Below are 55,314 nucleotides of genomic sequence, written 5' to 3' on the forward strand. Positions count from 1 at the left end.
TAACCCGGTCGCCACCGCCGCGGCCTGGCAGCGCGGAACCCGTCGCGGCCGCGCCACTTCCGCCGACCTCGAAAGGGATGCCCAGTGAGCACGAACACCGACGCGACCACCAACCGGCTCGGCTGGATGCTCGACCAGGCCCTGCAGATGCCGGAGACGCTCTACGCCGTGCTGCTCTCCGCCGACGGCCTGCTGATGGCCCATTCCGAGGGCATCAGCCGCGACGACGCCGAGCGCACCGCCGCGGCGGTGTCCGGGCTGCAGTCGCTCGCCCGCGCGACCGGCGAGTTCTGCCGCCAGCCCGCCGAGCAGTGGCGGCAGACGCTGATCGAGTTCGACGGCGGGTTCGTCTTCCTCACCGCCGCGGGCCAGGGCGCCTACGTCGCGGTCTCCACCACCGGCCGGGTCGACGTCGAAGGCGTGTCCTCGCGGATGCAGGAACTGGTGCAGCGCCTCGGCCAGGAACTCACCGCGCCGCCGCGCTTCCCGGCCGCCGGGGGCACCCGGGCATGACCCCGAACCGGCGCGAGCAGGCTCTGGTGCGGCCGCACGTGGTCACCGAGGGCCGCGCCCACCCGACCCGCAACACGCTGGACGTGGCCACCGTCGTCTCCGCCACCTGGGCGCCGGTGGTCGGACTGAGCCCGGAAAAGCGGCGGGTGATGGAACTGTGCCGGGGCGGCGCGCTGGCCGTGGCCGAGGTGGCCGCGCACCTGAGCCTGCCCACCAGCGTGACCAAGGTGCTGCTGTCCGACCTGCTCGATTCCGGGCACATCGAAGCCCGCGCCGCCGTGCGCCAGGCCGACATCCCCGACCACCAACTCCTGCAGAAGGTACTCGATGGCCTCCGTGCTCTCACCTGACGGCTACGTCCCCGCCACCGTCCGGACCTCGGTGAAGATCCTGGTGGTCGGGCCGTTCGCGGTCGGCAAGACCACCTACGTCGGCACCCTGTCCGAGATCCGCCCGCTGCGCACCGAGGAGACGATGACGCAGGCGGGCGCGCTGGTGGACGACCTGTCCGGGGTGCGCGGCAAGAACACCACCACGGTGGCGATGGACTTCGGCAGGCTGACCATCGGCGACGACGTGGTGCTCTACCTGTTCGGCGCGCCGGGCCAGCAGCGGTTCACGCAGATGTGGAAGGACCTCGCCTACGGGGCACTGGGCGCGCTGGTGCTGGTGGACCCCACCCGGCTCGAGGAGTCCTTCGACGTGATGGGCCTGCTGGAGGAACTGGGCCTGCCCTACGCGGTGGCCGTCAACGAGTTCGACGGCGCCCCGAGATTCCCCGAAGCCGAGCTTCGCGAAGCACTGGACCTGCTTCCCGAAACCCGCCTGGTCAGCTGCGACGCCCGCGACCGCGGATCGTCCGCGCAGGCGCTGATCAGCCTCGTCGACTACCTCTTCGACCCCATCCGCCAGGAGCATTCGTGACCTCTCCCGCCGCCGGACCGCCACCCGGCTGCCCCGCGCACGCCGAGCGCGCGCGCCTCTACGACGACGAATTCGCCCGCGACCCCGCCGCCGTCTACGCGAAGATGCGGGCCGCGCACGGGCCCGTCGCGCCGGTCGAACTGGCGCCGGGCGTGAACGCCACCCTGGTCCTCGGCTACGAAGCCGCGCTCGAGGTGCTGCGCTCGCCGTCGACCTTCCCCCGCGATCCCCGGCGCTGGCAGCAGAACCAGCCCGAGGACAACCCGGTCATGCCGATGATGGGCTACCGGCCCAACTGCCTGTTCACCGACGGCGCGGTGCACGCGCGCCTGCGCAGCGCGGTCACCGGCAGCCTCGCGCGGCTCAACCCGCACGCGCTGCGCGGGTACGTCGAGCGGACCGCGCGCGAGCTGATCGCCCGGTTCTCCGCCGAGGGCAAGGCGGATCTGCTCAACGACTACGCCACCACGTTGTCGCTGCAGGTGTTCAACCACCTCTTCGGCTGCCCGCCCGCGCTCGGCGACCGGCTGGTCGCGGGCATGCGCGGCATCTTCGACATGGTCGACCCCGAGCGCGCCAACGCCGAGCTGACCGCGGCCATGCTGGAACTGCTCGCGCTCAAGCGGTCGAAGCCCGGCCAGGACGTGCCGTCGTGGATGATGGCGCACCCGGCGCGGCTGTCCGACGAGGAGATGCTGCACCAGCTGGTGCTGCTGATGGGCGCGGGCACCGAACCGCAGGCGAACCTGATCTCCAACGGGGTCCGGCTGCTGCTGATCGACGACCGCTTCGCCGGTGACCTGGCCGGCGGCAGCCTGCACGTGGAGGACGCGCTCGAGGAGATCCTCTGGGGCGACCCGCCGATGGCCAACTACTCGGCAGGCTACCCGTGGCCCGGGGTGGACTTCATGGGCACGCACCTGCCCGCCGCCGAGCCGGTGGTGATCAGCTTCGCCGCCGCCAACACCGATCCGGCGCTGCGGGCCGAGCAGCGCGTGGGCAACCGCGCGCACATCGCCTGGGGTGCCGGCGTGCACTCGTGCCCCGCGCAGGGCCCGGCCAGGTTGATCGCCACCACCGCCATCGAAACCCTGCTCGACGCGCTGCCCGATCTGCGGCTCGCCGTGCCCGAGGACCAGCTGCGGTGGCGGCCCGGTCCGTTCCACCGCGCGCTCGCCGCGCTGCCCGTGCTGTTCACCCCTGTCGTTCCCACGCCAGTTCCGTCCACCGAACCGACTGGAGAGCACCGTTGGAATCAGCACCCCGCCCCCTCGCCCTCGACCCCACCGGCGCCGACATCCACGCCGAGAACGCCGAACTCCGCGCCCGCGGCACCGCGACGCTGGTGGAGCTCCCTGGCCAGGTGGTGGCGTGGTCAGTAACCGACCGGGAGCTGCTCAAGCGCCTGCTCGGTGATCCGAACGTGTCGAAGGACCCGCGGCAGCACTGGGCCGCGTGGCGCGACGGCACGGTGCCCGCGGACTGGCCGCTGATGATCTGGGTGGCGGTGCAGAACATGTTCACCGCCTACGGTGGTGAGCACCGGCGGCTGCGGTCGCTGGTGTCGAAGGCGTTCACCTTCCGCCGCACCGAGGCGCTGCGGCCGTGGGTGGAGGAGATCACGAACGGCCTGCTCGACCGCCTCGACGGCACCGAGGGCGTGGTGGACCTGCGCGAGCACTTCGCCTACCCGCTGCCGATCGAGGTGATCTGCCAGCTGTTCGGCGTGCCCGACGAGCACCGCGCGGACCTGCGCAAGGCGGTCGACGGCGTGTTCAACACGACCGCCACCCCGGAGGAGGCCGCGGCCAACGGCGAGCAGCTGTACCGGATCCTCGGTGAGCTGGTGGCCACCCGGCGCGCCGAACCGGGCGACGACCTGGCCAGCGGCCTGATCGCCGCCCGCGACGAGGACGGTTCCTCGTTGCAGGAGGCCGAACTCATCGACACGCTGATCCTGATGATCTCGGCCGGGCACGAGACCACGGTCAACCTGCTCGACCACGCGATCACCGCGCTGCTGACCCACCCGGACCAGCTGCGGCAGGTGCTCGACGGGCAGTACAGCTGGGGCGACGTGATCGACGAGACGCTGCGCTGGCAGGCGCCCGTCGCGCACCTCCCGCTGCGGTACGCGGTCGAAGACATCGTTGTCAGCGAGGACCTGACGATCAAGCAGGGCGAGGCGATCCTGGCTTCGTACGCGGCGGCCGGCCGCGCGCCGGAGGCGGGGGACAACCCCGACGAGTTCGACCTTTCCCGGTCGAACAAGAGCCACCTCTCGTTCGGGCACGGGGTGCACTTCTGCCTCGGCGCGCCGCTGGCCAGGGTGGAGGCGGAGATCGCGCTGCCCGCGTTGTTCGCGCGCTTCCCGAAGCTGGCGCTCGCGGTCGACCCGGCCGAGCTGAAGACCACGGCTTCCTTCATTTCCAACGGTCACCAGGTTCTCCCGGTCACCCTGGGCTGAGCGCCGAGCGGTGGGGGTGGTTTGTTTGTCACTCCCACCGCTCAGCTCCGGCGGTCGAGCTTCCGGAAGGCGCTGAACAGCGACCAGCCGGTCACCGCGGTGAGTCCCATGCGGAGCACGTTGCCCGCGTTCCACTGCCACGCGACGGCGGTCAGCTCGGGCCCGGGCGCGTCCTCTCCGAACATCTGCCCCACGAGCACGGCGATGACGTACACCGACAGCGCCACGGACAGCAGCGATGCCACCCCCGCGCGGCGGTAGTCGCGCTTGAGTTCCTCGTCGCGGTTGCGCCACCACAGCACCCACACGAGCAGGATGGCGAGCTGCGCCACCGGCACGAAGTACAGCGTGGGGCCGGTGGTGACGAAGAACTCGCGCAGCCGCGCGAACTGCGCCGGGCTGTCCACCACCCAGTTCGGCGAGAAGACCACGGCTTCGTAGAGGTTGCCGAAGAACCAGTACGCCATCCCGAGCACGGCGGTCAGCGTGAGCCGCCGCTGGAGCGTCACCGTCATTCCCGGAGTCTAGGCCCGGGCGGAAAATTCGGGTGCTCTCGTGGCGCGTGCTTGCTACCGTGCCGCCGGAACGCGTGCCCGAAGCGGAGGAGAGTCCATGCGCCGAGTGACGACAGGCCCCATCGACTGTTGCTCGCTCGCGGACAAGGACCTCCTCCAGCATGCGCATGCTCAATCTCGGCATCGTGGCCCACGTCGATGCCGGTAAGACCAGCCTGACCGAACGGCTCCTGTTCGACTCGGGCGCCATCACCAGCCTCGGTTCGGTCGACCGCGGCAGCACCCGGACCGACGGCATGGACCTGGAACGCCGTCGTGGCATCACGATCCGCTCGGCGGTCGCCGCGTTCACCACGGGCGGTCACGAGGTGCACCTGATCGACACCCCCGGCCACGCCGATTTCGTGGCCGAGGTGGAGCGCGCGCTCGGGGTGCTCGACGGCGCGATCCTGGTGCTCTCGGCGGTCGAAGGCGTGCAGGCGCACACCAGGGTGCTGATGCGCACGCTGCGCGCGATGGCCGTGCCGACGATCCTGTTCGTCAACAAGATCGATCGTGCCGGGGCCAGGGAAACCGGGCTGCTGGCCGATATCCGGCGGCTGCTCGGCCCGGCCGCGATCGCGGTGAACCGGACCACCGGGCTGGGTACGCGCGACGCCTCGGTCACCGATCTGGCGCCGGACGCGGACCTCGCCGAGGTACTGGCCGAGCGCAGCGACGCGGTGCTGGAGTCCTATGTGGACGGCCTCGATCCGGTGCTGCTGCGCGTTGAGCTGGCCGCCCAGGCACGCCAGGGCTGGGTGCACCCGGTGTTCTTCGGCTCGGCGATCACCGGCACCGGGATCGACGCCCTGCGTCGCGGGATCGTGGACTTCCTGCCTGCCGTCGATCCTGCCCTGTCCGAGAAACCCCTGACCGGCACTGTTTTCGCGGTGGAACGTGACCGTGGGGGCCGCCGGTTCGCGGTGGCCAGACTGTTCTCCGGGACCCTGGCCGCACGCGACCGGATCGCCTACGCCGGCCGGAGCGGACGCGTGACCGCGGTGCTCGACGTCGACGGCAGGCAGGCTCGCGTCCCGGCGGGTGGCATCGCGCGGATCGCCGGACTGCCGGACCTGCGCATCGGTGACCGGCTCGGGACCACTTCGGCAGTCCCGGAGCCAGTTCGGTTTCGCTTGCCCAGCTTGGAAACCGTGGTCACGCCGTCGTCCGGGAGCACGGCGGCGGAGTTGTTCACCGCCCTCGACCGGCTCGCCGACCAGGATCCGCTGATCGGCCTGCGGCACGGTCCGGACGAGGGCAGCCTGGTCGTTTCGCTGTACGGCGAGGTGCAGCGCGAGGTGATCGCGGCGCGGTTGAGCGAGGAATTCGGGGTGACGGCGGAGTTTTCGCCGTCCCAGGTGGTCCGCGTGAAACGGCTCACCGGCGCCGGCGCCGCGGTCACCAGGATCGGCGACACCGACCCGGTGGTGCACTGGGCGACGATCGGCCTGCGCGTCGAGCCGGACGCCCCGGATTCGGGTGTGCGGTTCACCCTGACCGCGGAGCGCGGTTCGCTGCCCGCCGCGTTCATCACCGCGATCGAGGAAACCGCCCGCGCCACGCTCCGCGACTGGTCGGTGGTGGACTGTTCGGTCACCCTGACGCACACCGGCTACGCCAGCCCGATCAGCACGGCGGCGGACTTCCGTAACCTCACGCCGCTGGTGCTCGGCGATGCGGTGGCGCGGGCGGGGACCGTGGTGTGCGAACCGTGGGAACACGTCGAGCTGGACCTGCCGGAGGAGGCGCTGAGCCCGGTGCTGGCCCTCGTCGTCCGCCTCGGCGGCACACCGGGAACGCCGGTCGTCTCGGGCGATTCCGCCGCCGTCGACGCGGACCTCCCGTCGGCGCGCCTGCGGGACCTCGAACAGTCCCTACCAGCCCTGACCGGCGGCTCGGGCGTTCTCACCACCCGCCCCGCCGGCCACCGCCCGGGCTCAGGTCGTGGGGGTGCGTAGGGCGGTGACGGCGGTGGCGAACATGGTGGATTTGATGGCGCCCAGCGTGCCCCGGTCCTTGCCGGCCAGGTCGCGCACGGACTCGCTCGCCTGGTCGAGCAGTTTCGACTCGGCGGCGACGGCGTCGACCAGGCCGAGGTCCCGTGCGTCCGGACCGCCGAAGCGGCGGCCGGTGGTCATCGAGGCGATGGCGGCCGACGGGGTCAGCTTGCCCTGGATGAGCGCCGCCATGCCCGGCGTGAACGGGATGTTGATGTCCGCCTCGGGAAAGCAGAAGTAGCCCCGGTCCTCCCGCATCACGCGGAAGTCGTGCGCCATCGCGAGCATGGCGCCCGCCCCGAACGCGTGGCCGTTCAGCGCGGCGACCGTGGGCACCGGCAGGGTGAGCACCCTGGCGAACAACTCCTGCACGTCGGTGACGTACTGCCCGGCCCGCTCCCCGTTGGCGGTCAGCCACGCCAGGTCGAGGCCGTTGGAGTAGAACTTGCCACCGCCGATGGTGACCAGCGCGGCCGGCGCGGCCCCGGCGGTGACGGTGTCCAGCGCCGAATTGACGCTTTCCAGCCACTCCGGGGAAAACCGGTTCTCGTCGGCGCCGAGGTCGAGTACGTAGACGGGGTCGTGGTGCTTCAGTTCGGGCATGTCAGTCCTTTGTGGATCGATGGCGGGCGGGTGGGTCGATGGCGAGCACCGCGCGCACGGCGGCGTCGAGGCGCAGGCGCGCGTCCTCGCCGATGCCCTCGCCCGGCGGGCCGCTCAGCGCGCGGCGGAACAACGCGGTCGGCAGGTCGACCACGCAGGTGGTGAGCACTTCGACGGCGGCGCCGTCGCGGCGGCCCCACAGCCGGTGGGTGAGCCGGACCAGCAGCGCGACCAGCCGCTTGTCCAGCGCGAGCAGGTCGTCGGCGAGGTCGGCGGGCAGGTCGGGGCCGAGCAGGTGGTCGCGTTTGACGGTGAGCAGCATGCGAGCCGCGGCCGGGCGCCGCCGCGCGAAGACCGCGGGCGCGCTCGCGGCGCCCACCACCGCGTCCACCGGATCCGGCCGGTCGGCGAGTTCGGTTTGCAGGTCGAGGAAGTCGGTCGCGGCCCGCAACCACACCCGGCCGAGCAGCGCGCTGATCGAGCCGAAGGCGTGGTAGATGGTGCCGTTCGGCACGCCGGCCGCCGCGGCCAGCGTGCGCACGGTGACCCCGGTCGCGCCGACCTCGGCGACGAGGCGTTCGGCGGTGTCGAGCAGTGCGTCCAGATCGTGGAGCCGGGGTCGGGCCATGGTCGCACTGTAACAGAACACGTGCTCCAAAACTTGACCGCCCGGCTAGGGTGGGGGGACGAAGGAGCTGCCTTGGAGATCCCCACCGCCCTGATCGGCTGCGAGGTCTACCGCACCGCGTTCGACTACCAGGTAAGGCTGATGCTGAGTGCGTGGAGCGCGGAGGAGGGCTACCGCGTCCAGGCCGAACTGGTGGTGGAGAGCGAACTCCGGTTCCGCGACGCCGCCGGGAACCAGCACGAGCTGACCCCCGGCGCCGGGGCCGCGCTGGCCCCGATCCTCGACCTCTTCGGCAAGAAGATCACCACGGTCGAGGTCCGGGAGCGCGGCACCCTGCACCTCGGCTTCGACAACGGCGCGGAACTGGTTGTCAGCCCGCACCCCGACTACGAGTCCTGGCACCTCACCGGCCACGGCGTCGACGGCATCACCGTCGGCCCCGGCGGCGAGGACGGCTGGACCTAACCCACCTGTCTCGACGCCCGGACCGTCCAGCCGTCCCCGGTGGCCACCGCGTGCAAGCTCGCCGAGCCGCTGGACGGCGTGATCTCGAACCGGTGGGTCCGGGCCGTGTCCGCTCGCAGGGGCGCGGACGGCTGGGTGGCCGGGATCGCGGTCCACCCGGCGGGCAGCGACAACCGGACATCGCCGCGTGGCAAGGGCTTGCCGGTCGCCGCGACGGTCACCTCCGCGGTGAACGGCGTGCCCGGCGAGACCTCGTCCGGGGCCATGATGGACACCGACGCCAGTGCCTTCGCCTCGTACCGGTGGCCCTGCTCGGCGTTCAGCGTGATCCGATCGCCCTCCCCGGCCACCTCGACGACCTGCCCGGTGGTGGTGTCCCGCACTTCGAACGGTCCCTCGAAGAGTCCACTTCGGACATCGACGGCACCGGTGTGGCCCGCGGTCAGGGCGATCCGGTTCGCCGCGCCACCGCTCCAGTCGACGTCCGCGGTCAGGTCCCCCCGCGCCCGCAGGCCGCGCACCGAGCCGTCCGCCCACGAGCCCGGTAGTGCGGGCAGCACGTCGACCGCGCCGGAATGGCTTTGCAGCAGCATTTCCGCGACCCCCGCGGTGGCCCCGAAGTTGCCGTCGATCTGGAACGGCGGATGGGTGTCCCACAGGTTCGTCAGCGTGCTGGTCTTCAGCAGCTCGGACAGCATGGTGTGCGCGTGGTCGCCGTCCAGCAGCCGGGCCCAGAAGTTGATCTTCCACGCCTTGCTCCAGCCGGTCCCGCCGTCACCGCGGGCGGTCAGCGAAACCTTGGCGGCCTCGGCGAATTCCGGTGTCGTGGCCGGGGTGACCCGGCTGCCCGGGTGCAGCGCGAACAGGTGCGAGACGTGCCGGTGCTGGTTGCCGGGATCGTCCTGGTCGGTCTTCCACTCCTGCAACTGACCCCACGAACCGATGCGCAACCCCGGGTCCAGCCGGGACAGCACGTCGGCGGCCTCGCCGGCGAACCCGTTGTCACCCAAGGACTTCGCCGCGGCGACGGTGTTGGTCAGCAGATCACCGACGATCTGCTGCGACATCGACGCCCCCGCGGTGAACGGTCCCTGCTCCGGCGAGTAGCTCGGCGTGACCACCAGCTTCCCGTCACGCGGATCGGCGACCAGCTCGTCGATCCAGAACTGGGCCAGCGACTTCATCATCGGGTACGCCCGCTCCCGCAGGAACGCCTCGTCGCGGGTGAACAGGTAGTGCTCGTAGTAGTGCTGCGCCAGCCACGCCCCGGATTCGGGGAACCAGAACGCGGTCGCCCAGTCGTGCACCCCGGTGAAGCCGAACGGGTTGGTTTCGTTGTGCACCACCCAGCCGCGGTTGCCGAACATCTCCCGCGCGGTCACCTCACCCGGCGGCACCATCGAATCCACGTAGTCGAACAGCGGCGCCGTCGTCTCCGAGAGGTTCGTGGTCTCGGCGGGCCAGTAGTTCATCTGCAGGTTGATGTTCACGTGGTAGTCGGCGCTCCACGGCGGGGACGTGGAGTTGTTCCACACGCCCTGGAGGTTCGCGGGCAGCGAGCCGGGCCGCGAGGACGCGATCAGCAGGTACCGGCCGTATTGGAAGTACAGCACCTCCAGCGCCTTCCGCGCGGCGGGCGGGGCCGAACCGTCCTGGTACGAGCGCAGCAGGTCGTCGGTCGGCACCGGCGGCGGCTGCTGGCCGAGCTGGAGGTCCACCCGGTCGAACAACGCCCGGTGGTCGGCCACGTGCGCGGTCCGCACCGCGGTCAGCCCCTTGGCCACGGCTTGGTCGACCCGCTGCGAGACCCCGGTGAGCGGGTCCGTGCCGGTCCGGTAGGCCGGATGAACGGGGGCGTAGTCGGTCCCGGCGGCGAGCACGAGGGTGACCGCGTCCGCGGCCTGGACGGTGACCGAGCCGTCCGCGTTGTCCGTCCGGCTGCCGCCCTCGTTGAGCACCTGGACCTGCGCCGCGAACCGCATGCCGTTGTCGGTCAGGTGGCCGGAAAAGGTGAGACGGCCGTCTCCGGCTCGCGCCGATTTCGACCGGTTGTCCGGCGCGGTGACCGCGGCGGTGAACCCGACCTGCCCCGGCTGGTTCGCGGACAGCCGCGCGACGATCACCTGATCGGCGGCGGAGGCGAAGTACTCGCGGGTGAACTCGGTGCCGCCGGCGGCGTAGCGCACGCCCGCGGTGGCCGTGGAAAGGTCGAGGTGGCGGCGGTACCCGGTGACCTCCGGCGGTGCCTGCGGCTGCGTCAGCCGGAGGTCCCCGAAGGTCTGGTACGCGCCGAACCCGTGCTTCGGCTGGCCGAGCTGGTCGGCCACCCACTCCGGATCGGCCTGCCCGTCGGCGGCGATCCGCTGCTGGACGGCTTCGAGCGCGCCTGGTCGCGGTGAGGTCCAGTTGCCGAAGTCGTAACCGGGGGAGCCGGGACCACCGGTCCACAACGTCTTCTCGTTGAACTGGAGCTGCTCGGTCTGGACCCCGCCGAACACGCTGGCGCCCAGCGCGCCGCTGCCGATCGGCAGCGACTGGGACTCCCAGTCCGTGGCCGGTTCGTCGTACCAGAGCGTCATGCCGTTCTCCTGGCGCGGCGGCTCGGCGGCGACGCTCGGCCCGGCTGTGCTCAGCGGCGGGATCGCGGCGGTCAGCGTGGCGGCGGCGACCAGCGCGAGCCACCCGCGCCTCCTCGTTCTGCTCATCAGGCTCCCTCGGCAAAGATCGGATGCATCTTCGGTGATGGCCGGTCGTTCGTCGGGAAAAGCGGGGTTGTGCACCAAAGTCATCGGATGTCCCGGCATTCTGACGATAGGGGCCGCCCGGGGTACGGTCAATCGGGGTTCCGCGGACCGACGAGCGAGGGAGCACGAAGGCGTGGCTTCAGCCGAGTACGAGTCGATCTTCACCTACGGCGCTCCGGCGCTGAAGTACGGGAGCGGCTCGAGCGACGAGATCGGATACGACCTGACGCAGTACGGCGCGCGGCGCGTGCTGGTGCTCACCGACCCGGATGTGGCCGCGACCGGCTGGCCGGGCCGCATCGCCGAGGGCATCACCGGGTACGGCATCGAGGTCGAGGTCTTCGACGGTGTGCACGTCGAACCGACCGACGTGAGCATGGCCAAGGCGGTCGAGCACGCGCGCGGGCACGGCCCTTGGGACGCCTTCGTCGCCGTCGGCGGCGGGTCGAGCATCGACACCGCGAAGGCGGTCAACCTGCTGACCAGCAACGACGGCGAGCTGATGGACTACGTCAACGCGCCGGTCGGTGGCGGCCGCGCGCCGGCCAAGCCGTTGAAGCCACTGGTGGCGGTGCCGACGACCACCGGCACTGGCGCGGAGAGCACCACGGTCTGCGTGCTCGACGTGTTGTCGCTGAAGGTGAAGAGCGGGATCAGCCACCTCCGGCTGCGGCCGACGCTGGCGGTGGTGGATCCGCGGCTGACGGTCAGTCAGCCCGCCGCGGTGACCGCGGCGAGCGGCATGGACATCCTGTGCCACGCCGCCGAAAGCTACACCGCGAAGCCGTACACCTCGTTCACGCGCAAACGGCCGGAGGAACGCGTGCCGTACTGCGGCTCGAACCCGCTGGCTGACATGTTCGCCGAGGAGTCGTTGCGGTTGCTGTCGCGCTCGCTGGTGGCGGCCGTGACGGATGGCTCGGACTTGCAGGCGCGGGAGGACATGGCGCTGGCGGCGACGTTTGCCGGGCTCGGCTTCGGCAACGCGGGCGTGCACATCCCGCACGCGAACGCGTACCCGGTGGCCGGGCAGGTGCGGGAGTTCCACCCGGAGGGCTATCCGGGCGACGAAGCGATGGTGCCGCACGGCATGGCCGTCTCGCTGACCGCGCCCGCGGCCTTCGAGTTCACCTTCCCGGCGGCCCCGGAACGGCACCTGCGGGTGGGGCGGTTGCTGGCGCCGGAGTTCGAATGGTCCGGGGACGCGTCCGGGTACCTGCCCGCCGTGCTGCGCGACCTGATGCGGCGCATCGGCATCCCGAACGGCATCGGGGCGGTCGGCTTCGGCGAGTCCGATGTGGACTCGCTGGTGGCCGGTTCGCTGAAGCAGCAGCGCCTGCTGGCCACGGCCCCGCGTGAACCCTCGGCGGATGACCTGGCCGGCATCCTGCGTGGGTCGGTGGAGCTGTGGTGACCGGGTACCCGCACGTGCGGACGGTTCCGCTGCGCTGGAAGGACAACGACGTCTACGGGCACGTGAACAACGTCGTGCACTACTCGCTGATGGACACGGTGATCAACACCTGGCTGATCGAAGAGGGCGGCCTCGACATCGAGCGCGGCGAGGTGATCGGGCTGTGCGTCGAGTCGCACTGCAACTACCGGGGTTCGGTGTCGTTCCCCGGTTCGCTGGAGGTGGGGCTGCGGGTCGCGCACCTGGGGCGGTCGAGCGTGCGGTACGAGATCGGGATGTTCTCGGCGGCCGGTGAACTGATCGCGGAAGGGCACTTCGTGCACGTGTTCGTGGACCGCGCGTCACGGCGTCCGGTGGAGGTGGGCGGGACCCTGCGCAAGTCGCTGGAGGCCTTGGCGGGATGACGTTCACGGTGGTGCCGGGGACCGCGGAATCGCCGGTTATCCTGCACGTGCCCCACGGTTCCCGAGCACTGACCTCGCACGCCCGGTCGCGCATCCGGCTGGACGATGCCGCTTTGTCGACCGAGCTGGACCTGATGACGGACGCGCACACGGGCCTCATCGCTTCGTGGGCCGGGGCTGGTTCGGCCTGGATCTTCCGGAACGAACTGTCACGTTTGGTCGTCGACCCCGAGCGTTTTCCGGATTCCCGCGAGGAAATGCGGACGGTGGGCATGGGGGCGGTCTACCTGCGCACGGCGCATGGCGCGGTCCTGCGTGAGGACGATCCCGAGCACGTCGAGGAGTTGCTGGTGCGGCACTACCGCCCGTATGCGGCGGCGATGACCGAACTGGTGGACGCCCGGCTGGCAGCGGCCGGGCGGGCGGTGATCTTGGACGTGCATTCGTATCCGAGCCGGGCGTTGCCCTACGAACTGCACGGTTCGGGGAAGCGGCCGCCGGTCTGCCTTGGCGTGGATTCCTTTCACACGCCCGAATGGCTGTGCGAGGCCGCGGCCGGGGTCTTCGGCGAGGTCGAGGTGAACACCCCGTTCAGCGGCGCCTACGTGCCGTTGAAGCACTACCGGCGCGTTCCGGAGGTGTCGGCGCTGATGATCGAGATCCGCCGGGACACATACATGACGGAACCGGGTGGTGCGGCCGGGCCGGGGCTGGACGTGGCGGCCGCGGCGCTCGTGGACCTGCTCCGCCTGTGCGAGGATCACCGTTCATGACCGCTCACCTCTCGACCCCCGTGCTGGACCTCGCCTACGAACAGACCGGTGACCCGGCCGGGCCGCCGGTGGTGCTGCTCCACGGGTTCCCCTACGACGTGCGGGCCTACGACGAGGTGGCCGCCCACCTGCCCGGTGCCAGGGTGATCGTGCCCCACCTGCGCGGGTTCGGCGCCACGAGGTTCCGTGACGAGGGAACGCTCCGGTCCGGGCAGCAGGGGGCGCTGGCCCAGGACCTGCTGGACCTGCTCGACGGGCTCCGGCTGGAGAAGGCCGTCGTCGCCGGGTACGACTGGGGTGGGCGAGCGGTGTGCATCGCGGCGGCGCTGTGGCCCGAGCGCATCGGCGGGCTGGTCACCGTCGACGGGTACAACGTGCAGAACCTCGCCTACGCGGGCGAACCCGCGCCGCCCGAGTGGGAGCGCACCTACTGGTACCAGTACTACTTCCACTCGGAGCGGGGCCGTCGCGGGCTGGAGCGCAACCGCGAGGAACTGTGCGAGTTGCTCTGGCGCACCTGGTCGCCGGAGTGGAAGCAGGCCGCGGAGGCCTTCCCCGCCAGTGCGCCGAGCCTGCACAACCCGGACTTCGTCGACGTCGTCATCCACTCGTACCGCCACCGCTACGGCCTGGCCGACGGTGATCCGCGCTACCAGGACATCGAGGACAAGCTCGCCGCGGAGCCGCCGATCTCCGTACCGACCATCGTGCTCGAAAGCGGCGCGGACGGCATCGGCGGCCCCAGTGCCACCGAAGACCGCGAGCACTTCACCGGGGCGTACACCCACCGGCTCCTGCCGGGAATCGGGCACAACGTCCCCCAAGAAGCACCCGCGGCCTTCGCCGAGGCGGTGGCGGCACTGATCTAGGGCCGCCAGGTGTCGTTCAGCGCGAGTGTGCAGCCGGAGGCGGTGGCCGTGCGGTTACCGCCTGATTCCCAGGTGATCGTGCTGCCTTCCTTGCGCAGGTACTTGTACTGGAAGGCGGTGCCCTTCGGCAGGCCCACGCTCCCCGTCCACAGTGGATAGTTCGCCGAGGACAGCGGGACCGCGTTCGCCGGGTTCCACGAACCCAGCTCCGGCCGGTCCCCGACGACGAAGACGTTCTGCCCCCACGTGGTCGTCGCGTTGACCGAGAACTGCGCCGAGACGCTCGCGCACCCGTTGGCGTACCGCTGTTTGACCACCGACGGCGTCTCCACCGGCGCCCCCGCGTCGATCGAGTGCGCCAGCCTGACGAACTGCGCCATCGACCACGCCAGCGGCGTCGCCGAGCCGGTGCCCTCGCCGAAGGTGAAGCCGCCGGTGCTCGCCCGGTCCCAGACCTGTTCCGGGATCAGGTACCCCGCGTTCGCGCTGGCCGCCATGGTGGCCAGGTGGGCCGAGGCGGACCGGCCGTTGGCGAGTTCGTACTCCCCGCGCTCACCGGTGAGCAGCGGCCACAACCGGCCGACGCCGGCGCCGGTGTACGGCCCGCCGGACGCGGTTTCCCCGTAGCCGTCGTGGTTGTAGCGGTACCACATCGGGCCGTTCGGCGTGGTCACCTTGATCGTCGAGTCCACTTCGGGCAGTGACGCCGCCACGTCCGGGTCGGCGGCGGGCTTCACACCCAGCCGCGCCAGTTCCAGGAAACCGGCGTCGACGATGGCGCGCTCGTCGTGGTTGCCACCGCCGTTCTGCAGGAAGATGTTCTGGCCGTCGTTGGGATTCCCGTTGCCGTCGACGCGCTCGAAGTACCGGCCGTCGCCGAGCGGGCCGGAGGTGGTGAACGTCCAGCCGGTCACCTGCGCCTGCCACTGGTCGGCGGTGGTGCGGTAGGTGTTCGCGCTCGCCGTGTCCCCGTTGCGCTCGGCGATGTCGGCGGCGCAGATCAGCCCGGCGATCTCCGCGGCGATGGTGGACGGCGAGTACCCGCCGTTCTCCTCCCAGCGCTCCTGCGGGGTGGACGGGCCGCGCGAGACCAGGAAGTCCGCCGACTTCTTCACCTTCGCCCACATCGCCGCGTCGAACCGCTGCAACTGCCACACCAGCACGATCGGGAACGCGACCTCGTCGAGCTGCAGGCTGGTCCAGCAGTTCGTGCCGTCGAGGCGCGTGTTCTGCGGGAACGAGCCGTCCGGGCGCTGCTGCACGGTGAACAGGTAGTCGGCCGAACGGTTCGCCGCCGCGGTGTCGCCCGCCGCGATCTGCGCGGTCGAAACCTGGTAGAGGTCGCGGGACCAGACGGCGTGGTAACCGCAGTCCCCGGTGCCGTTCGCGTTCTTGGCCTCACCCCAGGGATTTGTCAGCGACGCGACGTTCGCCCCGAGGTAGGTTTTGTCCTCGTGCGCCTTGAGCGTCATCAACGCGACGTTGTACTGCGTGGTCAGCCCGGCGCCGGTGATCGAACCGGGCACCGCGGCCAGCGAATCCAGGTAACCGTCCCAACCGGACCGGTACGCCGTGTCGGCGGCGGCGAATCCACCCGCGAGCGACGCCGACGCGTTCGCCGACGCGGCCGCGCGGTCACCGCCGAAGCCCAGCGCGAGCGTGAACGTGGTGTCGGTGCTCACCGGGATTTGGCCCAGCTGCACCAGGTTCCCGGCCGTCGAGGCCGAATCGTACTGCGCGTCGAGCGCGTGGTTGCCGCTCAGGTCCAGGTAACCGTCGCTCGCGCTGCCGCTGTAGCCGCTGGTCAGCTTGGTGAACCCGGTCGAGGCGGCGAGCGCGCTGGATACCGGACCGTCGGAGGCGACCAGCTGCCCGCCCGAAGTCGCGCCGGTGTCGCCCATGCCGCTGTTGTTCAGCGACGGGTTGTACAGCGCGTACAGCTGGAGCGGGCCACCGCTGAGCACCTCGAACCGGGTCTGGATCAGCACGGTGGCCCTGGCCGGGTCGGTGGTGTGCGTTTTGGTGATCCGGTAGCGGCCGTTGGTGGCGGTGTTGATCTGCCGGTAGCTCAGGGACCGCGGATCGGTGAGCACCACCTGCTTGCTCGTGTGATCGCGTTCCAGCTGGGTGAACCCGGCGCCGTCGGAGACCACGTACTGGAGGTCCTGGACGTTCGCCACGTCCACGGTCGGGTAGTAGACCTCGTGGTTGATGCCCTGGCCGAGGGTGAACCAGACCTTCGAGGCGGTCCCGGCCGAGGTGCCGAAACCCTCCTTGCCGCCGGTGGTCCAGGCCGCACCGGTGCCCGGTGCGCCCGGGGCTTCGGCGGGGGCGGCGCTGGCCGGCGCGGGCAGCGCGAGCACGGCGAGGGACAGCAGAGCGGCGGAAACGCGGTGGCGCGACCGCTTCGGTGACTTCATCAGGGGGTCCTTCCCACAGGCGTCGTCGGCAGCAGGAATTTGTTGTTCGTCGCAACATATTCGCCGTCACGGCCCGGCGACAGGGCCGATCGGGGTAACCCGGACCAGTGCGCCGAGTGGTCCGGTCGGTGTGCGTTTCCACTGGGTGGATCACCGGATAGCGGCAGTGATCGGGCCCGATCGGCGGTATGAATTGTGCCCGGAACTGTTTGCCCATACCCGTTTTCCGATCGTGACAAATGCTCTCTATATTGATTGCTCCCACACGACGAACAAAGGGCGAAGATGCCTAGTGAGCCGACCCGGCTGGCCGGAGTGCGGCCCATCACCGCAGGCCTCGTCGAAAAGTGCCTCGCCCGCCCCGGCGGGCAGAGCTGGGGTGCGCCACTGGTGGTCGCGCTCGGGGCGCGCGGCACCGGCAAGACGGCCCTGCTGCGGGAATTGGCCGGCCGGTGCGCCGATCTGCCGCACGCGCAGGTCGATTTCGAGAAAGAGGACTGGGCGCACATCGAACCGCGGGAACTGCTCGGTCACCTCGCGTTCGACCTGAGCAGGCAGTGGCGGCAGTTCGGCCGGATCGCATTTCCGCGGTTGTGGCTGTGCATGCTGGTGGTGGGCTCGCCGGTGGAAATCGGGGACCGCCGCCTGGCGCTGCGGAAATTGCGCGAGGTGCTGGCGCAGAACCAGCCGCTGGAGCAGAACCGCGACGCCGTGGTCGACGTGGTCCGGCTGGCCGGTGGCATCGCCGGGCAGAGCACGCCCGGCTGGCCGGAGGCCACCGACCTGCTGCTGCGCGGGCTGAGCTGGTACGACCGCAGGCGGCTGCTCGGCAAGATCAAGAGCCTGCCTGCCAGCTCCGGCAGCCGTGAGGACTTCCTGATCGAGATCGCGCGCTGGGCCCAGGGCGACGAGGACGACCGGGCCTCCGCCGACGCCACCTTCTGCGACGCCTTCCTCGCCGACCTGCGCCGCGCCTATTCCGGGGTCAACCGCGCCCGCCGCACGCTGAACGCCACCGTGCTGCTCGACAACGCGCACACGCCCGGCGGACAGGCGTTCCTCCGCGTGCTCGCCGAGGCCCGCCGCCGCGCCGGTCCCGACGCCGACCCGCTCGCCGTGTTCGCCACCAGCCGCGGCTGGAACCCGGACTGGAACACCAGCTGGCACCCGCCCACCGCGTCCGGGGCGGACGAGCCGGAGCGCCGCCGCCCGTCGGCCGAGCGCACCGGCGGGCTGTCCTGGCCGCGCCCCCGCAGACCGTCCGAAGTGGACGATGACTGGGCGGAACCGGTTACGCAGCAACACGGCCGCTGGTGGCCGTGGTACCTGATCGAACTCGGCACGCTCTCCGCCGACGACACGGTGGACCTCGCGGTGGCCTACGACATCCACCCGACTTCGCGGCTGCCCGGGTTCGTGCACCGGCTGACCGACGGCCACCCCGGCGCGACCACCGACGTGCTGCACACCATCGGGACCACCTACGACCGGTCGAACCCGACCGCGTTGCGCTCGGTGCTCCGGACCGAACTCCCGCGGCTGCGCGAGTACCTGCTCCAGGACTTCCCGGCGTCCAGCCGCGAGGACCTGATCACCGCGAGCGCGGCGCAGGACGTGGAAATCCTGTTCCACCGCGAAATCCTTTCGCTGCACCTGCCCGCCGGTGAGGGCGTGCTGTTCAAAACGCTCAGCGACACGCTCTGGTTGTGCGCCGAACCCGGCGACCTCCCGCGCTACGCCCTGCATCCGTTGCTGCGCCGCGTTCTGCTCGGCGAACTGGCCGCACGCGGCGACGACCACGAGCTGAACTGGGACCGCGTGCACACCCTGTGCCGCGACTTCTACGACCGCGGCGGGCGCGCGGTCTCCGCCCGGTACCACGACCTCGCGCTGGGCAACGTCGCCGAAGCCGTGGCCCACCTGCGCAAGCCGTTCGACGGGGAACTGGACCTGCGGCAGGCCCAGGCCTGGCTGGCCGAGCTGGACCAGATCACCGCCGCGCCGAACCGGCTGGACAAGACCGCCGAGCCCTACGACCAGGTGCAGGAGCACGCCGGGCAGTGGGCCGACGAACTGGACAGCACGCTCGCCTGGCTGCTGGTGTCGCTGTGGATCGCCGGTGATCCGCTCGGCGATCCCGGCGGCACGCTCGACTCCACCATCGAAAGCAGTTTCCACCACCTGGCGCAGGGCAGGGGCCGCGGCTCGATGCTGCTGCACGAACGCGCGGAGAGGTATCGATGAGCACGGGAACCGACCGGATCGCCCCGCCGAAGCCCGCGTGGTGGAAGTGGCTGTGGGTGGGTGGCGCGGTGGTGCTGGTGGTCGTCGTGGTGGTCGCGGTGACCGTGGTGGTGCCCGCGCTCAACCAGGCCGCGCGCACCTGCGGGGAGGGCGTGGAGCAGCGCGGCGAGCTGTCGGAATGCACCGGGGTCACCGACGGGCGGTACGTGTTCTCCCCGGAGTTGGCCGACGTCCAGGGCAAGATCCTCGCCGAGAACGAGGACGTGGCCAGCTCCGGCGAGAACTACGTGACCGTCGCGGTGTTCCTGCCGATGACACTGGCCGAAGTGGACATCCTGTCCCCGGAATGGGTGCGCCACCAGTTGCAGGGCGCGTACCTGGCGCAGCGGCGGGCGAACGACGGGGAGTGGGGCAGCGCCACGCCGAAGGTCCGGCTGCTGCTGGCGAACCCGGGCAGCAAGCTGGCCCAGTGGGAGCCGGTGGTCGCCGAGCTGGAGCGGCGGATCGAGGCGGAGCGCCTGGTCGCGGTCACCGGCATCGGGTTGAGCCTGGACGACGCGCGGCGCGCGATGAACCGGCTGTCCGAGCTGCGCGTCCCGATCATCGGCTCGCACCTGGCCGCCGACGAACTCTCGCAGATCCCCGGTTTCCTGCGGGTTTCCCCGACCAGTTCCACCTACGGGCAGGCGGCGGCGAACCACATCCGGCCGACCGCGCGCACGGCCTCGCTGGTGCAGGACCGCAACCCCGGCGACCTGTACCCGAAGACGCTGGCCGACGGGTTCACCGCGAAGTTCGCCGACGACGAGCACCAGATCGTCGGGCAGGTCGAGTGGTTCGACTCGACCCTGCCCGGGGTGGAGAACACCTTCCTGCAGATGATGCCGAACCTGTGCGGCAACAAACCGGACGTCATCTACTTCGCCGGCCGGGAGCACCACCTGACCGCGTTCGTCGCCGAACTGGCCAACCGCCGGTGCCTCGACCAGCCGATCACCGTGATGACCGGCGACCTCGCGCTGGTCGACGCCCCCGACGCGGCGATGCGGCGCGGGCTGGAGGCGAACGTGACCGTGCTCGCGCCCGGGCTGGCGCATCCGCAGGCGTGGGCCACGATGCCGGACCAGTTCGACCGGGTCTCGGTGGCGGGCTTCCGTGAGCCGGGCTGTGCGGACTGCTTCGAGGCCCTGTTCCCCGGCGAACGGCTCGATGACGGAGTCGCGATCCTGGCGCACGACGCGGTGCTCACGGTGGCGTGGGCGATCCGGCACTCGGGCGCGAACCCGGCGCGGACGGTGACCGCGCGCGACCTGCTCCAGATGCGCAACCGCCTGCACGACGAGGGGGCGGTCCCGGGCGCCAGCGGCCGCATCTCCTTCGACGACCGCGGGGACCCGGTGAACAAGGCGGTCCCGATCCTGCGCGTCCGGGTGGACGACACCCCGGAGTTCGTCGCCCTCTCCTCCCCAGGCGGCTGACACTCCCGTGGCGCGCTCAGCCGCTCACGACCCGGCCCGATGCAGTGAATGTGGCTTTCACTGCCGAATCCGCAGTGAAAGCCACATTCACTGCACGCCGACCGGCGCCGGCGGTGGCCGGCGGCTCGCGTGGCCTGGGCTGGGAGGCGCGATCAGTCATCTGCTTGACTGCCAGGCGTGCCGTCCGATCGTGACACCTCCGTCGAAGCGGAGTCGCTCGCGGTGGTCGGCCGGTTCGCGGGCATGGCCAGGGGTGCCGGCCTGCTGGTGATCAGCGCGTTCGGCGTGCTCGCCACCCCGGCGGAGGCGTTGCCGCTGGCCTTCGGCCTGCTCGCGCTCGCCGTGGTCGCCGCGCTCGCCGAGTTCTACACCGGGCACACCGGCCGCGGCAGGCCGCTCACCTTCACGCTCACGCTGGTCCGGGCCGCGGCGATCTGCGCGGCGCAGATCCAGACCGCGCCCGTCCCCGGCGAGCTCAACCAGTGGGCCCTCAACGTGCTCACCATCACCGTGATCACCCTGCAGTGGGAGTGGCCGCCGCGGCTGACCGTGCCCGCGGTGGCCTGCCTGCTGGTGGTCCAGCTCGCCCCGCTCGCGCCCGAGGACGCCGTGAGCACGGTCGTCCGCGTGCTCATCGAGGGCGTGCTCGCCCGCCTCGCCTTCCTTCTCCTCCTGCGGACGACCCGCCGCATCGACCGGCTCCGCGACCGCCGCGCCCGCCTCCAGCGCGAGGAATCGCTGGCACTGGAACGCAAGCGCCAGGAACGCGAGTACCTGGCCGTGCTGCACGACACCGCGTCGGCCACCTTCCTGATGGTGGCGCAGCGCGGCGAGACCGCGGACCCGGCGAAGGTGGCCGAGTACGCCAGCCGCGATCTGTCCATTCTCACCGGCGCCTCCGGCCGCGACAGCATGGTCGAGCTGGAGGCCTCGCTGCGCGGGGTGCTGGAGCAGAGTCCCGTCCTGGTCGACGCGCGGTGGACGCCGGTGCCGTTGCTGCCCGCGTCGGCCGCGCTGGCGCTGGTCCGCGCGGTCCGCGAGGCCCTGGTCAACGTCGAACGCCACGCCGGGGTGAACGAGGCGGTGCTCACCGTGGAAGCCGGGGTCCGGGTGTCCATTCGCGACACCGGGCGCGGGTTCGACCCGGATGCCGTTCCGGCGCACCGGCGCGGCATCCGGGGGTCGCTCGTCGAGCGGATGGCCGCGGTGGGTGGCCGCGCGACGGTGACCTCCGCGCCCGGCGCGGGCACCACGGTGGAACTGGTGTGGCCCGATGGCTGACGAAACCGACCGCGTGCTCGGCATCGTCCGGTTCGCGCTGCTCGTGGTGGTCGCGGCGATCCAGCCCGCGCTGAGCCTGAGCCGGGTGAGCGGCGGCGCGGACTCGGCCGCGTTCCTCGCGCTGGCGGCGGTCGTCGTGGTGGCCGCGGCCTGGGTGCTGCGCGGGCAGGCGGTCCCGTTGCCGGTGGCGCTGCCGCTCGCGGTGGTGACGCTGGCCGCGTCGGCCGTGTCGACCTGGATGGTGCCGCCCGACGAGCTGTTCGGCGAGGAGCACTGGTCCTTCGGCCTGGTCGGCTGGCACCTGCTGGTGCTGCTGCTGGACCGGCCCGCGCTGGCGGCGGCCGCGCTCGGCGCGCACGTGGTGCTCAGCCTGTCGCGGCTGGTCACCACCGCGCCCACCGAACGCGGCGAGGTCGGCGAGGTGGCCATCGCGGTGCTCAGCGTGATCAGCTTCCAGCTGGCCGCGCTGGCGCTGGCGCGGCTGGTGCACCGGCGCGCGCGGCAGGCGGGTGAGGCCGCGGCCGAACGCGACCGGCAGGCCCACCGCAAGGCGCTCGCCGAGCAGGAGGAGGCCGACCAGCGGATCCGATTCGCCGGGCAGCTCGGCGCCACGCTGCCGCTGCTGGCCGCGATGGCCGATCGCACGCTGGACCCGCGCACGCCCGAGACCCGGCAGCGGTGCGTGCTGGCGGCCACCCAGCTGCGGCGGTTGTTCGCCGAGAACGACGACGTGCCCGACCCGCTGGTGCACGAGGTCTCCGCCTGCGTGGACCTCGCTGAGCGCCGCGGGCTGACCGTCGCGCTGGCGGTCAGCGGCGAGCCGGTCGAGGTGCCGACCGAGATCCGCCGCGAGCTGACCGCGCCGCTGGTGACCGCCCTGGTCGGGGCCCGGTCGCAGGCGCGGGTGAGCGTGCTGCGGGCGGTCGGCGAGGTCCGGGTGGCGGTGCTCACCGACGGTGAACCCGGGGAAACTCCGGCGGGCTCGCCCCGCGTCGGGGTCGAGTGCCACACACTGGGGGAGCGGCTGTGGATGGAGGCGAAATGGCGTGCGGAACCGAGTTGACCGCGGTGGTCATCGACGATCACCCGGCCGTGCGGGCGGGGGTGGTGCACTGGCTGTCCTCGGGCAGCCCGCCGATCCGCGTGCTCGCCGAGGGCGAGGACGTGCGCGTCGCCTGGATCGGTGAGGGCGCCGAGGCCGACGTGGTCATCCTCGACCTGCACCTGAACAGCACCACCCCGGCGATGGGCGACCTCCGGCGGCTCACCGAGGCGGGCAGGCGGGTGGTGGTCTACTCGATGCGCGCGGACGACGAGATCGCGCTGCAGTGCCTCGAACTCGGCGCGCTCTGCTACCTGACCAAGGCCGAAGGCGACCAGCACCTGGTCGAGGCGGTCCGCGCGGCCGGTGGTGACCGGGCGTACACCCCGCCCTCGCTGGCCGGGGCACTGGCGGGTGACCGCTCGGAGCGGCGGCCCGCGCTCTCGGCCCGCGAGACCGAGGTGCTCATCGAATGGTTCCAGTCGGAGTCGAAGGAGTTCGTCGCGCACCGGCTGGGCATCTCCCCCAATACGGTGAACTCGCACCTGGAACGCATCCGGATCAAGTACGCGCAGATCGGCCGGGAGGCGCCGACGAAGGCGGCGCTGGTGGCCAGGGCGATCCAGGATGGGCTGATCGGCGTAAGCGATTTGTGATCATTTGTGGTGCCAACGGACCATGCCGGTTGGGCCGGTCGGGGATACGGTGCGGGCGACAGTGCCGAGCCCCGATTCGGCGGGGGAGCCCCGAGGAGATCCATGAAGTACGACCGCACCGCGTTGTTCGCCGCCGGTTTTGCCGCACTGACCCTGCTGACCGCCTGCGGTGGCGACGACAAGGCGGCCGCACCGCCCGCCGCGCCGGCCCCGGCCGAGTCCGCGGCGCCCGCCGCCGAGTCCACCGCGCCCAGCGCCGCGCCGACGGGTGCGGCCGGGTCCGCCGAGGTCACCGCGCCGGGTACCGAGCTGAAGGTCGGCGACCGCGCGGTCGTGCCGTTCAAGTACGGCACGGACAAGACCGGCACCGTCGCGATCACGGTCAACTCGATCGACCTCGGCTCGAACGCGGACCTGGCTTCGTTCGGTGACAAGGCCAAGGGCATGATCCCGGTGTACATCAAGATGACCGTGGAGAACGTGGGCGGCACCGACCTGTCCTACAGCTCGGTGCGGTTGCGCGCGGTGGGCCCGGACGGCCGCGGCACCGGCGTGATCATCACCGGCGAGACCCCGCAGTGCAAGTCGGAGTCGGCGAAGAAGGACTTCACCACCGCCGGGGCCAAGTACGAAACCTGCGAGCTGCAGGCGATCCGCGAAGGTGGCGAGGTCGGCGGCGCGACCTACACCGACGACGCCGAGTACAAGGACGACGTCATCACCTGGAAGAAGTAAGCCTGGCGAGACGGGCCGCGTCGGCGGAATCGTCGCGCATCGTGAGCTCGGTGCGCAGGTGGAACGCGCTGAGCGAGTTCCGCGGCGGCCCGTCCAGCAATGCCAGCAGGGGTGGGACCACGTCGGTGGCCGGTTTCGCCTGTGCCTTCTGCTGTTCGATGAACGCGGCCGTGGCCGGGTCGTAGTCCCCGGCGAACCCGGTCGCCGTGGTGCCGGGGTGGAACAGCACGTACGCGATTCCGGGGTGCTTCGCGGCGAAGTCGACGCCGAGCAGGTCGTTGAGCCGCCCGGCCTGGAACATCGCGCGCACCCCGTCGTAGTGGCGGGTGCTCTGCAGGTCGTCCCAGGCGATCGGGGTGTCGTGCCCCGGCCCGGCCACGTTGATCACCACGGCGTGGTCGCCCAGCACCCCGGCCAACCCCTCGCCGAGCACGGCGCGGCTCAGGTAGAACAACGCGAAGTTGTGCTCCAGTCCCTCCGCGGTGACCGTCCGGTGCGTCTGGAAGAACCGCGCGCAGAAAACGAGCCCGTCGATCGCCGGGTGGGTAGCCGCGATTTCCTTGGCTGCCTCCCGCGTGTTCGACATGAGGCTGAGATCGGTTTCGAGAAAGCTGACCAGCCCGGCGCCCTCGCGGACGAGCCGCGCGCCGCGCTCCCGGTTGCGCCCGAGCACCACCGCCCGGTCGCCGCGCTCGGCCAGCGCCCGCACGAGCGCGGCCCCGATCCCATCCGTGCCCCCAGTGACCACCACTGTCTTCGCCATGCGCTGACCGTACCAGCTGGATCACTAAAATGAACCCACGAGTTCAATAAGGTTCGCCCGCCGCCCAGCAAGTGGGCGTGGTTGCGCCTGCGGGCAGGCGACGGTCGACTGGTCCGCATGACTGTCACGGACGACTTGCTCGCCAACAACGCGCGCTACGCCGAAACCTTCTCCGGTCCGCTGCCGCTGCCGCCCGCCAAGCAGATCGCGGTGCTCGCGTGCATGGACGCCCGGATCAACGTCTACGGCGTGCTGGGCCTGCACGAGGGGGAGGCGCACGTCATCCGCAACGCCGGCGGCGTGGTCACCGAGGACGAGATCCGGTCGCTGGCGATCAGCCAGCGGCTGCTCGGCACCAAGGAGATCGTGCTGATCCACCACACCGACTGCGGCATGCTCACCTTCACCGACGACGAGTTCAAGAAGTCGATCCAGGAGGAGGTCGGCGTCAAGCCGCCGTGGGCCGCGGAGGCCTTCGCCGACCTGGACGCCGACGTCCGCCAGTCGATCGCGCGGATCCGGAACAGCCCGTTCATCCCGGTCAAGGATTCCGTGCGTGGCTTCGTTTTCGACGTCGCCACCGGCAGGCTCGCCGAGGTCTCCTAGACCAGGTCCCGCCGCCGGAAGGCGGCCACGCCCGCCCCCGCCAGCGCCACCGCGACGGCCGCCAGCGCCAGCAACGGCACCGCGCTGAACTCCCCACCGGAGAGCACCTTCGGCAGGTGGTGGAACGGCACGACCTGGTTGGCGATCCAGTAGTCCAGCCCGAGCACCGGCCCGAGCGTCTCGCCGAACAGGTTCATCACCAGCCACACCGTCCAGCTGATCGCCACGCTCGCCCGAGGCAGCAAACCGTAGGCGAGCATGGCGACGGCCCCGATCGTCCACGCCGCGGGGACCTGGATCAACGCGGCGCCGAGCACCCCGCCGAACTCACCGGCGAGGTCGCCGCGCATGGCGCCGTAGACCACCCCGGCACACACCCCCGCGGCCAGCAGCATCGCGAAAGTGCCTGCCATGGCGAAGAAAAGGTGCGACGCGGCCCAGCGCAGCCGGGTGGTCGCGGTGGCCAGGGTCAGCTCCGCGCGCGTCCCGGCCTCTTCCGACCGCATGCGCAACACGGCCAGCATCGGGTACAGCGCGGCGACAAAACCGAGGCTCACCAGGATCAGCCAGACGAACGTGCCCGCGAGATCCGCGCCCTCGCCGTCGGAGTAGCGGCGGAAGAACTCCTGCACGGCCGGTCCCGACCGGGTGGCCAGCGCGGGCATGCCGGTCGCCACGGACGAGGTCGCGGCGGCGATCGCGGCGAAGGCGGCGGTCCAGCCGAGCAGGGTGCCGCGGTGCAGCCGCCACGCCAGGCCCAGCGGCCCGGACAACGCGGCGGTGGCGTGTGCGCGCCCCGGCTGTGCGGGGACCACTCCAGCACCGAAATCCCGTTGGGACAGCAGGAAAAACGCCAACGCCGTGGCGAGAACCAACAGCCCCAGCGGCAAAAGCAGCACGGCCCAGCGCTCTTCTCCATACGGCGTCAGCAGGTGTGACCAGCCGAGCGGGGTGAACCAGCGCAACCCGAGCATCCCGCTGCCGTCGGCGACGAACCGCAGCAGGTAAGTCGCGCCGAGCACGGTCATGGCGACGACGGTGGCCACCCTCGCGCGCTCGGACAACTGCGCGGCCACCGCGGCGATCGCGGCGAACACCAGCCCCGGCGCGATGATCGCGAGTCCGAACGCCACCGACCCCGCCGGTTCGAGCCCGCTGCCGATCAACGCCGCCGTGCTCAACACCCCGGCCAGCACGGCGAAACCCCCGGTGACCACCAGACTGGCGATGAGCGGCGCGTACCGCCCGGCCGAGCCGGAGCGCACCAGCTCCTGCCGCCCGTTCTCCTCCTCGGTGCGGGTGTGCCGGATGACGCCGAGCACGGCCATCAGCGCCATCAGCGTGTAGACGATGTCGCCGATCTTCCACACGGTCAGCCCGCCGAGATCGGACGCGGTGAGCTGGCCGGTGAACGCGCTCAGCGCGCTGTTGCCGCCGACCTCCGCGGCGAACTGCGCCTTCGCTTCGGCGCTGGGGAAGAGCCGGCCGTACTGCTGGGCGACCCCCGCCGTGAGCAGCAGGACGAGCGCCACCCAGCCGCTGCCGAGCAGCCGGTCGCGCCGGAGGAAGAGCCGGACCAGGGGTGCTACCCCCGCACCTGAGTTCCGCATGCTTCAGAAGCTACACAAGATTCACAAACTTGTGAATAAGTTCGTGGCTTCGGCGCCGTGAACCACGTGTTCCCTGTCGTAATACGCCGTATTACGTTGCCGGCACCCGTGTGAAAATCCGGCGCCCTGGTCGGCATGATCTCGTCATGGATGATGCGGTGACGGTCCTTCGCCAGGAGTTCGAGGCAACCGAGGGCAGCTTCCTGTTGGGGTTGCGTGGAGCGGGGCTGGAGTGGGATCGGGTGGCGTACCGGCGCTTGGAACGGGCGATGCGCGAGGTGTGCGAGCGGCTGCAGGATGAGGACCGGCTTGAGCGGTGGATGGCGGAGGGGTTTTACTGCACCTCGCGCTTCGTGAGGGACTGGACCTCGCATCCGAACTTCCCGCGTCCGGAGCCCGAGCGGTATTACGAGGACTGTCTGCAGCGGCTCGATGATCTGGCGGACTGGTTCTTCCACGGCTTCCACATGTACGCGGAGCCGCACGTGTGGCCCGATCTCTAGCGTTGCGCCGGTGATGGCTTGCGCGGGCTGCCGCACGTGCCCTGCCGGCGCGGCAACGGACACGCGACACTAGTTCCGGTCGCCGAAGGTCTGCTCGCACGGCCAGCCGTCGCGGTCGGCGTCCCAGTTGAGCGGGTAGCCCGCGGCCAGCCAGGCGTTGTAGGCCGCCGTGTAGGAGTAGCCGTTGGAGTGCATCCACTGGCACGCCGTCCGGTCGCGCGGCGGCTTCGCCTGGGCGGCGGGCGCCTGCTGGGTCACCGTGACCGGCGGCGGCACCACGACCGTCTGCGGCGGGGCCACCGTCACCGTGGACGTGACCGGCGCGGCGGGCGCGATCGGTACCGCCGTTCCCGGGGTTCCCGCGCAACCCGATACCAGCAACAACGCGCCGACGACCACGATTCTTTTCACCATGACGCAAATCCTGAACGACCGAGCGCATTCCGGCTACGGCCCATCGGCCCGGTCCGGACCGGGTCTTTAGGCCCGGAAAACCGCCGCGAGCCACGGCAGGATCACCAGCAGTACCAACAAGATCAGGTTGATCCGCCAGTAGTGCACGAGCAGTGCGACGAATTCACGGATGAACGCACTGGGCAGAAAATACAACGCCGTCGGCGAACCGAGAACGTGCACCGGCAGGTGCATCCGGCGGGCGGTGACCGCGGTCCGGAACACGTGGTAATTGTTCGTCACCACCACGGTCTTTTCCGCCCGCGACCGCTTTCCGAGCACTTCGACGCCGTAACGCAGGTTCTCCTCGGTGGAGGTGGCCTGCTCCTCCAAGAGCACCTTCGCGGCCGGAATCCCGCGCCGCACCAGGTAATCCCGCATCGCGACGGCCTCGGTGACGGTCTCGCCAGGGCCCTGTCCGCCGGAGACGACGATCAGCGGCGGCTCACCGGACTGCCGCCGGTACAACTGCCGCGCGCGGTCGAGCCGGCCGGCCAGCAGCGGCGGCACCTCCGCGCCGCGCAACCCGGCGCCGAGCACCAGGATCGCGGTGACCCCGCGCCGCCGCACGATCCGCCCGTAGAGCACCGAGTACACCAGCAGGCAGGCGAACAGGAAACTGACGTACGCGCACGCGAGCAGGACCGAGCCGAGCGCCGCCATCGCCCAGCGGCTGCCCGCCGGGCCGAGGACCAGGGTCAGCACCACCACCCCGGCCAGTGCCACTCCCGCCGCCAGTGACAGCACGTTGGCCGGGCGGTGGCCCTCACGCCGCCACATCACCACGCCGTTGCCGAGCAGGGCCACCGGCGTCAGCAGGGCCACCGCCGCGATCGCGGGCAGCAGCAGCGTCTCGCGCACCCAGGCGGGTGAGAACACCAGCAACGCCAGGCCGGACAGGGTCGCCGCGACGCCGAGCCAGACCGCGTTGCTCACCCGCCGCGGCTCCCGCAGGAAACCCGCGGCGAACACCGTGAACGCCACGGCGGCGAGTGATCCGTACAGCACGCCGATGACGTTCTCCTCGGGGACGGGCCAGTGGGGGCTCTCACCCTAGGCGCTGCGCCGCCGGGCGAACGCCTGTACGGTCGGAGTGTCTCGGTTCAGACAGCAGCCGTCACCCACTCCGGTTGGATCAACCGCATCCGGGGACGGCGCGCTCGTGCGGTGTCCCTCGGTGTGTGAGGAGGCCGCATGCCCTACCCCAACGCCCGCGCGACCATGACCGTCTCGGCCACCGCGGAGGCCACCGTCGTCAAGGTCAGCGGCGAGGTGGACGCGCTGCTCACGCCGCGCTTGCGCGACCAGCTCACCGTCGAAATCCGGCTCGCGCCGCGTGCGCTCGTGGTGGACTTCTGCGACGTCCGGTTCTGCTCGTCGGCCGGCCTGGCCGCGCTGATCGGTGCCTGCGGTGACGCCAGCACCGAAGGCATCCCGTTCGCGGTCGCCACCCGCCAGCACGCCGTGCTCCGGCCGATCGAGCTGATGAACCTGCGGGAACTGCTGGTGGTGCAGCCCAGCGTGGCCGACGCACTGGCCTGGGCCGCCCGCCCGCTCACGTCGAGCTGAGACGGAACGTTCCCAGCGACACCGCTCCGCCGAAGACGAGGTACAGGTCGCCGCGTCCCGTCGCCCCGGTCAACGGGGCGGACGCGGTGACGTACTCGTACTTCCCGCCCGTGGCCGGTACTGCCAGCGTGCCCAGCGATGGGCCGTCCGGACCGCCCGTCCGGACGGTGATCGTCGCCGGGCCGGGCGCGGACACCAGCGCGCTGATCCGGTTCGCGTGCAGGTCGGCGTCGTGGAAGGCGATCCAGCCGCCGGACCCCGAGGTGACCGAGGTGCCGCGTTCCTTCGACCGGTCGGTGAGCGTGATGCCGTGGTAGTCGTCGAAGTTCTCGGCTTCGGTGTCGCGGTGCAGGTCACGCGGCGGAACGGCCTCGCCGCGCACGCGCAGCGTGCCCCGCGCCCGGATGTCCGCGCTGGACGCGCCGACGAGCACGTCGTGGATGGCGGTTTCGACCACCCACCGGTCGCGGGTCACGTCCCAGTGCGCGAGGTCCGCGGCACGCAGGGAGAGCGTCACCGTCTTGGACTCGCCCGCCGCGAGGTGCACACGGGCGAACGCCCGCAACCGCAGGTTCGGCTGCGTGACGCGTGAGGTCCGCTGGTGCGTGTAGAGCTGCACGACCTCGTCACCGGCCCGCTTGCCCGTGTTCGTCACGACCACGTTCACGCCGATCTCGCCCTGGGCGGACATCGACGGCGCGCTCAGCCGGAGGTTCCGGTAGTCGAAGGTGGTGTAGGACAGGCCGAACCCGAAGGGGTACAAGGGATCGCCGGTGAAGTACTGGTACGTGCGCCCGGCCTTGATGATGTCGTAGTCGAGCAGGTCGGGGAGGTCGGCCAGGGATCGGTACCAGGTCTGGGTGAGCCGCCCGGCGGGGTTGACCCGGCCGTAGAGCACGTCGGCGAGCGCGTGCCCGGTTTCCGCGCCCGCGTGCGTGGTCCAGACGACCGAGCGGAGGTTCTGCTGGGCCCAGCCGATGGTGGTCGGATAGCTGTTCTCCAGCACCAGCACGGTGTCCGGATTCGCCTGCCGCACCGCCTCCAGCACGGCCTGCTGCGCGGGCGCGAGGTCCAGGCTCTGCCGGTCGTCGTCCTCGCGGCCGCTGATGAACGGCATGCTGCCCGCCACCACCACGGCCACGTCGGCGGCGCTCGCCGCCTCGACTGCGCTCTCGATCCCGCTGCGCACGACCTCCCGGGTGAACACGGTGGCCTCGGCGGGGGATTTCGCGGTGATGGCCAGCCGTCCGTCACCCCCGACGGCCACGTACTTCTGGTCGCCGAACCACGAATCGTCGGTCTCGTTGCCCGCGTACTCCAGCACGTGGCCGCCGCCGTGCGCGGTGAGCTTGAACTGCTGCTGCACGAACCAGCCGTTGGGCTGCACGGCGTTGTTGACCACGGTGCGGTCCGGGCCGAACGAGAGGAACTGCCCGTTCGACAGCGCCCGCAGGGTGACGATGCCCTCGCCCCAGTCGTAGACGTCGAACCTCGTGTCGTCGCCGGTGGACGGGGACACGGTCAGCGGGCCGGCGGTCGCGGGTGCCGTCACGTAGCCGGCGGAGGTGCGCAACGCGATCCGGTCCACGCCTTCGGTGGTGGTCACCGCCGCGCCCGCGGCCTCGGAGATCCCGCCGAACGGGGTGATCCGGTAGGGCAGCGCGCCGGAGTACCAGTCGGTGTAGAGCGTGTCCGCCAGCTGGCCGATCACCGCCACCGTGCGGCCGCCGGCCAGCGGCAACAACCCGTCGTTCTTCAGCAGCACGATCGCCCGCCCGGCGGTTTTCCGCGCCAGCGCCCGGTGTTCCGGGGTGTCGACGACCTCCTTGCCGAGGTGGCCGTACGGCCCGCCGCCCGGGTCGAACTCGCCCAGCCGGACCCGGAGGCTGAGGATGTGCCGGACCGCGGTGTCCACATCGGACTCTTCGAGCAGGCCCTGCGCCAGCGCGGCGTGCACCGCTTCGATCGTCTTCGCCGAGTTGGTGTCGTCGACGGTGAAGCTGTCCAGCCCGGCCCTGATCACCGCGGCGTCGGCCTCGGGCTGCGTGGCGTAGTAGGCCTGGCTGGCGGTCAGGTTGTTCGGCCCGCCGGCGTCGGTGACGTTGAACAGGGGCCGCTCGGTCCACGTGCGCACCACGTCGTTGTGGTCGAAGTGGGCGGTCATCGGCCTGCCGTTGACCAGGTTGTACGCCGACATCACGCCGGTGGCGGCGTCGGCGGCGATCGCGGGCCGGAAGGCCGACTCGTAGTACTCGCGCTTGACCCGCGGCCGCAGCACCGACGAACTCGTGTCGCGCCGGACCTCGTTGTTGTTCGCCAGGTAGTGCTTGAGCACCGGCGCGGCCCGCAGGCGGTCGGGGTCCTCGCCCTGGATGCCGTGGCCGTAGGCGGTGGAAATGACGCCGGTCAGGTACGGGTCCTCGGAGTAGCCCTCCTCGTTGCGGCCCCAGCGCGGGTCGCGCAGCAGGTTGACCACCGGGGCCCACAGCTGCAGGCCCCACACGCCGGGGTTCTCCGCGTGGAACCCGCGCGCCTCGGTGCCCACGGCCGTGCCGACCTGCTTGACCAGCTCGGGGTCCCAGGTGCTCGCCAGGCCGATGGCCTGCGGGAACACCGTCGCCGTCGCGGTCACCACGGCACCGCCGTTGGACTTGTCGGTGGACCAGGCGATGCCGTGCAGCGCCTCGGTGCCGGTCTTGAACGCCGCCACGCCCAGCCTCGGCACGGCGGCCTGGTACTGGTGCAGCAGCGCGACCTTCTCGTCCAGGGTGAGCCTGCCGAGCAGGTCCGCCACCCTGGCGTCGAGCCCCAGTGACGGGTCGCGGAACGGGAACTCCTGCGCCCTGGCCACCTGCGGGAGCGCGGCGGCCAGCAGCGGGGCCGCGGCGGCGATCGCCAGCACCTGGCGGCGGGAGAGCTTGGACGGGGACACGGCCACCTCCGGACGAACGTTGTGGAGAACGTTTGTCGAGAACGTTGTCGGGAACGCTGTCGAAGCGATTCGACAGTCATCGATGATCTGTCGGTCTGCAGTGGTGCGCGGTGCCGGGACTATGGCACCGATCAGCGGGCCAGGTCAACGCTCCTTGTGTTCTTCGGCGGACTGGCCTAACCTCACCCAGCCGGAACAGATCGTCGATGCGCTTCGACTGACGGGAAGGGGCGAGATGATCACCATCGCGGATGTCGCCCGTGACGCCGGGGTCGCGCCGAGCACGGTGTCCTACGTGCTGTCCGGGAAGCGCTCGATCTCGCCGGAGACGCGGCGCCGGGTCGAGGCCAGCGTCCGCAAGCTCGGCTTCCACCCGCACGCCGGCGCCCGCGCGCTGGCCAGCAGCCGCACCCAGGTGCTGGCGCTGGTGGTCCCGCTGCGCACCGACATCCACGTACCGGTGGTGATGCGGTTCGTCACCTCGGTGGTCACCGCCGCCCGCAAGCACGACCACGACGTGCTGCTGCTGACCGCCGACGAGGGCCCCGACGGGCTGCGCCGCGTGGCCGGTTCGGCCAGCGCCGACGCCATCCTGGTGATGGACGTGGAGGCCGACGAGCCGCGCGTGCCGGTGTTGCAGTCGCTGCTGCGGCCGGTGGTGCTGATCGGCGTGCCGGACGACCCGGCCGATCTGTCCTGTGTGGACCTGGACTTCACCGCGGCGGCGGCCCGCTCGGTGCAGCACCTCGCCGATCTCGGGCACACCGAGATCGCGCTGGTGGGCCCCTCGCCGAACGTCTACGAGCGGGGGACCAGCTTCGCCGGCCGGTTCCTGCGCGGTTTCGCCGCCAGCGCGCAGGAACGCGGGTTGCGGGCGACCAACCACGCCTGCGCGCCCTCCTACGCGGCGGTGCGCGAGTGCGTGGCCAAGATCCTGGCCGGGCAGCCGGAGCTGACCGGGCTGGTGGTGCACAACGAGGCGGTGCTCGGCGGGGTGCTGGCCGAACTCCAGCGGCACGGCAAGCAGGTGCCCGACGAGGTCTCCGTGGTGGCGATCTGCCCGGAGGACATGGCCGCCCAGTACGCCACACCGCTGACCACCGTGGCGATCCCGTCCGACGACGTGGGGCAGATCGCGGTGGAGATGGCGATGCGGCAGCTCGACGGGGGCGGCTCGGCCGAGATCCGGCTGCTGTCCCCGAAACTCACCCCGGGGGGCAGTACCGCGCGCCGGCGCTGACGCACCGGCGCGACCGGGTTCCGCACCCCGTATTTCGAAGCGCTTCGACAGTGCCAAGATTCGGAGGACTAGATGAGCAGTGCCGCTCGAACCGCCCTCGTGCTCTCCGCCGTCGCCGCGAGCGCGGTCGCACTCGCCGGCTGCGGCCCCAGTGACCCCGGCCAGGCGGCCGCGGAGATCACCGCCCTGGACTACTACGCCGACCAGCAGGGCAGCAAGGCCTGGCAGCAGGTGCTGGACACCTGCGCGGCGGAGACCGGGATCAAGATCACCCGGCAGACCGTGCCGACCGACCAGCTGCTGCCCAAGGTCCTCAAGGACGCCAGCTCGCGCACCCTGCCGGACCTCCTCTTCGCGGACAACCCGTCGCTGCAGCAGATCGCCGCCACCGGCGCGCTCACCCCGCTGACCGACTACGGCATCTCCACCGACGGGTACTACCCGGGCATCGTGAAGGCCGGGACCTACCAGGACAAGGTGTACGGGCTCGCCCCCGGGGTCAACGGGCTCGCCCTGATCTACAACAAGAAACTGTTGTGGGAGAAGGGGATCGAGCCACCGCAGACCTGGGAGCAGCTCAAGGTGGCGGCCACCGCGCTGACCGCGGAGAGCAAGTACGGCCTGGCCTTCTCCGCGCTGGCCACCGAGGAAGGCGCCTGGCAGTTCCTGCCGTTCTTCTGGAGCAACGGCGCCGATCTGGCCACATTGGACTCACCGCAGGGCGTCGAGGCGATGCGCTTCGTCAACGACCTGGTGACCTCGGGGTCGGCGTCGAAGTCGGTGCTCAACTGGAACCAGAACGACGTGGCCGACCAGTTCGTCGCGGGCAACGCGGCGATGATGATCAACGGCTCGTGGAACCTGGCGCGGCTGGACGAGACCGCCGGGCTGGAGTACGGCGTGGTGCCGATCCCGACGCCGCGGGCGGGTACGCCGCCCGTGGTGGCGCTCGGCGGTGAGGTCGGCGCGATCCCGGCCACCGGCGCGGACCGCCAGCAGGCCGCGGCCAAGGTGCTCGGCTGCATCCTGGCCGAGCCGAACATGGTCGCCTGGGACAAGGCACACGCCTACGTTCCGTCCAAAGTGGAGGTGGCGAAGAAGTTCGGCCAGGAGAACCCGGCCATGCAGCCGTTCGTGACCGAGGTGGAGACGGCGCGGTCGCGGACCGGGGAGCTGGGGGAGAAGTACTCGACCGTCTCGCAGGCGCTGGGCGCGGCGCTGCAGTCGGTGCTGGCCGGGCAGCAGTCGCCGGAGGACGCGCTGCGGGCGGCGCAGGAGCAGGCGGGCCGTCCGTGAGGCTGGGTGCCTCGCGCTGGGCGGCCTGGGCGTTCCTGGCGCCCGCGCTGGCCTACCTCGTGCTGTTCTTCGGGTACCCGCTGGTCAACAACGTTTCGATGAGCCTGCGCGAGTACTCGGTCCGCTCGTTCTACACCGGTGAGGCGCCGTTCACCGGGCTGGACAACTACGCGGCGGTGCTCGGTGACCCGCTGTTCGGCACGGCCGTGCTGAACACCGCGGTGTTCACCGTCGCGTCGATCTTCTTCCAGTTCACCATCGGGCTGGCGCTGGCGGTGTTCTTCAGCGGCCGGTTCCCGCTGAGCGGGCTGCTGCGCTCGCTGCTGTTGCTGCCGTGGCTGCTGCCGCTGGTGGTCAGCGGCGCGGTGTGGCGGTGGATGCTGGACCAGGACCACGGCGTGATCAACGCGGCGCTTCGGGCGGTCGGCCTCGCCGACGGCCCGACGCCGTGGCTGACCGATCCCGGCTGGGCGCTGCCCGCGGTGATCATCGTGAACATCTGGATCGGCATCCCGTTCAACCTGGTGATCCTGCACGGCGGGCTGCGCGCGATCCCGTCCACTTTGTACGAAGCGGCGGAACTGGACGGCGCGGGCGCCTGGCAGCGGTTTCGGCACGTCACCTGGCCGCTGCTGCGCCCGGTCACCGCGGTGGTGCTGATGCTCGGGCTGGTCTACACGATCAAGGTGTTCGACGTGATCATGGTGGTCACCGGCGGCGGGCCGGCGAACGCCACGCAGACCCTGACCACCTGGGCCTACCAGCTCTCCTTCGACGGCGACTTCGCCTTCGGGCAGGGGGCGGCGGTCGGCAACCTGCTGGTGCTGGTCGCGACCGTGTTCGGCCTGCTGTACCTGCGGTCGGCGCGGGCACAGTTGCGGGAGGAGCAGCGGTGACCAGGTACCTGCGCACCGCGGCCGGGATCGCGGTGGTGATCGTGCTGCTGTTCCCGTTGTACTGGATGGTCAACGCCTCCCTGCAGCCGGCGGGCTCGCTGCTGAAGCCGTCACCGGACTGGCTGCCGCTGGACGGCACGCTCGACGGGTACCGCAGCGCACTGTCCACTCAGGGCGGTCACCTGCTGGCCAGCCTGGCGGTGGCGGCGGGCACCGTGGTGGTGTCGCTGCTGATCGCCATGCCCGCCGCGTACGCGCTGGCGCAGCTGAGGTTCCGCGGGGTGCAGGCGTTCGTCTTCGCGCTGCTGATCGTGCAGATGGTGCCGGGCCCGGTGATGGCGAACTCGCTGTACACGCTGTTCAGCGAGTTCTCCCTGATCGACAGCTACCTGGGCCTGGTGCTGGCCGATTCGACGGCGACCATCCCGTTCGCCGTGCTGGTGCTGCGGGCGTTCATGCTGTCGATCCCGCGCGAGCTGTCGGAAGCGGCCAGAGTGGACGGTGCCGGGTACTGGCGGGTGTTCAGCTCGATCATCGTGCCGGTCAGCCGCAACGCCATGGTCACCGCCGGGTTGTTCTCCTTCCTGTTCGCCTGGGCGGACTTCCTGTTCGCCGTCACGCTCACCACGGGACGCGCGATCGAACCGATCACGGTCGGCATCTACCGGTTCATCGGCAACCAGAGCGCCGACTGGAACGCGGTGCTGGCCACCGCGGTACTGGCCTCGATCCCGGCGGCGGTGCTGCTGGTGATCGCGCAGCGGTACGTGGTCGCCGGGGTCACCGGCGGCGCGCTCAAAGATTAGGAGCAGGCATGATCGAAGTGCGGGTCCGCCACGAGGTGATCCGGATCGAGCCGTGGGGCCCGGACAGCCTGCGCGTGCGCGTGGGCAGGCACGTGATCACCGAGGACGTGCCGGGTGCGCTCGTCGCGCCGAAGCCGTCCGAAGTGGAGGAGTCGGAACACCGGGTGGTCAACGGTTCCCTGACCGCGACGGTGGACCTGGTGGACACGGACACCGGCGTGGTGCCGGTGTTGTCGTTCACCCGCACGGACACGGGCGCGGAACTGCTGTCCGAGCAGCGGGCGCACTTCTGGTGGCCCGGCCCGCGGCTGCGCGAGGAACGCGGTGGCGGGTATGCCCGGCTGGAGCAGCGGTTCCACGCGTACGAGGACGAGCGGCTCTACGGGCTCGGGCAGCACACGCACGGGCGGCTGGACCAGAAGGGCATGGTGCTCGACCTGGTGCAGCGCAACGGCGAGGTGTCCGTGCCGTTCCTGTTGTCCAGCCGCGGTTACGGTCTACTGTGGAATTCCCCGGCGGTCGGGCGCGTCGAACTGGCGGAGAACGGCACCCGCTGGGTCGCCGATTCCGCGCGTCAGATCGACTACTGGATCACGGCCGGTTCGCCGTCGCAGATCCTGTCCCGCTACGCCGACGCGACCGGGCACGCGCCGATGCTGCCGGAGTGGGCGAGCGGGTTCTGGCAGTCGAAGCTGCGTTACCGCAGCCAGGCGGAACTGCTCGACGTGGCCAGGGAACACCACCGGCGCGGCCTGCCGATGTCGGTGCTGGTGGCGGACTTCTTCCACTGGACGCACCTGGGGGACTGGCGGTTCGATCCGGCCGAGTGGCCGGACCCGGACGCGATGATCGCCGAACTGGACTCGCTGGGCATCCGGCTGATGGTGTCGATCTGGCCGTCGGTGAGCCCGCTGAGCGAGAACTTCGCCGCGCTGCGCGACCGCGGTCTGCTGGTGGGCACCGACCACGGCATCCCGGCCCACGCGCCTTGGCACGACAAGGGGTTCGACGTCGAGATGCCGGTGACCTTCTACGACCCGACCAATCCGGCGGCGCGGGAGTTCGTCTGGGAGACGGTCAAGCGCAACTACTACGACCGCGGGGTGCGCGCGTTCTGGCTGGACGCCTGTGAACCCGAGTTGCAGCCGGGGCACCCGCACAACCTGAGCTTCCACAGTGGACCGGGCAGCGAGGTGGCGAACCTGTACCCGCTGGCGAGCGCGCAGACCTTCCACGAAGGCGCGCGGGGAGCCGGCTCCGAGGACGTGGTGCTGCTGTGCCGGTCGGCGTGGGCGGGGAGCCAGCGCTACGGCGCCGCGCTGTGGTCGGGGGACATCCCGGCGACCTGGGCTTCGCTGCGGGCGCAGGTGCGGGCGGGGCTGAACGTGGCCGTGTCGGGAATTCCCTGGTGGACCACGGACATCGGCGGTTTCCACGGGGGTGACCCGGATTCGCCGGAGTACCGCGAGCTGATGGTGCGGTGGTTCCAGTACGGGGTGTTCTGCCCGCTGTTCCGATTGCACGGGGTGCGGGACCCGCGGGTGCCGTTCGGGCCGGAGATGACCGGCGGCCCGAACGAGGTGTGGAGCTACGGCGAGGAGGCGGGGGAGCTGATCGCGGCGTCGTTGTGGTTGCGGGAGCGGATCCGGCCGTACCTGATGACGCAGATGCGGGCCGCGCACGAACACGGCACGCCGCCGATGCGGCCGCTGTTCGTGGAGTTCCCGGAGGACGCGGGTTCGTGGGACGTGGACGACCAGTTCATGCTGGGGCCCGACCTGCTGGTGGCGCCGGTGTTGCAGGCCGGAGCTGGCGCGCGCGAGGTCTACCTCCCGCCGGGCGTGACGTGGACCGACGCGTGGACGGGCGAGGTGGCCGAGGGCGGGCTGGTGGCCGCGCCGCTTGATCGCATCCCGTTGTTTCTGCGTGACGGAGCGAAGTTACCGATCTCGGGGTGAGCCGGCGGCGTTCCGGGCGCGTATGAGTCGGTATGGCGTGGCGAGTGGCGAACGCACTGGACAAACTACTGGCACAACTGGACGCGCTGGCCCCGGGCCGGAACCGGGCCAGCGACGGATCGATCGGGGACACCTCACACCAGAACCGCAGCAGTGACCACAACCCGTGGTATGGCCCCGGCATCGTGACCGCCCGCGACTTCACGCACGACCCGGCGGGCGGTCTCGACTGTCATTGGCTGGCCGCGAGGCTGGTCGAAGTGCGCGACTGGCGGGTGAAGTACGTGATCTGGGACCGCCGGATCGTCGACTCGCGGACCGATCCGTGGTCGTGGCGCCCGTACCACGGGGAGAACCCGCACACGAGTCACCTGCACCTTTCGGTATTGCCCAACCCTTCCTGCGATGACGTCACGCCGTGGGACCTCGGCGTCGTCGCGGAGTTCAACAGCGAGGAGCACAGCGTGGAACTGACCCCGGGTACGTTCGTGTCGAAGACGCTGGTCTGCCCGTCGGTGGCCGCCGACCTGGTGATCAGCCTGGGCTTCGTGTCGTTCACCGTGCACCACATCAAGTTCTTCGGCCCGACGCCGGAAGCGGGCTCGGCGGAACTGGCTTCCTACGGTGAACAGATCGTCGACCCCGCACGCCCCTACGTGAAACCCGCCCCGGCGGGCGCCCTCACCGCGGAAATCCTCTACTCACTGGCGCCCGGCACCCCGCAGCACACCGCGGTGGCTGCCTTTCGAGCGCGCTGAGCCTCCGGACAGCGACCACGACGCGTGGTGAGCAGCAACGCGGGCACACCCTGGAAAACGGGGCAAACCCTGCATGATGCCGCCCTGCTCACCCGTCCGCGGCCCCCGCCCTCACCCTACCGGCGCCCCCCGACGCCCATGAGGTAAGTTCGACCAGCGACTCGCGGGGGCTTCGTCGCACCCGCCCGCTCGCACGGGGCCGGTAGCTCAGTTGGTCAGAGCAGGGGACTCATAATCCCTTGGCCGCGGGTTCGAGCCCCGCCCGGCCCACCCCTCTGACCAGCCCAGATCCTCTGGTGCAACGTCGTCACCCATCCGCGTGTCCATTGCCCTGTCCATTGACAGCCCTCGTCAGGCGCGCTCAGCCTGTGGTTATGGCCAGGACAGCAGCGAGCGGAGACAGCCGCAAGCGGGGGAGCATCCGCGCCCGGGGCAACTCACTCCAGGTGCGCGTCTATGCCGGCGTGGATCCGGTAACCGGCAAACCCGCCTACCTGACGGAAACCGTTCGCGGAACGGATAAAGCGGCACACCGAGCCGCGAACAAGGTGATGACGAAGCTCCAAGCGCAAGTCGATGGACAGCGCTCGGCGAGCACTTCGGTCTCGTTGTCCTACGCCATCGATGAATGGCTCCGCACGGCCGACATCGAGTCGACAACTCGTCATGGCTACGTGGGCTACATCGAGCGCAGCATCCGGCCGACGCTCGGTGACATCCCGATCAACAAGCTGACGGCTCGCATGCTGGAAACCTTCTACGGCGAACTCCGGCGATGCCGGATCCGATGCAGCGGTCGGCCGTTCGTTGAGCACAACGCCGAAGGTGAGCACGATTGCGGCAAGCTGAAGTGTAGGCCGCACAAGTGCAAGGGCATGGCTCCGTCGTCGGTGCGGCAGATTCACTCCATCATCAGCGGGGTGCTCAATGCCGCCGTTCGCTGGGACTGGATCACCTCGAACCCCGCACGCATCGCTCAGCGCCCGAAACAGACGCCGCCGCAGCCCGATCCGCCGTCGCCCGCCGAGGCCGCCCGCCTCGTGGAGAAGGCTTTCGCCTTGGACGAGGATTGGGGCACGCTCGTATGGCTGGTCATGACGACGGGCATCCGCCGCGGTGAGGTGTGCGCTCTTCGCTGGTCCCGTGTCGACTTCGATGAGGGAATCGTCGAGATCCGCCGCAGCTACACGACGCTCCGGGGCGTCGGCACGGAGAAGGATACGAAGACCCACCAGATGCGCCGCATCGCCCTGGACACGGAAACCACCGTCCTCCTGCGGGAACACCTCGCACGTTGCCAGCAGCGTTATGAGGCGCTAGGAGTCCAGTGGAACGCCGACTCCTACGTCTTCCCAGGCACACGCGGCAACGATCCGTCGGTGCCCTACCCGCCGGATGCCGTTTCGAGCCGCTACAAGAAGATGGCGAAGCGCCTCGGCATCGACACCCACATTCACGCCCTCCGCCACTACTCGGCTACCGAGCTGCTCACGGCCGGAATCGACCTGCGAACAGTCGCCGGACGCCTCGGCCACGGTGGCGGCGGCGCAACCACCCTGCGAGTCTATGCCGCGTGGGTTGCTGCTGCCGACCGCAAAGCGGCAGAGATACTCGGTTCTCGCATGCCCAGGGTTAATCGAGGTGGCGAATAGACTAGAGGACCACATTTTGTAGTTCGGTAAGCATGTTCTTCGCCAACTCTTGCGCGCCCTCGTTTGCGCCGGTTGCTGCGCCGTGTGCTACTCCTGACAGAACACCTTTTACTGCTGCAATCGATTTGCGAATACGGCTCTTCTGGGGCTGCTGAGAGGTGGTTTCTTCTAGGACTTCTTGGCCTGATTCCCTGATGATTTCTTCGTCGTCTCCGACGAGATTGAATCCTTTGATTTCGCGCAGTATCTGGGTTATTAGCGTAGCTAGCGCTTCGTGTCCAGGTGTCACCTCCTGTCTGGAAAGTTGTAGCATTGAGTTATGGTCGCCTACTGCGATCTGCATGCTGCCATTGGCGTCACCGTGAATCACTGGACCGTTATTGATCACCGTTGTCTCGACCCTTGTGCTGGCATGAACCGCTGGCGTGTCGCTCGACATGACTACATCTAGCCCCCTTGCTGTCAGTGTTGGGCGGATAAATCCGTCCACTTCCTGGTCGATCCTTATCGAGTTCACGTATCCCTTATCGTGTAGATATTGGGCTGATTTGCGAACCTCTTGAAGGTCAAATTGACGGCCAAGATAGTAGGAGGAGGAGTCTTGAAGAAACTCGGTAAAATCGATTGGCGGAGACTCGTCCTCTCGATTGTTGAGCCAGTTCAACATGCGACCTGTCAAGATGCTAATTCTTCTGCTCTTGTCGGATCTAATGGACATGATTTGCTGAATCTGCATTTGTCCTGGTGGTGTCAGGTGGCCGTCGACCCCGTCGCCGTCTTCGATTACGGTGGCCAATCCGTGAGCCTCTAGCAGTCGTCCCGCCTCTGATGCCTTCGATCTATCTATGTTCGCTTCGCGTGCGAACTGGTTAAAGCTGTGAAACCCTTGAGTTGGTTCGGGTTGTTGGGCGATCCACTCCATCAACTGAATTGAGATGGTGGCAAGCGGGGTGGGTGCAAAAGGGAAATCTGTTGATTCCATGTGGTGTCCTGATTCCGTGTCCGGATTTGCGGCGGGCCGCGATTTGATCGGCATCGCTTCTAGTGGAACCTTGATTGGTTTTCTCTTGAATTCTTTTTCAAGGTCCTTCTTGATGTTGTTGGCAAATTTCTGCATTGCTCGCCGATTGTGTGAACTAAGCGACATGATCGTCCTCCTTGTGGCATGTTACGTCGTTCGAGGGCGCGCGGCATGTAAGACACGAGTGTGCCGATGATCGTGTGTTCAGAGAGTTGAGCATGCGAGCGGAACTTGTGGCAGCGCCTAGGGGTGGCTCAGTGGTCATCACTAGGCTGTGCATCGTGGGTGACGAGCACGGAGCGTGGCAGACGTACGGTGAGCGGTTGGTGTATGACAACCGGTGGGTGAAGGTCGGGTTGACCGACGTTCAGGCGCCCAACGGGGAGCGCTGGGAGTACCACGTGGTGCACCTCGCGCGCATCGCCATCGCGCTGATCGTGAACGATCGGGACGAGGCGCTGATGCTGTGGCGCTACCGGTTCGCCACGAAGCAGTGGGGGTACGAGCTGCTCGGCGGCATGGTGGACGACGGCGAGGAGGCCGCCTTCACCGCCGCGCGCGAGGCGGCTGAGGAGAGCGGCTGGCGCCCGGTTGGCAAGCCGGAGCACCTGGTGAGCTTCGAGCCGCTGCCTGGCCAGGTCACCGCGCCGATGGACGTCTATCTGTGGCGCGAGGCTGAGCACGTCGGCGACCCGACCGACACCGAGGAGGCCGGGCGCGTCGAGTGGGTGCCGCTGTCCCGCGTGAACGAGCTGGCCCAGCGGCAAGAGCTGCTTGGCTCCGGGACGCTGGTGTCCCTGCTGTACTACCTCAACTCGCGCGAGGGTTGAGGTAGCACGAGGCGCTCCAGCCTGCGGCGCAGTCGCGCGGAGCGAAGCTGGGAGATGAGCTGCCGAGCCTGCCGCGCGTAGGTCTCGGCGCCCTCTCGGTCCCCTGCTGCCCCGTAGGCGAGCGCGAGGTCGACGCAGGCCGAGGCGCGGGCGCGGACGAACTCGCTGGGCACCTCCTCGATGACGGCTTCGAGGTGGCTGATCGCCTCCTCCGCGCCGAGGTGGACCAGCGCGTTCCCGCGCCATCGGTCCAGGTGAGTCCCGCCGAGGAAGAGGAACGGCAACTCGGGGTGGACCACCTCGGACGGCCGTAACTCGTCGGCCTCGTCGAACGATCGCAGCGCGTTGTCCCCGTCACCGGAGATGGCGTGTCCCTCGCCTTGAGCTGCGGCGAGCCAGGCGCGAAGCAACCGGGGCGCTCGCTTGCCGATGTCGCGAGCCTCGGCGAACAGCTCGACCGCGTCCTCGACGTTGCCCGCGTCGATGAGTACGAACGCCTGTTCAGCCGTGGCGTGCGCCAGCAGCGCGGCCGACTCGGCTTCCCGCGCCGCGGATTTGGCCTGCTCGTAATGCGCCCACGCCTGTTTGAGCGAGCCGATGTCGAGCGAGGTCCACCCGGCCAGCGTGGATGCCTCGGTGAGCACGCCGGCGAGGGGCGCCCGGTGGCGCTGGAGCAGCGTGTGCCTGATCAGGTCATCGAGTTCTGAGATCTGACCTCGCAGCCGCTCTAGCCGCTCAGCGGAGCCGAACCGGCGGTCAGCATGCCGGACTCCGTCGACTTCCTGCCGGAACAGTTCGACCGTCTGCGGGTCGACGCGGCGAGCGATGACCAGGCGTTCGACCAGTTCCTCACCAAGTGGGCGGCCGTCGACGCTCGACGGGAAACCGAGGTCCTCGTCGGTGCGGCCGTAGATCTCACGGAACACCCGCCGCATCGCCGGTTCGGGCAGGACATGGCCGTTTTCCCACCGGGATATCTCGGCCTTCCGGCTCGCAACCGGAAGCACGGCCAAGCCGAACGCTGGACAGCGGGCATTAATGGCCTTCGCCAGTTTCTCTTGGCTCCAGCCAGCCTCATGGCGGGCCGCTTGTAGCGGGCTTTTCACCTTTCTCATGAGTCCCCCCGAACCCCTGATCACCAGCGAAAATAACACGGAATAACACGGCGTGTGTCAACTACTGCCGTCTGTGAACCGCTCCCAGAATGCCGTTTCTTGGTGTCATGAACAACGCCAGGAAGCACCGCCGGTCGGCCCCGCGGACCGCCCGCCCGTTCATCACCGGGCTACGCGGCAGGGCCACCACCGCGCCGGATCAGAACCGCGACATCGGCGCGCAGTTCGGCGAGTTGCTCCGTGAGATCGGTGAGCCGCCGTTCGATCACGGTCAGGCGCGCGGACACCGCGTCGTCCATGTCCTCGCGGGGTTCCCCGACAGCCGGCGGAATCCGGCCGTGCAGCACGGCGGTCAGGTGCTGCGAGTGCCAGCCGAGCGCGACGGACAGCGCTTCGAGCGTGCGCTCACTTCGCTTGCGCTCCACCGTGTTCCGCTGGATTTCGCGGACGATGGCCTGCGAGACCTGCGAGCGTTCGGCCAACTCGCGCTGGCGCCATCCGAGCTCGTTCACGCGCTCGTTGATGGCCTTCGCGACCGCCGCCCAGTCTTCCGACACCCATTCCTCCGTGGTCCGCCTGTGCGCCGACATTAGCGCCTACGTCATTTCGCGCGGCGGAGATCAGGTTCGCGTCGCGCTTCTGGACCATCATTTCGTCATTGAACGCTGATTTCAGCCTGAATACTCGGCTGAAATAGTCGATTGGGAATTCTTCTATGGATACCTCCATGCCGAACGCCGGTCGCCCGGTGTTCTACACAGTTCGAGAATCCGCCCGGCTTCTCCGCGTCGACGCCTCCACTCTCTATCGAGCGATCAGGGAAGACGCGTTCCCCGCAGTGAAGGTGCGGACCCGGTACGTGGTGCCCGCCGTCGCGCTGGACCGGCTCATCTCCGATGCGGCTGAGTCCGGCGGCCGGGTCGACCCGGCCCAGATGGCCGCCGAGCGGCGAACCGCCCGCGAGGTTGCCCGGGTGACCGGGGGTGCGCCGTGGTGAACCGGGACGACTGCGAAGCCATCGTTGACCGCCTCGACCGCTACGCCGCCGTTCCGGATGACGTGCTCGCCGAGTACGTGACCCGCGAAGGGCTCTGCTTCTGGGCGTTCAGCCGCACCGAGATGCCGGAGTTGACCGGCGAAGACACGCCGGACCGCGAGTTGGCCGCGCGGATGTGCGCAGGATGCCCGGTCACCGATGAGTGCTTGGAGCTGGAACTGCGCACGTCCGGCCCGTTCACGGTCGGTGTGTGGGGCGCGCTGCCCGACACCGACCGCCGCGTGATCTACCGGACCTGGAGCGTCCGCCGGGGCGGTGAGCAGCGATGACGATCAACCTGACGCCGGAGCAGGTGCTCGCCGGCTTCGGCGTGCTGCTCGTGGTGTTCCTGGTCTGGCGGCGCGGCGCGAAGAAGGCGCGCCGTGCTGCCGAGACCGCACGGGCCGGGGTCCGGGCCATTTCCCTGGCCGGTCGGGTCGTCTTCCTGGGCGCGGCACTGGTCGGGGTGCAGTGGCTGGTCATCACCCATCCCGGCAACACGACGCTGCTGCTCGTGACACTGGCCGTCCCGGACCTGATCGCGGCCCACGTCCTGACGCGGGCGCTGACGGTCGTGGCCGCAGACGGGACACCTCGCCGAGGTGGTCGGCGATGACAGAGAGAACGGAAGGGGTGGTCGCCGTCGAGCGGCCGCCCGCCCCGCCTACCCGCGCCGAGCGGCTCGCGCAGGACGCAACCGCCGCTGCGGAGGTGCGGGCGCACCAGACTCATCCGGATGTGGTGGCGCTCCGGGTGGAGCGGGTTCGCGCGCAGGTGGACCGGCTGTGCTGGACCGGGATCGTGCTCGGACTGGCGTTCACGATGACCAACGTGCAGTGGTTCGCGGCGGCCGGTTCCGCCCCGTGGTCGCTGCCGTGGCTCGCCGCGTGGTTCCTCGACCCCATGGTGTCGCTGGTGCTGCTGGCCATCCTGCGGGCCGAGCAGGTCACCGCCCGGTACCAGGTGCCCACCGGGCCGTGGACGCGGACCGCGAAGTGGTTCACGCTCGCGGCCACCTACGTGATGAACACGTGGGCATCGTGGGCGGACGGGTCGCTGTCCGGCGTGGTGCTGCACTCGGTACCGCCGCTAATCGTGTTCGTGGCCGCCGAGGCCGTGACCGATCTCCGTGACAAGCTCACGGAAGCGGTCACCGTGGCGTTCACAGACGCCGCTCAGCGCGCTGTTCACGAACGTCGCGCACCCCGCCGGAAGGCGAAGGGGCGCAAGCTGTTCGCGGACTACCTCGCCGAGGCACGAGAGGCATGGACGCCCGGTGTGGTGATTACTCCGGCATGGGTTCGCCAGGCCACCGGGTGTTCCCGCGGCTTGTCCTCCCGGCTGGCTGCCGCGCTCTCCCGAGAGGAGGGCCAGTCATGAACACCGACATCGAGAAGGCCGGGCCGGTCTTCGACGGCGAGTTGGTGGACGACACGTTGCCGCAGCCGCGACCGCGTTCACGGAAAGGACGGTTCAAGACGTGGTGGCTGCGTTCGCCGCGCGTACCGGCCGCGTTCAAGGATGCGGCGCAGGCGCGGCAAGCGGCCAAGGATGCGGTCGTGGGAATGCTGCGGATGCCGTGGCGGTTCGCCGGAGCCGTCGTTCGCGGCGCCGTCGCCGGTGCCCGTCTGTGGCGCCGGTGGGTCACCGTGCGGGACTACCGCGAAGCCGCCGAGGGATCGGAGAAGCTCGCGGACAAGTTCACCGAGATCCGGGAACTGACGCTGTTCCGCTGGCGGGTGACGGGTGCCGTGGTCGTCGCGGTGGCGGTAGCCGGCGGTTTGGTCGCGCTGCTCTACGGGGCGCGTCCACTGTGGATCGCCGGTGGTACGTTGGCGGTTGCACTGGCCGTACTGGGACGCCGAAAGGACGGCAGTCCGGGACGCAAGCCGACGTTGGCCGGACCACGCACGCTCACGTGGACGATGGACCCGCAAGTCCTGGTGGACGCCTTCCGCGACGCGAAGCTGATCGGCAAGGACGAGCTGTTGCGGCTCGTCCAGCGTCCGACCCGGGTCGGCGACGGCTGGTCGGTCATCGTCGACTTGCCCGCGACCCGCAAGGCGGCCGACGTGGTGAAGAACCGGGAAGCGCTGGCGTCCGCGTTGGCGGTAGATGAGGTGCAACTCATCGTGGAACGCGTGCGCGGCAACGGCGGGCACGCGGGCCGGGTGTCGATGTGGGTCGCCGACGAGGACCCGTACGCGTCACCACCACTGGCAACGCCGTTGCTCGACGTGCAGACATGGGACGCGTGGCGGCCGGTGCCATTCGGCCGGGACGCTCGCGACCGTCGCATCTCGCTGCCTCTGGTGTGGACGTCCTTATTGGTCGGTGCAATACCAAGGCAGGGGAAGACTTTCGCGGCACGGTTGGCAGCCGCGGGCTTGATCCTGGACGCATGGGTCCGGCTGTACGTTGCCGACTTCAAGGCGGGCAAGGATTGGGACGCTGCCGCTCAGGTTGCCCACCGGTTCATGTCCGGCGACGACACCGAACACGTTCTTGGTCTCAAGGACTGGCTCGAGGAACTGGTCGGTGAAGTCCAGAGCCGGTACCGGCGTATGCGGGACCTCGACGATGTGACGTGCCCGGAATCGAAGGTCACGCCGGAGATGTCCCGTGACGTCTCGCTCAACATGCCCATCACCGCGATCTTCATCGATGAGGTGCAGGTGCCGTTGGAGGACCGGACACCTGTTGAAGTGCAAGGGAAAACGCTGACCGCAGGCGAGTACATCGGCGAACTGCTGACCTGGCTGGCGAAGAAGGGACCAGCCGCAGGGGTCGTGCTCGTGCTGGCCACGCAGCGGCCGGATTCCAGGACCATCCCATCCGGACTGCGGGCCGTGCTGGGCTCGCGGTTCGCGCTGCGGGTGATGGACTGGCGTGACAGCAACATCGTGCTCGGCGAGCAGATGAACACCCGTGGCTACGACTCCAGTCGCCTGCTGCCGTCGCACAAGGGCGTGGGCATCCTGCGGCCCGACGGCGACACCGACGCGGGCGCGGACGTGCTCGCAATGACCGTGCGGACCTACTACATGCCCAACGAGGACTGGCAGACCATCTGCCAGCGCGGCCAGGCGCTACGAGAGGAGGCGGGCACGCTGACCGGGCACGCGGCCGGAGAGGACACGACGCCGGTTCTCGACTCGGCGGACGTGTCGAAGGCCATCGGGACCGGGCAGCAGGCGCCCGCACTGCCCGAGCCGCTCGCATCCGTCGTGGACTACCTCGGACCGGACATCGACCGGCGCGAGTTCGTCCCGTCGGCCGAGCTGGTCGAAGCGCTCGACGTCGACTCGACGAGCTTCGGCACGCAGATGGGTGACCTCGGTTGCCGGTCGGTCCGGGACCGGATCACCGAGGACGGCCGGGTCCGGCAGGTGCGCGGCTACCTCACCGCGGACCTGCGCCGCGTCCGTGACGAGGGCGCCTTGTGACCCGTCACGTGCCCGTCACGCCGTCACATCCGGCGTGACGGGCACATTCATGCTCTGACCTGCGCAAACCTTCTCTGTGACGGGCTTCGCGTGTGACGACCTCCCCGTCACAGCGGGGGTTATCGGGCCATTTGAAGCAGTTCTCCGCGCAAGGCCGCGAGACGGCGTCGACTGACCGGCACCAGCCCGCAATCCGTCTGGGCCATCGTCCCGCCATCGGGCATCCGGTGGAGTGCGCCGACCGCGTCCACTGCCACGAGGTAGCTGCGATGCACCCGCGCGAACGCGGGCTCCCAAGCGCGGGCCAGCCGGGAAATCGGCACCCGGACCAGGTGAACTCCTGTCGGCGTGTGCAGCCGCACGTTGTCGCCGACGGCCTCGGCGAACCGCACTTCGACGCGCTTGAGGAACCAGGTGTGGTCGTCCGCCTTTACTGGGACCGACTCCGCTGGCTGGCATCGGCGTCGAACCTTCGCCGACAGCCGGGCCGCCTTGCCGACCACTGCCTCAAGAGCGGCAATGTGGGCGCTGAGCTGCCCGATCCCGGTATCCGTGAGCCGCATCTCCAGTCCGCAGCCCTCGCCCCTCGTCTCCAGATACTCCGTCCACTTCAGCGTCTTGACGTGGCTGATGATGGACGCCACCGGCTCGTCCAGCGCTCCGGCCACCTCAGCAAGGCTTCGCCATCTGGCGTCGGTCAGACAGCAGAGCACGTACAGCCGCAGCGGGACCTCAAGCAGCGGGTCGCACTCCGGCTTGGTGTCGTCAGGCACCACCGACCTCCGGCCGGTCGCGCGGAACACGACTCAGGCAGGACTCACAGGGCATGCCCGCGGGCCGGTCGAGCTGCTCAAGCTGGCCGGGGCCGAACTCGTCACCGCACAGGGCCACCAGCCGCGCTGTCTCCTCGTCGGGAACCGGGAACAGGTGGCAGACGCGCCGCGTCTCGCCGACCGTGCCACGAAGCGGACGGGCCAGGAACAGGCGCACCGTCACCGGCCGCCCCGCCAGTGATGACGTCCGGCAGGGACGGATGCCGAGCCTGTCCCTGCCGGACGTCCAGACCGGCCACCCCGGTCGGGGGATGCCGCGCCGGACCTTGAGCGCGGCACGGGGATGGCCGGAGTCTCGGAGTGACCGAACAGCCGTCGCCAGAGGCCGGGTTTGCGGTGACGCCGCGGACGCATCCGGCGTTCGACGGTCCGCAAGGTGTTCCGGGCTTCGAGGTAGAGCAGGCAGCGCGCGCAGGGCTCACCGGGTGACCAGAGCATCGGCGCCACGTCCACCACGTGCCCGCACACCGACTCGTACCGGCCGAGTTGCTCACTCCGCCCGGCGGCGAACTGCTCATCGGTCACCGCGTGGTCGTAGCCGTCGACCACGCACCTGTGCCAACTGACGTACAGCCCGCCGGCATAGCCGGGTCGCTGCCGTTCGTGCCCCACTTCCTACCTCTTCCCTGAGACCGCTGACCAGCGCCGATACGGCGTTGGGTCGATATCAGCCTGTCAGGTACGCTCATTTCAGCGAAGGCCACAAGGGGGCCATTAGCGGGCCATTCGAAGACCACGGGAGGACGAGGTGACCAGCCAAGGCGCTCCGCGGCGACGCGAGCCGCGCACGCTGCTTGAGCAGCTGATCTGGGAGCGAAACCAGACGCTCGCGGAGTTCGTCGAGTGGACCGAGGAGTTCGCCCGCCGCCACAACGAGCCCGGCACTCTCAGCGAACGCAACCTCAAGCGACTCGTCGCCGGTCAACGTACTAGTGGCATCCCTGTTAGTCATCCACGCCCTGCGACCGCGCGTTTGCTTGAACGAATCTTCGACCGCCCCATCGGAGAATTGATCGTTCGGCCTCTAAGGTTTACCGAAGGCGAGGAGGAGCTAAGGGAACGTATCGCTCTATCGCGTCGGGTCGACTCAACCATCATCAAATCGCTCAATGAGCAACTACATATGATTCGCCGAATAGATCGACATCTAGGTGTTGCGGGTCATGAGGTTGTTGACGGCCGGCAGGGGCTGAGACGAGGGGACGGGTCTTTCGGCGGCAGGATGAGAAGTACCACCAACTCGTCCGCTCGACCGGAAAGACCCGTCCGATGTCCCACCGTAATGCCCCGCTGTCTGTCGAAGGCCGTCGCCGTCTGGTCGAGCGTTGCCAGACTCGTCCGATCGCGCATGTCGCCGCTGAGATGGGGATCTCGCGGCAGTGCGCGTCGAAGTGGGTCAACCGTCACCGCCGGTACGGCGATACTGGCCTGCTGGACCGGTCCAGCATCCCGCACCACCAACCCACCGCCACGCCTGCGCAGGTCATCATTCGGATTGAGGCGATGCGCCGGGAACGCAAGTGGTCAGCGCGGCGGACCAGCCTCGAGCTGGCTAGCGAAGGAACCGTGATCGCCGTCCGCACCGTGAGCCGGCACCTGGCCCACCTCGGCCTGAACCGGCGCCGGTTCCTCGACCCCACCGGCGAGAACAACCGCCGGCCACGTCGCATTCACGCCCGCTGGCCCGGGCACATGGTCCACCTCGACGTGAAGAAAGTCGGCGTCATTCCCGACGGTGGTGGCTGGCGAGTCCACGGCCGCGGCACCGAACAAGCCAAACAGTCCCTCCGGGGCCGCACACGCGGCGGCCGGGCCCGCTACACCTACCTGCACACCGCGATCGACGGCTTCTCCCGCCTGGCTTACACCGAGGCCTTGCCTGACGAGCAGGCCCGGACCGCGATCGGGTTCACCCACCGGGCCAGGGCGTTCTTCGCCCGACACGGCATCCGATATGTCCACCGGCTCGTCACCGACAACGGCGCCTGCTACCGCGCCCACGACTTCACCACCGTGCTCCGCGGAGCACGACACCAACGCATCACGCCCTACACGCCCCGTCACAACGGCAAAGTCGAGCGCTACCACCGGATCCTGGCCGAGGAATTCCTCTGCGCCCGTGTCTGGACCAGCGAACAGCACAGGTCAGAAGCACTACAAATCTGGAACGTGCACTACAACTACCATCGTCCCCACACTGCCGCCGGAAACCAGCCTCCCGTCACCCGGCTCCACACCGGCGTCACCAACGTCATGGCCTCATACATCTAGGTGTGTTCGTCGCCCGAGAAGAAGTTCTTGTGAAGAAGGGGCAGGTTGAACGACTGCTGTCTTACAGCTTGAGTCCCAATGTGCGCGAACGGTTGGCCGGTCTCCTGTCAGAGATCGGGACGTTGGCCGGTTGGCAAGCCCTCGATATGGGAAGGCGTCATGCCGCCTGGCTGCACTATGAAAGTGCCCTTGCCGCGGCTCGTGAATCTGGCCATTCTGGCTTTATCGCGCATGCGGCGGCAGAGCAAGCTTTTGTCTTGCTCGATCTCGGCGAGGCGTCGGCGGCCGTAAATTTACTTACGGAACTAAATAATCGGGCGAAGCGTGATGTGAATGAACTGTTGCGGTCGTGGCTTTGTGCGGCATTGGGGGAAGCGTTCGCGGCGGTTGGTGATCGTGTTTGCAGCTCGCGTGAGTTTGATAGGGCCTTTGCGCTCCTCCCGGATTCTCCGGGAGATTTCGACGAGCCTTACGTTGCACTCGACGTCGGCCACCTTTCGCGCTGGCAAGGTCATGCATTTACCCGAGTCGGCGATCCTGGCGCCGTCGAGGTGCTCTCAGTTGCGCTTGAACAGCTTGACCCTTCGTTTACTCGAGCCGAGATTTCTCTCAGAGTCGACCTGGCTACTGCGTTCACTGCAATAGATGAGCATGAGCAGGCTCGCCTGCACTATGAGCGAGCTATGGCGATGGCTGGTCAAATAGGTTCTGTCAGGCAAGCTGCACGAATTCGATCACTTGTGGGCGCCTAAGTTACCCGTGAAGGCGGCCGGTCTAGAATCTGGGAAGTGAGAGTAGGTTATTCGTCCAAGTCTTATCCGCGTAAGTTCGCAGGTATTTTGGCCCATGGGCTGGGGTTACTACCCCTACGTGGACCAGTTGGCCTCCCTCGCTGACGTATGCTGTCCCGTTTTTAGATTCAATCCAGGTAACGATCGCTGATCGAGTACTTTCGCCCGTCTCTCCGCTTTCTCGATTTGTCCATCGCAATCTAGCTATGTGCTCGTGCAGCGTTCCGCCTTCGAGGTGGACAGAGGTGATCCGGATGCTCATGTTTCCTCTTTCTATTCTTCTATTTTCCCCAGTTGGGATCGTTGGTGCGGGCTATGAAGTTTCTGTGGCCGCCATTCGCAAGTTCGGTGTGCAGTGTGAATATGAGCAGATCGCACCATCCGCTTTTATGGCCAGCTTTGACCTGTACGGTGGCCGTATATGGACCATTTGTCGGGGAGATGTAGCAGGATCGGCGGCTGAACTCTATGAATCGCTCGGCAACGCCTCTCCCTTCTATGGAGAATGGCGACGGCATCTCTATTTTCGTATCGGGTCTTGGCTGGAGTTCTTCGTGAACTGCGCCCCATGACAACGTCAAGGGTAGATTGCTGGTTCCGGATTGAGCTTCTTCCGTTTCGTTGGAATCTTTGTTGTCGGCACTCTTCTTCGTTGATGATGCGCTGTCGATTAGAAGACGAAAATCCAGAACGATAATAGGTAATGGTCCCGTGTTAATGATCACGAGTGGAAGGGTGATGGTCGGGCGATCTTTCGTGAAAGCGGCTGCGTAACTCAAAGGGGGATAGCACAGCATTCTCCCTCGTCGTGCGTGAATCCACCAGAATGAGGCTACTGTGAACAGTAATGCAAGTCCGGCGATCAATAGGCTTGGCGGATTGGTCACGGTAGCCATCTCTCGTTAGTTAGGTGGAGGGACTTCATTGCCACTTGATCTTCCATGTCGCACGACGACAGGCGACCGCTACTGAGGTGTATCCGATTGTTTCTCGAATGTTACATCGAGTGTGTGTGAAATGTGGACGGTCCGGCTGGGGTTTTAGTGAGGCGTTGTCCGCCAGATGCCTGGCTCGGCCTGCGCGCTCTCGTCGGGCGTGGGGGTATCGTTCGCAATGCAGGGTTGCTCAGTTGCCAGGAGGGTGTGAAAGCCCGAGGCCCGTGGTCGTCCGCTGTCCATGAGGCTGTCCATGAACCGGGTGAGGCGTGTGCCCACGGACCCTCCAGGGCGACCACCGCAGAGACTTGTTGCCTGCGGAGCATCCTCCTGATGGGTGATTCCGGACTCTCATAATCCCTTGGCCGCGGGTTCGAGCCCCGCCCGGCCCACTCTCATTTCTGGCCTCTGACCTGCCGATTCAATGCTAGTCGGGATTTACTTTCGGGGCCGGGGGCGTCGTTGGTGAGCCTCTGGGCTGCATAATGTCCGCCATTCGGCTGAGGTTCCGGTAGCGGCCGGTACGGGGTCGCGGGTTAGTGGGTGCGTTCGTAGTGGCGGCGGGCTTTTGCGCGGTTGCCGCACGTGGACATGGAGCACCAGCGCGCGCGGTTCGCCCGGCTGCGGTCGAGTAGGAACAGCCGGCACTCTTCGTTGGCGCACGGGCGCAATCGGCCGGGGAGGTGCGTCTCGGTATCGGCCCAGGCCAGTACCGCTTCGACGGCCAGGCGGGCGTGCCGGGGCGTCTTGAGCGTCCACATGAGACCGTCCGAAGTGAACTCCGGGAGTTGGTGAACCCCGTCGAGCAGTGGGCTCAGCGCGGTGGGTGAACTGGCTCCGCGCACCACGTCCCGCAGGGCGTCCCGTGCGTCGCGCAGGAGGGTCAGTTCTGCGAGGCTGCCATCGCCACCGTGTTCCCGTGCCCAGCGCCTGCCATCGGCCGGGTCGCGGAGCGCGTCCTGCTCCTCGCCGTTGATCAGCGGCCTGCTGTTGAGCAGGTCCAGCAGCACGTCCATCGACCGTCACCTTCTCTAACCTGATCGAGCTGTTTGACAGGTTAGCTCATCCGTGCTTGCATGACGAGCGACCTAACCGGATCAAATCTTCAAAGGGGTTAGACATGGTGCACCACCGGACCACCACCGTCGACGGCCACGAGCTCTTCTACCGCGAAGCCGGTCCCGCCGACGCCCCCGCGATCGTCCTGCTGCACGGCTATCCGACCAGCTCGTTCATGTTCCGCGAGCTGATCCCGCTGCTGGCGCGGGACTACCACGTCATCGCGCCGGACCACCTCGGCTTCGGTCGCTCCGCCACGCCCGCGGCCGACGAGTTCGACTACACCTTCGACGCGCTCGCCGACCTCACCTCAGGCCTGCTCGACCAGCTCGGCCTGGACCGCTACGCCATCTACGTCCAGGACTACGGCGCGCCCATCGGCTGGCGCCTCGCGCTCAAGCACCCCGAGCGGATCACCGCCATCGTCAGCCAGAACGGCAACGGCTACGAGGACGGCTTCGTCGAATCGTTCTGGGCCGATGTCTGGGCCTACGGCGCGAACCCGGGCCCCGAAACCGAGCCCGCGGTCCGCACCGCGCTGAGCCTCGACGCCATCCGCTGGCAGTACGTGCACGGCGTGCCCGACCCGAGCCTGGTCAGCCCGGACACCTGGGAGCACGACTTCGCGCTCGTTTCCCGTGAGCGCAACGACGAGATCCAGCTGGCGCTGTTCCGCGACTACCAGAACAACCGCCCGCTCTACCCGCTGCTGCACGAGTTC

General features: G+C 69.2%; 54 protein-coding genes and 1 tRNA gene (1 of these 55 only partly in view). 37 read left to right on the plus strand and 18 right to left on the minus strand.

Features of this window, described 5'->3' with window-relative positions; genetic code table 11:
* The first annotated feature begins 84 nt into the window (after positions 1-84).
* From JYK18_RS22735 to JYK18_RS22750, 5 genes are read left to right on the plus strand one after another with little or no spacing between them, the layout of a single operon-like run.
* Positions 85-513 carry a roadblock/LC7 domain-containing protein gene (locus JYK18_RS22735; RefSeq protein ID WP_228004267.1) on the plus strand — a complete coding sequence of 143 codons (429 nt, stop codon included), beginning with the start codon at positions 85-87 and terminating at the stop codon, positions 511-513.
* Complete coding sequence (locus JYK18_RS22740; RefSeq protein ID WP_206804451.1) at positions 510-863, plus strand: DUF742 domain-containing protein; 354 nt, start codon at positions 510-512, stop codon at positions 861-863. Before JYK18_RS22735 ends, JYK18_RS22740 begins: the two co-directional genes overlap by 4 nt.
* On the plus strand, positions 841-1,437 hold the full coding sequence (locus JYK18_RS22745) for an ATP/GTP-binding protein (protein WP_153034816.1): 597 nt from the start codon (positions 841-843) through the stop codon (positions 1,435-1,437). The genes JYK18_RS22740 and JYK18_RS22745 overlap by 23 nt, the downstream gene beginning before the upstream one ends.
* A complete protein-coding gene (locus JYK18_RS46815; protein ID WP_307796016.1) occupies positions 1,434-2,819 on the plus strand; it encodes a cytochrome P450 in 1,386 nt (461 codons plus the stop codon). Before JYK18_RS22745 ends, JYK18_RS46815 begins: the two co-directional genes overlap by 4 nt.
* Positions 2,801-3,904 (plus strand): cytochrome P450, encoded by a 1,104-nt coding sequence (locus JYK18_RS22750; protein ID WP_307796219.1) that lies wholly within the window; start codon positions 2,801-2,803, stop codon positions 3,902-3,904. Before JYK18_RS46815 ends, JYK18_RS22750 begins: the two co-directional genes overlap by 19 nt.
* Before the next feature lie 41 nt (positions 3,905-3,945).
* On the opposite strand, the gene JYK18_RS22755 is transcribed toward JYK18_RS22750, so the two are convergent.
* Complete coding sequence (locus tag JYK18_RS22755) at positions 3,946-4,419, minus strand: hypothetical protein (RefSeq protein WP_206804456.1); 474 nt, start codon at positions 4,417-4,419, stop codon at positions 3,946-3,948.
* Positions 4,420-4,580: 161 nt separating this feature from the next.
* On the opposite strand from JYK18_RS22755, the gene JYK18_RS22760 reads away from it, so the two are divergent.
* Positions 4,581-6,419 carry a translation factor GTPase family protein gene (locus JYK18_RS22760; RefSeq protein ID WP_206804459.1) on the plus strand — a complete coding sequence of 613 codons (1,839 nt, stop codon included), beginning with the start codon at positions 4,581-4,583 and terminating at the stop codon, positions 6,417-6,419.
* On the opposite strand, the gene JYK18_RS22765 is transcribed toward JYK18_RS22760, so the two are convergent.
* A complete protein-coding gene (locus JYK18_RS22765) occupies positions 6,399-7,061 on the minus strand; it encodes an enoyl-CoA hydratase-related protein (RefSeq protein WP_206804460.1) in 663 nt (220 codons plus the stop codon). The genes JYK18_RS22760 and JYK18_RS22765 overlap by 21 nt on opposite strands.
* 1 nt (position 7,062) lies before the next feature.
* Positions 7,063-7,689, minus strand: coding sequence for a TetR/AcrR family transcriptional regulator (locus JYK18_RS22770; protein WP_206804462.1), 627 nt, complete (start codon positions 7,687-7,689; stop codon positions 7,063-7,065).
* Positions 7,690-7,761: 72 nt separating this feature from the next.
* Between JYK18_RS22770 and JYK18_RS22775 the strand changes: the two genes are divergently transcribed.
* Positions 7,762-8,154: a DUF6188 family protein gene (locus tag JYK18_RS22775; RefSeq protein WP_206804464.1), complete on the plus strand. Its 393-nt coding sequence runs from the start codon at positions 7,762-7,764 to the stop codon at positions 8,152-8,154.
* Here the strand turns inward: JYK18_RS22775 and JYK18_RS22780 are convergent.
* A complete protein-coding gene (locus JYK18_RS22780; RefSeq protein ID WP_206804466.1) occupies positions 8,151-10,859 on the minus strand; it encodes a glycoside hydrolase N-terminal domain-containing protein in 2,709 nt (902 codons plus the stop codon). The two genes, JYK18_RS22775 and JYK18_RS22780, sit on opposite strands and share 4 nt — an antisense overlap.
* Before the next feature lie 172 nt (positions 10,860-11,031).
* On the opposite strand from JYK18_RS22780, the gene JYK18_RS22785 reads away from it, so the two are divergent.
* From JYK18_RS22785 to JYK18_RS22800, 4 genes are read left to right on the plus strand one after another with little or no spacing between them, the layout of a single operon-like run.
* Positions 11,032-12,312, plus strand: coding sequence for a hydroxyacid-oxoacid transhydrogenase (locus JYK18_RS22785; RefSeq protein ID WP_206804468.1), 1,281 nt, complete (start codon positions 11,032-11,034; stop codon positions 12,310-12,312).
* Positions 12,309-12,716, plus strand: a complete 408-nt coding sequence (locus JYK18_RS22790; protein ID WP_374195058.1) for an acyl-CoA thioesterase — start codon at positions 12,309-12,311, stop codon at positions 12,714-12,716. Before JYK18_RS22785 ends, JYK18_RS22790 begins: the two co-directional genes overlap by 4 nt.
* Complete coding sequence (locus tag JYK18_RS22795) at positions 12,713-13,489, plus strand: N-formylglutamate amidohydrolase (protein WP_206804472.1); 777 nt, start codon at positions 12,713-12,715, stop codon at positions 13,487-13,489. Before JYK18_RS22790 ends, JYK18_RS22795 begins: the two co-directional genes overlap by 4 nt.
* Positions 13,486-14,358 carry an alpha/beta fold hydrolase gene (locus JYK18_RS22800; RefSeq protein WP_206804474.1) on the plus strand — a complete coding sequence of 291 codons (873 nt, stop codon included), beginning with the start codon at positions 13,486-13,488 and terminating at the stop codon, positions 14,356-14,358. Before JYK18_RS22795 ends, JYK18_RS22800 begins: the two co-directional genes overlap by 4 nt.
* Here JYK18_RS22800 and JYK18_RS22805 read toward each other — a convergent pair.
* Positions 14,355-16,778 carry a glucan 1,4-alpha-glucosidase gene (locus tag JYK18_RS22805; RefSeq protein WP_206804476.1) on the minus strand — a complete coding sequence of 808 codons (2,424 nt, stop codon included), beginning with the start codon at positions 16,776-16,778 and terminating at the stop codon, positions 14,355-14,357. The two genes, JYK18_RS22800 and JYK18_RS22805, sit on opposite strands and share 4 nt — an antisense overlap.
* Before the next feature lie 285 nt (positions 16,779-17,063).
* Here JYK18_RS22805 and JYK18_RS22810 point away from each other — a divergent pair, with 285 nt between their 5' ends.
* From JYK18_RS22810 to JYK18_RS22835, 6 genes are all read left to right on the plus strand, one after another.
* Positions 17,064-19,022: a hypothetical protein gene (locus tag JYK18_RS22810; RefSeq protein ID WP_206804478.1), complete on the plus strand. Its 1,959-nt coding sequence runs from the start codon at positions 17,064-17,066 to the stop codon at positions 19,020-19,022.
* Complete coding sequence (locus JYK18_RS22815; protein WP_206804480.1) at positions 19,019-20,500, plus strand: ABC transporter substrate-binding protein; 1,482 nt, start codon at positions 19,019-19,021, stop codon at positions 20,498-20,500. Before JYK18_RS22810 ends, JYK18_RS22815 begins: the two co-directional genes overlap by 4 nt.
* Before the next feature lie 177 nt (positions 20,501-20,677).
* The gene (locus tag JYK18_RS22820) at positions 20,678-21,781 is read left to right on the plus strand and encodes a sensor histidine kinase (RefSeq protein WP_206804482.1); all 1,104 of its coding nucleotides are present in this window, start codon (positions 20,678-20,680) and stop codon (positions 21,779-21,781) included.
* Positions 21,774-22,844, plus strand: coding sequence for a histidine kinase (locus JYK18_RS22825; protein WP_206804483.1), 1,071 nt, complete (start codon positions 21,774-21,776; stop codon positions 22,842-22,844). The genes JYK18_RS22820 and JYK18_RS22825 overlap by 8 nt, the downstream gene beginning before the upstream one ends.
* Entirely contained in the window at positions 22,823-23,479 is a 657-nt protein-coding gene (locus JYK18_RS22830; RefSeq protein ID WP_206804485.1) for a response regulator transcription factor, read from the plus strand. Before JYK18_RS22825 ends, JYK18_RS22830 begins: the two co-directional genes overlap by 22 nt.
* Positions 23,480-23,581: 102 nt before the next feature.
* Positions 23,582-24,214: a hypothetical protein gene (locus JYK18_RS22835; protein WP_206804487.1), complete on the plus strand. Its 633-nt coding sequence runs from the start codon at positions 23,582-23,584 to the stop codon at positions 24,212-24,214.
* Here the strand turns inward: JYK18_RS22835 and JYK18_RS22840 are convergent.
* Positions 24,198-24,977 carry an SDR family NAD(P)-dependent oxidoreductase gene (locus JYK18_RS22840; protein ID WP_206804488.1) on the minus strand — a complete coding sequence of 260 codons (780 nt, stop codon included), beginning with the start codon at positions 24,975-24,977 and terminating at the stop codon, positions 24,198-24,200. The two genes, JYK18_RS22835 and JYK18_RS22840, sit on opposite strands and share 17 nt — an antisense overlap.
* A gap of 117 nt (positions 24,978-25,094) precedes the next feature.
* On the opposite strand from JYK18_RS22840, the gene JYK18_RS22845 reads away from it, so the two are divergent.
* Positions 25,095-25,583, plus strand: a complete 489-nt coding sequence (locus JYK18_RS22845) for a carbonic anhydrase (protein WP_206804490.1) — start codon at positions 25,095-25,097, stop codon at positions 25,581-25,583.
* Here the strand turns inward: JYK18_RS22845 and JYK18_RS22850 are convergent.
* A complete protein-coding gene (locus tag JYK18_RS22850; RefSeq protein ID WP_206804492.1) occupies positions 25,580-27,193 on the minus strand; it encodes an ABC transporter permease in 1,614 nt (537 codons plus the stop codon). The two genes, JYK18_RS22845 and JYK18_RS22850, sit on opposite strands and share 4 nt — an antisense overlap.
* Before the next feature lie 146 nt (positions 27,194-27,339).
* On the opposite strand from JYK18_RS22850, the gene JYK18_RS22855 reads away from it, so the two are divergent.
* Positions 27,340-27,696, plus strand: a complete 357-nt coding sequence (locus JYK18_RS22855) for a hypothetical protein (RefSeq protein WP_206804494.1) — start codon at positions 27,340-27,342, stop codon at positions 27,694-27,696.
* Between the two features lie 69 nt (positions 27,697-27,765).
* Here the strand turns inward: JYK18_RS22855 and JYK18_RS22860 are convergent, their stop codons facing one another.
* Together JYK18_RS22860 and JYK18_RS22865 are read right to left on the minus strand one after the other, a co-directional pair.
* On the minus strand, positions 27,766-28,110 hold the full coding sequence (locus JYK18_RS22860; protein ID WP_206804496.1) for a hypothetical protein: 345 nt from the start codon (positions 28,108-28,110) through the stop codon (positions 27,766-27,768).
* Between the two features lie 66 nt (positions 28,111-28,176).
* Entirely contained in the window at positions 28,177-29,157 is a 981-nt protein-coding gene (locus JYK18_RS22865) for a YdcF family protein (RefSeq protein ID WP_307796017.1), read from the minus strand.
* Positions 29,158-29,343: 186 nt separating this feature from the next.
* Between JYK18_RS22865 and JYK18_RS22870 the strand changes: the two genes are divergently transcribed.
* The gene (locus JYK18_RS22870; RefSeq protein ID WP_206804498.1) at positions 29,344-29,718 is read left to right on the plus strand and encodes an STAS domain-containing protein; all 375 of its coding nucleotides are present in this window, start codon (positions 29,344-29,346) and stop codon (positions 29,716-29,718) included.
* Here the strand turns inward: JYK18_RS22870 and JYK18_RS22875 are convergent.
* The gene (locus JYK18_RS22875) at positions 29,705-32,650 is read right to left on the minus strand and encodes a glycoside hydrolase family 3 protein (protein WP_206804501.1); all 2,946 of its coding nucleotides are present in this window, start codon (positions 32,648-32,650) and stop codon (positions 29,705-29,707) included. The two genes, JYK18_RS22870 and JYK18_RS22875, sit on opposite strands and share 14 nt — an antisense overlap.
* 235 nt (positions 32,651-32,885) lie before the next feature.
* Here JYK18_RS22875 and JYK18_RS22880 point away from each other — a divergent pair, with 235 nt between their 5' ends.
* From JYK18_RS22880 to JYK18_RS22915, 8 genes are all read left to right on the plus strand, one after another.
* Positions 32,886-33,890 carry a LacI family DNA-binding transcriptional regulator gene (locus JYK18_RS22880; RefSeq protein WP_206804503.1) on the plus strand — a complete coding sequence of 335 codons (1,005 nt, stop codon included), beginning with the start codon at positions 32,886-32,888 and terminating at the stop codon, positions 33,888-33,890.
* 72 nt (positions 33,891-33,962) lie between these two features.
* Complete coding sequence (locus JYK18_RS22885) at positions 33,963-35,186, plus strand: extracellular solute-binding protein (protein WP_206804504.1); 1,224 nt, start codon at positions 33,963-33,965, stop codon at positions 35,184-35,186.
* A complete protein-coding gene (locus JYK18_RS22890; protein ID WP_206804506.1) occupies positions 35,183-36,082 on the plus strand; it encodes a carbohydrate ABC transporter permease in 900 nt (299 codons plus the stop codon). Before JYK18_RS22885 ends, JYK18_RS22890 begins: the two co-directional genes overlap by 4 nt.
* Positions 36,079-36,888, plus strand: coding sequence for a carbohydrate ABC transporter permease (locus JYK18_RS22895; RefSeq protein WP_206804508.1), 810 nt, complete (start codon positions 36,079-36,081; stop codon positions 36,886-36,888). The genes JYK18_RS22890 and JYK18_RS22895 overlap by 4 nt, the downstream gene beginning before the upstream one ends.
* An 8-nt stretch (positions 36,889-36,896) precedes the next feature.
* A complete protein-coding gene (locus JYK18_RS22900; protein WP_206804510.1) occupies positions 36,897-38,846 on the plus strand; it encodes a glycoside hydrolase family 31 protein in 1,950 nt (649 codons plus the stop codon).
* A 32-nt stretch (positions 38,847-38,878) separates the two neighbouring features.
* Complete coding sequence (locus JYK18_RS22905; protein ID WP_206804512.1) at positions 38,879-39,604, plus strand: hypothetical protein; 726 nt, start codon at positions 38,879-38,881, stop codon at positions 39,602-39,604.
* Positions 39,605-39,800: 196 nt separating this feature from the next.
* Positions 39,801-39,874 (plus strand) — tRNA-Ile (locus JYK18_RS22910).
* A gap of 104 nt (positions 39,875-39,978) precedes the next feature.
* Positions 39,979-41,256 carry a site-specific integrase gene (locus tag JYK18_RS22915; protein WP_206804514.1) on the plus strand — a complete coding sequence of 426 codons (1,278 nt, stop codon included), beginning with the start codon at positions 39,979-39,981 and terminating at the stop codon, positions 41,254-41,256.
* A gap of 1 nt (position 41,257) precedes the next feature.
* Here the strand turns inward: JYK18_RS22915 and JYK18_RS22920 are convergent, their stop codons facing one another.
* Positions 41,258-42,403, minus strand: coding sequence for a hypothetical protein (locus JYK18_RS22920; RefSeq protein WP_206804516.1), 1,146 nt, complete (start codon positions 42,401-42,403; stop codon positions 41,258-41,260).
* 155 nt (positions 42,404-42,558) lie between these two features.
* Here JYK18_RS22920 and JYK18_RS22925 point away from each other — a divergent pair, with 155 nt between their 5' ends.
* The gene (locus JYK18_RS22925; RefSeq protein ID WP_206804518.1) at positions 42,559-43,107 is read left to right on the plus strand and encodes an NUDIX domain-containing protein; all 549 of its coding nucleotides are present in this window, start codon (positions 42,559-42,561) and stop codon (positions 43,105-43,107) included.
* On the opposite strand, the gene JYK18_RS22930 is transcribed toward JYK18_RS22925, so the two are convergent.
* Complete coding sequence (locus JYK18_RS22930) at positions 43,083-44,042, minus strand: tetratricopeptide repeat protein (RefSeq protein ID WP_206804520.1); 960 nt, start codon at positions 44,040-44,042, stop codon at positions 43,083-43,085. The genes JYK18_RS22925 and JYK18_RS22930 overlap by 25 nt on opposite strands.
* A 350-nt stretch (positions 44,043-44,392) precedes the next feature.
* Entirely contained in the window at positions 44,393-44,779 is a 387-nt protein-coding gene (locus tag JYK18_RS22935; protein WP_206804522.1) for a helix-turn-helix domain-containing protein, read from the minus strand.
* A 170-nt stretch (positions 44,780-44,949) separates the two neighbouring features.
* On the opposite strand from JYK18_RS22935, the gene JYK18_RS22940 reads away from it, so the two are divergent.
* From JYK18_RS22940 to JYK18_RS22960, 5 genes are read left to right on the plus strand one after another with little or no spacing between them, the layout of a single operon-like run.
* Positions 44,950-45,219 carry a helix-turn-helix domain-containing protein gene (locus tag JYK18_RS22940; protein ID WP_242582001.1) on the plus strand — a complete coding sequence of 90 codons (270 nt, stop codon included), beginning with the start codon at positions 44,950-44,952 and terminating at the stop codon, positions 45,217-45,219.
* Positions 45,213-45,548 carry a WhiB family transcriptional regulator gene (locus JYK18_RS22945; RefSeq protein WP_374195059.1) on the plus strand — a complete coding sequence of 112 codons (336 nt, stop codon included), beginning with the start codon at positions 45,213-45,215 and terminating at the stop codon, positions 45,546-45,548. Before JYK18_RS22940 ends, JYK18_RS22945 begins: the two co-directional genes overlap by 7 nt.
* Positions 45,545-45,874 (plus strand): hypothetical protein, encoded by a 330-nt coding sequence (locus JYK18_RS22950; protein ID WP_206804528.1) that lies wholly within the window; start codon positions 45,545-45,547, stop codon positions 45,872-45,874. Before JYK18_RS22945 ends, JYK18_RS22950 begins: the two co-directional genes overlap by 4 nt.
* Positions 45,871-46,638, plus strand: coding sequence for a hypothetical protein (locus JYK18_RS22955; RefSeq protein ID WP_206804530.1), 768 nt, complete (start codon positions 45,871-45,873; stop codon positions 46,636-46,638). The genes JYK18_RS22950 and JYK18_RS22955 overlap by 4 nt, the downstream gene beginning before the upstream one ends.
* Complete coding sequence (locus JYK18_RS22960) at positions 46,635-48,704, plus strand: FtsK/SpoIIIE domain-containing protein (RefSeq protein WP_206804532.1); 2,070 nt, start codon at positions 46,635-46,637, stop codon at positions 48,702-48,704. The genes JYK18_RS22955 and JYK18_RS22960 overlap by 4 nt, the downstream gene beginning before the upstream one ends.
* A 119-nt stretch (positions 48,705-48,823) precedes the next feature.
* Here the strand turns inward: JYK18_RS22960 and JYK18_RS22965 are convergent, their stop codons facing one another.
* A complete protein-coding gene (locus JYK18_RS22965) occupies positions 48,824-49,477 on the minus strand; it encodes a LytTR family DNA-binding domain-containing protein (protein ID WP_206804534.1) in 654 nt (217 codons plus the stop codon).
* The gene (locus JYK18_RS22970; protein ID WP_206804536.1) at positions 49,470-49,700 is read right to left on the minus strand and encodes a hypothetical protein; all 231 of its coding nucleotides are present in this window, start codon (positions 49,698-49,700) and stop codon (positions 49,470-49,472) included. Before JYK18_RS22970 ends, JYK18_RS22965 begins: the two co-directional genes overlap by 8 nt.
* 1,106 nt (positions 49,701-50,806) lie before the next feature.
* Between JYK18_RS22970 and JYK18_RS22975 the strand changes: the two genes are divergently transcribed.
* Entirely contained in the window at positions 50,807-51,808 is a 1,002-nt protein-coding gene (locus JYK18_RS22975) for an IS481 family transposase (RefSeq protein ID WP_206804538.1), read from the plus strand.
* Positions 51,809-51,837: 29 nt separating this feature from the next.
* A complete protein-coding gene (locus JYK18_RS22980; protein ID WP_206804540.1) occupies positions 51,838-52,560 on the plus strand; it encodes a hypothetical protein in 723 nt (240 codons plus the stop codon).
* A 22-nt stretch (positions 52,561-52,582) separates the two neighbouring features.
* On the opposite strand, the gene JYK18_RS22985 is transcribed toward JYK18_RS22980, so the two are convergent.
* The 3 genes from JYK18_RS22985 to JYK18_RS22995 form a co-directional block, all read right to left on the minus strand.
* Entirely contained in the window at positions 52,583-52,861 is a 279-nt protein-coding gene (locus JYK18_RS22985) for a DUF3892 domain-containing protein (protein ID WP_206804542.1), read from the minus strand.
* Positions 52,862-52,880: 19 nt separating this feature from the next.
* Entirely contained in the window at positions 52,881-53,495 is a 615-nt protein-coding gene (locus tag JYK18_RS22990) for a hypothetical protein (protein WP_206804544.1), read from the minus strand.
* Positions 53,496-54,070: 575 nt separating this feature from the next.
* The gene (locus JYK18_RS22995; protein WP_206804547.1) at positions 54,071-54,550 is read right to left on the minus strand and encodes a CGNR zinc finger domain-containing protein; all 480 of its coding nucleotides are present in this window, start codon (positions 54,548-54,550) and stop codon (positions 54,071-54,073) included.
* 104 nt (positions 54,551-54,654) lie between these two features.
* Here JYK18_RS22995 and JYK18_RS23000 point away from each other — a divergent pair, with 104 nt between their 5' ends.
* On the plus strand, positions 54,655-55,314 hold the 5' portion of the coding sequence (locus tag JYK18_RS23000; RefSeq protein WP_206804549.1) for an alpha/beta fold hydrolase. The gene runs 210 nt beyond the window's last position; only the first 660 of its 870 coding nucleotides appear in the window; the start codon lies at positions 54,655-54,657; its stop codon lies beyond the right edge, outside the window.

This window comes from Amycolatopsis sp. 195334CR (genome assembly GCF_017309385.1).
Lineage (GTDB): Bacteria > Actinomycetota > Actinomycetes > Mycobacteriales > Pseudonocardiaceae > Amycolatopsis.

What these genes read in the sequence shown, in the direction of transcription:
- JYK18_RS22740 (WP_206804451.1), top strand. Translation starts at nt 510, where the DNA reads ATGACCCCGAACCGGCGCGAGCAGGCTCTGGTGCGGCCGCACGTGGTC.
- JYK18_RS22745 (WP_153034816.1), top strand. Translation starts at nt 841, where the DNA reads ATGGCCTCCGTGCTCTCACCTGACGGCTACGTCCCCGCCACCGTCCGG.
- JYK18_RS22755 (WP_206804456.1), bottom strand. Translation starts at nt 4,419, where the DNA reads ATGACGGTGACGCTCCAGCGGCGGCTCACGCTGACCGCCGTGCTCGGG.
- JYK18_RS22760 (WP_206804459.1), top strand. Translation starts at nt 4,581, where the DNA reads ATGCGCATGCTCAATCTCGGCATCGTGGCCCACGTCGATGCCGGTAAG.
- JYK18_RS22765 (WP_206804460.1), bottom strand. Translation starts at nt 7,061, where the DNA reads ATGCCCGAACTGAAGCACCACGACCCCGTCTACGTACTCGACCTCGGC.
- JYK18_RS22770 (WP_206804462.1), bottom strand. Translation starts at nt 7,689, where the DNA reads ATGGCCCGACCCCGGCTCCACGATCTGGACGCACTGCTCGACACCGCC.
- JYK18_RS22780 (WP_206804466.1), bottom strand. Translation starts at nt 10,859, where the DNA reads ATGAGCAGAACGAGGAGGCGCGGGTGGCTCGCGCTGGTCGCCGCCGCC.
- JYK18_RS22795 (WP_206804472.1), top strand. Translation starts at nt 12,713, where the DNA reads ATGACGTTCACGGTGGTGCCGGGGACCGCGGAATCGCCGGTTATCCTG.
- JYK18_RS22800 (WP_206804474.1), top strand. Translation starts at nt 13,486, where the DNA reads ATGACCGCTCACCTCTCGACCCCCGTGCTGGACCTCGCCTACGAACAG.
- JYK18_RS22805 (WP_206804476.1), bottom strand. Translation starts at nt 16,778, where the DNA reads ATGAAGTCACCGAAGCGGTCGCGCCACCGCGTTTCCGCCGCTCTGCTG.
- JYK18_RS22810 (WP_206804478.1), top strand. Translation starts at nt 17,064, where the DNA reads ATGCCTAGTGAGCCGACCCGGCTGGCCGGAGTGCGGCCCATCACCGCA.
- JYK18_RS22815 (WP_206804480.1), top strand. Translation starts at nt 19,019, where the DNA reads ATGAGCACGGGAACCGACCGGATCGCCCCGCCGAAGCCCGCGTGGTGG.
- JYK18_RS22825 (WP_206804483.1), top strand. Translation starts at nt 21,774, where the DNA reads ATGGCTGACGAAACCGACCGCGTGCTCGGCATCGTCCGGTTCGCGCTG.
- JYK18_RS22830 (WP_206804485.1), top strand. Translation starts at nt 22,823, where the DNA reads ATGGCGTGCGGAACCGAGTTGACCGCGGTGGTCATCGACGATCACCCG.
- JYK18_RS22835 (WP_206804487.1), top strand. Translation starts at nt 23,582, where the DNA reads ATGAAGTACGACCGCACCGCGTTGTTCGCCGCCGGTTTTGCCGCACTG.
- JYK18_RS22840 (WP_206804488.1), bottom strand. Translation starts at nt 24,977, where the DNA reads ATGGCGAAGACAGTGGTGGTCACTGGGGGCACGGATGGGATCGGGGCC.
- JYK18_RS22845 (WP_206804490.1), top strand. Translation starts at nt 25,095, where the DNA reads ATGACTGTCACGGACGACTTGCTCGCCAACAACGCGCGCTACGCCGAA.
- JYK18_RS22850 (WP_206804492.1), bottom strand. Translation starts at nt 27,193, where the DNA reads ATGCGGAACTCAGGTGCGGGGGTAGCACCCCTGGTCCGGCTCTTCCTC.
- JYK18_RS22855 (WP_206804494.1), top strand. Translation starts at nt 27,340, where the DNA reads ATGGATGATGCGGTGACGGTCCTTCGCCAGGAGTTCGAGGCAACCGAG.
- JYK18_RS22860 (WP_206804496.1), bottom strand. Translation starts at nt 28,110, where the DNA reads ATGGTGAAAAGAATCGTGGTCGTCGGCGCGTTGTTGCTGGTATCGGGT.
- JYK18_RS22870 (WP_206804498.1), top strand. Translation starts at nt 29,344, where the DNA reads ATGCCCTACCCCAACGCCCGCGCGACCATGACCGTCTCGGCCACCGCG.
- JYK18_RS22880 (WP_206804503.1), top strand. Translation starts at nt 32,886, where the DNA reads ATGATCACCATCGCGGATGTCGCCCGTGACGCCGGGGTCGCGCCGAGC.
- JYK18_RS22885 (WP_206804504.1), top strand. Translation starts at nt 33,963, where the DNA reads ATGAGCAGTGCCGCTCGAACCGCCCTCGTGCTCTCCGCCGTCGCCGCG.
- JYK18_RS22900 (WP_206804510.1), top strand. Translation starts at nt 36,897, where the DNA reads ATGATCGAAGTGCGGGTCCGCCACGAGGTGATCCGGATCGAGCCGTGG.
- JYK18_RS22905 (WP_206804512.1), top strand. Translation starts at nt 38,879, where the DNA reads ATGGCGTGGCGAGTGGCGAACGCACTGGACAAACTACTGGCACAACTG.
- JYK18_RS22915 (WP_206804514.1), top strand. Translation starts at nt 39,979, where the DNA reads ATGGCCAGGACAGCAGCGAGCGGAGACAGCCGCAAGCGGGGGAGCATC.
- JYK18_RS22920 (WP_206804516.1), bottom strand. Translation starts at nt 42,403, where the DNA reads ATGTCGCTTAGTTCACACAATCGGCGAGCAATGCAGAAATTTGCCAAC.
- JYK18_RS22930 (WP_206804520.1), bottom strand. Translation starts at nt 44,042, where the DNA reads ATGCGGCGGGTGTTCCGTGAGATCTACGGCCGCACCGACGAGGACCTC.
- JYK18_RS22940 (WP_242582001.1), top strand. Translation starts at nt 44,950, where the DNA reads ATGCCGAACGCCGGTCGCCCGGTGTTCTACACAGTTCGAGAATCCGCC.
- JYK18_RS22950 (WP_206804528.1), top strand. Translation starts at nt 45,545, where the DNA reads ATGACGATCAACCTGACGCCGGAGCAGGTGCTCGCCGGCTTCGGCGTG.
- JYK18_RS22955 (WP_206804530.1), top strand. Translation starts at nt 45,871, where the DNA reads ATGACAGAGAGAACGGAAGGGGTGGTCGCCGTCGAGCGGCCGCCCGCC.
- JYK18_RS22960 (WP_206804532.1), top strand. Translation starts at nt 46,635, where the DNA reads ATGAACACCGACATCGAGAAGGCCGGGCCGGTCTTCGACGGCGAGTTG.
- JYK18_RS22975 (WP_206804538.1), top strand. Translation starts at nt 50,807, where the DNA reads ATGTCCCACCGTAATGCCCCGCTGTCTGTCGAAGGCCGTCGCCGTCTG.
- JYK18_RS22985 (WP_206804542.1), bottom strand. Translation starts at nt 52,861, where the DNA reads ATGAGCATCCGGATCACCTCTGTCCACCTCGAAGGCGGAACGCTGCAC.
- JYK18_RS22990 (WP_206804544.1), bottom strand. Translation starts at nt 53,495, where the DNA reads ATGGCTACCGTGACCAATCCGCCAAGCCTATTGATCGCCGGACTTGCA.
- JYK18_RS22995 (WP_206804547.1), bottom strand. Translation starts at nt 54,550, where the DNA reads ATGGACGTGCTGCTGGACCTGCTCAACAGCAGGCCGCTGATCAACGGC.